The sequence below is a fragment of the Pontibaca methylaminivorans genome, assembly GCF_900156525.1.
GTDB lineage: Bacteria > Pseudomonadota > Alphaproteobacteria > Rhodobacterales > Rhodobacteraceae > Pontibaca > Pontibaca methylaminivorans.
This window is the reverse complement of sequence record NZ_FTPS01000003.1, coordinates 1-54,013: the sequence shown is the minus strand read 5'-3', so window position 1 is coordinate 54,013 and position 54,013 is coordinate 1. Positions and strand designations below refer to the sequence as shown.

58 protein-coding genes and 1 tRNA gene (1 of these 59 cut by a window edge) are annotated in these 54,013 nt (G+C 67.1%); 30 read left to right on the top strand and 29 right to left on the bottom strand.

All coding sequences use genetic code 11. The features are described 5' to 3' along the window. The 3 genes from B0B01_RS12430 to B0B01_RS12420 form a co-directional block, all read left to right on the top strand. Positions 1 to 224, top strand: the 3' end of a protein-coding gene (locus B0B01_RS12430) for a YeiH family protein (RefSeq protein WP_083946366.1). The gene continues 817 nt to the left of window position 1, outside the view; the window shows 224 of its 1,041 coding nt (coding positions 818-1,041); the start codon falls outside the window, past its left edge; it ends in the stop codon at positions 222 to 224. Further along, complete coding sequence (locus B0B01_RS12425) at positions 221 to 1,126, top strand: LysR family transcriptional regulator (RefSeq protein WP_076650386.1); 906 nt, start codon at positions 221 to 223, stop codon at positions 1,124 to 1,126. The genes B0B01_RS12430 and B0B01_RS12425 overlap by 4 nt, the downstream gene beginning before the upstream one ends. Before the next feature lie 90 nt (positions 1,127 to 1,216). After that, positions 1,217 to 1,879, top strand: coding sequence for a DsbA family protein (locus tag B0B01_RS12420; RefSeq protein ID WP_076650385.1), 663 nt, complete (start codon positions 1,217 to 1,219; stop codon positions 1,877 to 1,879). Between the two features lie 72 nt (positions 1,880 to 1,951). Here B0B01_RS12420 and B0B01_RS12415 read toward each other — a convergent pair whose 3' ends face one another. Beyond that, positions 1,952 to 2,938, bottom strand: coding sequence for an NAD(P)H-quinone oxidoreductase (locus B0B01_RS12415; RefSeq protein WP_076650417.1), 987 nt, complete (start codon positions 2,936 to 2,938; stop codon positions 1,952 to 1,954). Positions 2,939 to 2,990: 52 nt separating this feature from the next. Then, positions 2,991 to 3,683, bottom strand: coding sequence for a COQ9 family protein (locus tag B0B01_RS12410; RefSeq protein ID WP_143733111.1), 693 nt, complete (start codon positions 3,681 to 3,683; stop codon positions 2,991 to 2,993). 218 nt (positions 3,684 to 3,901) lie between these two features. On the opposite strand from B0B01_RS12410, the gene rpsU reads away from it, so the two are divergent. Further along, positions 3,902 to 4,108, top strand: coding sequence for a 30S ribosomal protein S21 (gene rpsU, locus B0B01_RS12405; RefSeq protein WP_076650383.1), 207 nt, complete (start codon positions 3,902 to 3,904; stop codon positions 4,106 to 4,108). Positions 4,109 to 4,542: 434 nt separating this feature from the next. Further along, entirely contained in the window at positions 4,543 to 5,661 is a 1,119-nt protein-coding gene (ald, locus tag B0B01_RS12400) for an alanine dehydrogenase (protein WP_076650382.1), read from the top strand. 23 nt (positions 5,662 to 5,684) lie between these two features. Here the strand turns inward: ald and B0B01_RS12395 are convergent, their stop codons facing one another. The 4 genes from B0B01_RS12395 to pheT form a co-directional block, all read right to left on the bottom strand. Next, positions 5,685 to 6,518 carry a mechanosensitive ion channel family protein gene (locus B0B01_RS12395; protein ID WP_076650381.1) on the bottom strand — a complete coding sequence of 278 codons (834 nt, stop codon included), beginning with the start codon at positions 6,516 to 6,518 and terminating at the stop codon, positions 5,685 to 5,687. A gap of 77 nt (positions 6,519 to 6,595) precedes the next feature. After that, positions 6,596 to 7,021 (bottom strand): large conductance mechanosensitive channel protein MscL, encoded by a 426-nt coding sequence (mscL, locus tag B0B01_RS12390; protein WP_076650380.1) that lies wholly within the window; start codon positions 7,019 to 7,021, stop codon positions 6,596 to 6,598. A 117-nt stretch (positions 7,022 to 7,138) separates the two neighbouring features. Then, the gene (locus B0B01_RS12385) at positions 7,139 to 7,588 is read right to left on the bottom strand and encodes a YtoQ family protein (RefSeq protein WP_076650379.1); all 450 of its coding nucleotides are present in this window, start codon (positions 7,586 to 7,588) and stop codon (positions 7,139 to 7,141) included. 94 nt (positions 7,589 to 7,682) lie between these two features. Further along, on the bottom strand, positions 7,683 to 10,076 hold the full coding sequence (gene pheT / locus B0B01_RS12380) for a phenylalanine--tRNA ligase subunit beta (RefSeq protein WP_076650378.1): 2,394 nt from the start codon (positions 10,074 to 10,076) through the stop codon (positions 7,683 to 7,685). 186 nt (positions 10,077 to 10,262) lie between these two features. On the opposite strand from pheT, the gene B0B01_RS12375 reads away from it, so the two are divergent. Then, the gene (locus tag B0B01_RS12375) at positions 10,263 to 10,598 is read left to right on the top strand and encodes a TM2 domain-containing protein (protein ID WP_076650377.1); all 336 of its coding nucleotides are present in this window, start codon (positions 10,263 to 10,265) and stop codon (positions 10,596 to 10,598) included. Positions 10,599 to 10,649: 51 nt separating this feature from the next. On the opposite strand, the gene pheS is transcribed toward B0B01_RS12375, so the two are convergent. The 4 genes from pheS to pyk all read right to left on the bottom strand — a co-directional run bounded on the left by pheS (position 10,650) and on the right by pyk (position 14,053). Continuing rightward, positions 10,650 to 11,723 carry a phenylalanine--tRNA ligase subunit alpha gene (gene pheS / locus B0B01_RS12370; protein WP_076650376.1) on the bottom strand — a complete coding sequence of 358 codons (1,074 nt, stop codon included), beginning with the start codon at positions 11,721 to 11,723 and terminating at the stop codon, positions 10,650 to 10,652. Between the two features lie 155 nt (positions 11,724 to 11,878). Next, positions 11,879 to 12,244 (bottom strand): 50S ribosomal protein L20, encoded by a 366-nt coding sequence (gene rplT / locus B0B01_RS12365; RefSeq protein ID WP_076650375.1) that lies wholly within the window; start codon positions 12,242 to 12,244, stop codon positions 11,879 to 11,881. A gap of 15 nt (positions 12,245 to 12,259) precedes the next feature. Further along, positions 12,260 to 12,460, bottom strand: coding sequence for a 50S ribosomal protein L35 (rpmI, locus tag B0B01_RS12360; protein ID WP_076650374.1), 201 nt, complete (start codon positions 12,458 to 12,460; stop codon positions 12,260 to 12,262). A gap of 135 nt (positions 12,461 to 12,595) precedes the next feature. After that, positions 12,596 to 14,053: a pyruvate kinase gene (gene pyk / locus B0B01_RS12355; RefSeq protein WP_076650416.1), complete on the bottom strand. Its 1,458-nt coding sequence runs from the start codon at positions 14,051 to 14,053 to the stop codon at positions 12,596 to 12,598. A gap of 174 nt (positions 14,054 to 14,227) precedes the next feature. Between pyk and B0B01_RS12350 the strand changes: the two genes are divergently transcribed. Next, positions 14,228 to 14,530 (top strand): DUF1244 domain-containing protein, encoded by a 303-nt coding sequence (locus B0B01_RS12350; protein ID WP_076650373.1) that lies wholly within the window; start codon positions 14,228 to 14,230, stop codon positions 14,528 to 14,530. Positions 14,531 to 14,544: 14 nt separating this feature from the next. Here the strand turns inward: B0B01_RS12350 and B0B01_RS12345 are convergent, their stop codons facing one another. The 3 genes from B0B01_RS12345 to dgcA are packed head-to-tail and all read right to left on the bottom strand — an operon-like array spanning position 14,545 to position 17,480. Next, positions 14,545 to 15,603, bottom strand: a complete 1,059-nt coding sequence (locus B0B01_RS12345; RefSeq protein ID WP_076650372.1) for a glycosyltransferase 61 family protein — start codon at positions 15,601 to 15,603, stop codon at positions 14,545 to 14,547. 48 nt (positions 15,604 to 15,651) lie between these two features. Continuing rightward, positions 15,652 to 16,512 carry a D-amino-acid transaminase gene (locus B0B01_RS12340; RefSeq protein ID WP_076650371.1) on the bottom strand — a complete coding sequence of 287 codons (861 nt, stop codon included), beginning with the start codon at positions 16,510 to 16,512 and terminating at the stop codon, positions 15,652 to 15,654. A 2-nt stretch (positions 16,513 to 16,514) separates the two neighbouring features. Beyond that, entirely contained in the window at positions 16,515 to 17,480 is a 966-nt protein-coding gene (gene dgcA, locus B0B01_RS12335; RefSeq protein WP_076650415.1) for an N-acetyl-D-Glu racemase DgcA, read from the bottom strand. 172 nt (positions 17,481 to 17,652) lie between these two features. On the opposite strand from dgcA, the gene B0B01_RS12330 reads away from it, so the two are divergent. Then, on the top strand, positions 17,653 to 18,615 hold the full coding sequence (locus tag B0B01_RS12330) for an acetyl-CoA carboxylase carboxyltransferase subunit alpha (protein WP_076650414.1): 963 nt from the start codon (positions 17,653 to 17,655) through the stop codon (positions 18,613 to 18,615). Positions 18,616 to 18,848: 233 nt separating this feature from the next. On the opposite strand, the gene B0B01_RS12325 is transcribed toward B0B01_RS12330, so the two are convergent. Beyond that, the gene (locus B0B01_RS12325; RefSeq protein ID WP_076650413.1) at positions 18,849 to 19,163 is read right to left on the bottom strand and encodes a DMT family transporter; all 315 of its coding nucleotides are present in this window, start codon (positions 19,161 to 19,163) and stop codon (positions 18,849 to 18,851) included. Between the two features lie 393 nt (positions 19,164 to 19,556). Further along, complete coding sequence (locus B0B01_RS12320; protein ID WP_076650370.1) at positions 19,557 to 20,036, bottom strand: hypothetical protein; 480 nt, start codon at positions 20,034 to 20,036, stop codon at positions 19,557 to 19,559. A gap of 606 nt (positions 20,037 to 20,642) precedes the next feature. On the opposite strand from B0B01_RS12320, the gene B0B01_RS12315 reads away from it, so the two are divergent. Next, complete coding sequence (locus tag B0B01_RS12315; RefSeq protein WP_143733105.1) at positions 20,643 to 20,906, top strand: hypothetical protein; 264 nt, start codon at positions 20,643 to 20,645, stop codon at positions 20,904 to 20,906. Between the two features lie 102 nt (positions 20,907 to 21,008). On the opposite strand, the gene B0B01_RS12310 is transcribed toward B0B01_RS12315, so the two are convergent. Continuing rightward, positions 21,009 to 21,085, bottom strand: a tRNA-Arg gene (locus B0B01_RS12310). A gap of 189 nt (positions 21,086 to 21,274) precedes the next feature. Between B0B01_RS12310 and B0B01_RS12305 the strand changes: the two genes are divergently transcribed. The 4 genes from B0B01_RS12305 (at position 21,275) to B0B01_RS13565 (ending at position 23,797) form a co-directional block, all read left to right on the top strand. Beyond that, a complete protein-coding gene (locus B0B01_RS12305) occupies positions 21,275 to 22,045 on the top strand; it encodes an alpha/beta fold hydrolase (protein WP_076650369.1) in 771 nt (256 codons plus the stop codon). A 401-nt stretch (positions 22,046 to 22,446) separates the two neighbouring features. Further along, a complete protein-coding gene (locus B0B01_RS12300; RefSeq protein ID WP_076650368.1) occupies positions 22,447 to 22,644 on the top strand; it encodes a hypothetical protein in 198 nt (65 codons plus the stop codon). Positions 22,645 to 23,262: 618 nt separating this feature from the next. Next, entirely contained in the window at positions 23,263 to 23,409 is a 147-nt protein-coding gene (locus B0B01_RS13100) for an entericidin A/B family lipoprotein (RefSeq protein ID WP_143733104.1), read from the top strand. Between the two features lie 166 nt (positions 23,410 to 23,575). Continuing rightward, on the top strand, positions 23,576 to 23,797 hold the full coding sequence (locus B0B01_RS13565) for an entericidin A/B family lipoprotein (protein WP_083946362.1): 222 nt from the start codon (positions 23,576 to 23,578) through the stop codon (positions 23,795 to 23,797). A gap of 120 nt (positions 23,798 to 23,917) precedes the next feature. On the opposite strand, the gene lepA is transcribed toward B0B01_RS13565, so the two are convergent. After that, a complete protein-coding gene (gene lepA, locus B0B01_RS12285; protein ID WP_076650366.1) occupies positions 23,918 to 25,717 on the bottom strand; it encodes a translation elongation factor 4 in 1,800 nt (599 codons plus the stop codon). A 151-nt stretch (positions 25,718 to 25,868) separates the two neighbouring features. Here lepA and B0B01_RS12280 point away from each other — a divergent pair, with 151 nt between their 5' ends. Next, the gene (locus B0B01_RS12280; RefSeq protein WP_076650365.1) at positions 25,869 to 26,180 is read left to right on the top strand and encodes a hypothetical protein; all 312 of its coding nucleotides are present in this window, start codon (positions 25,869 to 25,871) and stop codon (positions 26,178 to 26,180) included. Between the two features lie 310 nt (positions 26,181 to 26,490). Here the strand turns inward: B0B01_RS12280 and rpmB are convergent, their stop codons facing one another. After that, entirely contained in the window at positions 26,491 to 26,778 is a 288-nt protein-coding gene (gene rpmB / locus B0B01_RS12275; RefSeq protein ID WP_076650364.1) for a 50S ribosomal protein L28, read from the bottom strand. A gap of 202 nt (positions 26,779 to 26,980) precedes the next feature. Beyond that, positions 26,981 to 27,991, bottom strand: coding sequence for a methylmalonyl Co-A mutase-associated GTPase MeaB (gene meaB / locus B0B01_RS12270; RefSeq protein WP_076650363.1), 1,011 nt, complete (start codon positions 27,989 to 27,991; stop codon positions 26,981 to 26,983). A gap of 111 nt (positions 27,992 to 28,102) precedes the next feature. Between meaB and hrpB the strand changes: the two genes are divergently transcribed. Next, on the top strand, positions 28,103 to 30,571 hold the full coding sequence (hrpB, locus tag B0B01_RS12265) for an ATP-dependent helicase HrpB (protein ID WP_076650362.1): 2,469 nt from the start codon (positions 28,103 to 28,105) through the stop codon (positions 30,569 to 30,571). 4 nt (positions 30,572 to 30,575) lie between these two features. Here hrpB and gndA read toward each other — a convergent pair whose 3' ends face one another. Further along, entirely contained in the window at positions 30,576 to 31,985 is a 1,410-nt protein-coding gene (gene gndA, locus B0B01_RS12260) for an NADP-dependent phosphogluconate dehydrogenase (protein WP_076650361.1), read from the bottom strand. A 131-nt stretch (positions 31,986 to 32,116) separates the two neighbouring features. Here gndA and B0B01_RS12255 point away from each other — a divergent pair, with 131 nt between their 5' ends. Next, on the top strand, positions 32,117 to 32,581 hold the full coding sequence (locus tag B0B01_RS12255) for an NUDIX hydrolase (RefSeq protein WP_076650360.1): 465 nt from the start codon (positions 32,117 to 32,119) through the stop codon (positions 32,579 to 32,581). 142 nt (positions 32,582 to 32,723) lie between these two features. Further along, the gene (locus B0B01_RS12250; RefSeq protein ID WP_076650359.1) at positions 32,724 to 34,208 is read left to right on the top strand and encodes an inorganic phosphate transporter; all 1,485 of its coding nucleotides are present in this window, start codon (positions 32,724 to 32,726) and stop codon (positions 34,206 to 34,208) included. A 141-nt stretch (positions 34,209 to 34,349) separates the two neighbouring features. On the opposite strand, the gene argF is transcribed toward B0B01_RS12250, so the two are convergent. The 3 genes from argF to B0B01_RS12235 form a co-directional block, all read right to left on the bottom strand. Continuing rightward, positions 34,350 to 35,276: an ornithine carbamoyltransferase gene (argF, locus tag B0B01_RS12245; RefSeq protein WP_076650358.1), complete on the bottom strand. Its 927-nt coding sequence runs from the start codon at positions 35,274 to 35,276 to the stop codon at positions 34,350 to 34,352. Positions 35,277 to 35,352: 76 nt separating this feature from the next. Further along, positions 35,353 to 36,528 (bottom strand): aspartate aminotransferase family protein, encoded by a 1,176-nt coding sequence (locus B0B01_RS12240; RefSeq protein ID WP_076650357.1) that lies wholly within the window; start codon positions 36,526 to 36,528, stop codon positions 35,353 to 35,355. 78 nt (positions 36,529 to 36,606) lie between these two features. Next, positions 36,607 to 37,437, bottom strand: a complete 831-nt coding sequence (locus B0B01_RS12235) for an ABC transporter permease (RefSeq protein ID WP_076650356.1) — start codon at positions 37,435 to 37,437, stop codon at positions 36,607 to 36,609. 178 nt (positions 37,438 to 37,615) lie between these two features. Here B0B01_RS12235 and B0B01_RS12230 point away from each other — a divergent pair, with 178 nt between their 5' ends. Further along, a complete protein-coding gene (locus B0B01_RS12230; RefSeq protein WP_076650355.1) occupies positions 37,616 to 38,221 on the top strand; it encodes a GcrA family cell cycle regulator in 606 nt (201 codons plus the stop codon). 101 nt (positions 38,222 to 38,322) lie between these two features. Here the strand turns inward: B0B01_RS12230 and B0B01_RS12225 are convergent, their stop codons facing one another. Further along, the gene (locus B0B01_RS12225) at positions 38,323 to 38,961 is read right to left on the bottom strand and encodes a glutathione S-transferase family protein (RefSeq protein WP_327082997.1); all 639 of its coding nucleotides are present in this window, start codon (positions 38,959 to 38,961) and stop codon (positions 38,323 to 38,325) included. Positions 38,962 to 39,121: 160 nt separating this feature from the next. On the opposite strand from B0B01_RS12225, the gene rpe reads away from it, so the two are divergent. Both rpe and B0B01_RS12215 read left to right on the top strand, forming a co-directional pair. After that, positions 39,122 to 39,811, top strand: coding sequence for a ribulose-phosphate 3-epimerase (gene rpe / locus B0B01_RS12220; protein ID WP_076650354.1), 690 nt, complete (start codon positions 39,122 to 39,124; stop codon positions 39,809 to 39,811). A 385-nt stretch (positions 39,812 to 40,196) separates the two neighbouring features. Further along, complete coding sequence (locus B0B01_RS12215; RefSeq protein WP_076650353.1) at positions 40,197 to 40,922, top strand: hypothetical protein; 726 nt, start codon at positions 40,197 to 40,199, stop codon at positions 40,920 to 40,922. A gap of 179 nt (positions 40,923 to 41,101) precedes the next feature. On the opposite strand, the gene ruvB is transcribed toward B0B01_RS12215, so the two are convergent. Genes ruvB through ruvC form a run of 3 tightly spaced genes read right to left on the bottom strand, consistent with a single transcriptional unit; the run spans position 41,102 to position 43,354 of the window. After that, positions 41,102 to 42,157 carry a Holliday junction branch migration DNA helicase RuvB gene (gene ruvB / locus B0B01_RS12210; protein ID WP_076650410.1) on the bottom strand — a complete coding sequence of 352 codons (1,056 nt, stop codon included), beginning with the start codon at positions 42,155 to 42,157 and terminating at the stop codon, positions 41,102 to 41,104. A gap of 22 nt (positions 42,158 to 42,179) precedes the next feature. Then, positions 42,180 to 42,860 (bottom strand): Holliday junction branch migration protein RuvA, encoded by a 681-nt coding sequence (gene ruvA / locus B0B01_RS12205; RefSeq protein ID WP_076650352.1) that lies wholly within the window; start codon positions 42,858 to 42,860, stop codon positions 42,180 to 42,182. Then, a complete protein-coding gene (ruvC, locus tag B0B01_RS12200) occupies positions 42,857 to 43,354 on the bottom strand; it encodes a crossover junction endodeoxyribonuclease RuvC (RefSeq protein ID WP_076650351.1) in 498 nt (165 codons plus the stop codon). The genes ruvA and ruvC overlap by 4 nt, the downstream gene beginning before the upstream one ends. 335 nt (positions 43,355 to 43,689) lie before the next feature. Here ruvC and B0B01_RS12195 point away from each other — a divergent pair, with 335 nt between their 5' ends. Further along, on the top strand, positions 43,690 to 43,908 hold the full coding sequence (locus tag B0B01_RS12195) for a DUF1127 domain-containing protein (RefSeq protein ID WP_076650350.1): 219 nt from the start codon (positions 43,690 to 43,692) through the stop codon (positions 43,906 to 43,908). A 126-nt stretch (positions 43,909 to 44,034) separates the two neighbouring features. Here B0B01_RS12195 and B0B01_RS12190 read toward each other — a convergent pair whose 3' ends face one another. Beyond that, positions 44,035 to 44,916, bottom strand: a complete 882-nt coding sequence (locus B0B01_RS12190; RefSeq protein ID WP_076650349.1) for a 50S ribosomal protein L11 methyltransferase — start codon at positions 44,914 to 44,916, stop codon at positions 44,035 to 44,037. A 168-nt stretch (positions 44,917 to 45,084) separates the two neighbouring features. On the opposite strand from B0B01_RS12190, the gene B0B01_RS12185 reads away from it, so the two are divergent. The 4 genes from B0B01_RS12185 (at position 45,085) to fghA (ending at position 48,902) form a co-directional block, all read left to right on the top strand. Further along, positions 45,085 to 46,212: an S-(hydroxymethyl)glutathione dehydrogenase/class III alcohol dehydrogenase gene (locus B0B01_RS12185; protein WP_076650348.1), complete on the top strand. Its 1,128-nt coding sequence runs from the start codon at positions 45,085 to 45,087 to the stop codon at positions 46,210 to 46,212. Then, entirely contained in the window at positions 46,213 to 46,923 is a 711-nt protein-coding gene (locus tag B0B01_RS12180; protein ID WP_076650347.1) for an NYN domain-containing protein, read from the top strand. Positions 46,924 to 47,021: 98 nt separating this feature from the next. After that, positions 47,022 to 47,996, top strand: a complete 975-nt coding sequence (mbfA, locus tag B0B01_RS12175; RefSeq protein ID WP_076650346.1) for an iron exporter MbfA — start codon at positions 47,022 to 47,024, stop codon at positions 47,994 to 47,996. A 75-nt stretch (positions 47,997 to 48,071) separates the two neighbouring features. Next, complete coding sequence (gene fghA / locus B0B01_RS12170) at positions 48,072 to 48,902, top strand: S-formylglutathione hydrolase (protein WP_076650345.1); 831 nt, start codon at positions 48,072 to 48,074, stop codon at positions 48,900 to 48,902. A 42-nt stretch (positions 48,903 to 48,944) separates the two neighbouring features. Here fghA and B0B01_RS12165 read toward each other — a convergent pair whose 3' ends face one another. Beyond that, on the bottom strand, positions 48,945 to 49,766 hold the full coding sequence (locus B0B01_RS12165) for an ABC transporter permease (protein WP_076650344.1): 822 nt from the start codon (positions 49,764 to 49,766) through the stop codon (positions 48,945 to 48,947). Between the two features lie 95 nt (positions 49,767 to 49,861). Here B0B01_RS12165 and cysQ point away from each other — a divergent pair, with 95 nt between their 5' ends. The 5 genes from cysQ to B0B01_RS12140 all read left to right on the top strand — a co-directional run. Further along, a complete protein-coding gene (cysQ, locus tag B0B01_RS12160; protein WP_076650343.1) occupies positions 49,862 to 50,704 on the top strand; it encodes a 3'(2'),5'-bisphosphate nucleotidase CysQ in 843 nt (280 codons plus the stop codon). Next, positions 50,704 to 51,507 (top strand): 3-deoxy-manno-octulosonate cytidylyltransferase, encoded by an 804-nt coding sequence (locus B0B01_RS12155; RefSeq protein ID WP_076650342.1) that lies wholly within the window; start codon positions 50,704 to 50,706, stop codon positions 51,505 to 51,507. Before cysQ ends, B0B01_RS12155 begins: the two co-directional genes overlap by 1 nt. Then, entirely contained in the window at positions 51,504 to 52,796 is a 1,293-nt protein-coding gene (locus B0B01_RS12150) for a glycosyltransferase family 2 protein (protein WP_076650341.1), read from the top strand. The genes B0B01_RS12155 and B0B01_RS12150 overlap by 4 nt, the downstream gene beginning before the upstream one ends. A gap of 135 nt (positions 52,797 to 52,931) precedes the next feature. Next, on the top strand, positions 52,932 to 53,825 hold the full coding sequence (gene galU, locus B0B01_RS12145; RefSeq protein ID WP_076650340.1) for a UTP--glucose-1-phosphate uridylyltransferase GalU: 894 nt from the start codon (positions 52,932 to 52,934) through the stop codon (positions 53,823 to 53,825). 21 nt (positions 53,826 to 53,846) lie between these two features. Continuing rightward, the coding region (locus B0B01_RS12140; RefSeq protein ID WP_143733102.1) for an NAD-dependent epimerase/dehydratase family protein at positions 53,847 to 54,013 on the top strand (167 nt) is incomplete at its 3' end.

Below are 54,013 nucleotides of genomic sequence, written 5' to 3'. Positions count from 1 at the left end.
TCGCCATGGCCGCGCTTGCCAGCACCGGCCGGATCCCCGAGGCGGTCATGCCCTTGACCACGGCCGCGACGCAGTTCCTGCTTGCCCTCGCGCTGGCGGCCATGGGGCTCGAGACCGACCTGCGCCGCCTTGCGGCGCAAGGCATCCGCCCCGCGCTGCTTGGCGCAGGCGCCTGGATTTTCATTTCCATTTTCAGCCTCTGTCTGGTTGTCATGCTGACATGACCTTCGATCAGCTTCGCATCTTTGTCGCCGTCGCCGAGCGCCAGCACGTCACGCAGGCAGCGGCCTTTCTCAATCTGACCCAGAGCGCGGTCAGCGCCGCCATTGCCGCGCTCGAGGAACGCCACGCGGTGCGCCTGTTCGACCGGATCGGGCGGCGGATCGTTCTGACCGACGCGGGGCAACAGTTCCTGGAAGAGGCGCGCGCGCTGCTGGGGCGGGCCGAGCAGAGCGAGCGGCTGCTGGCCGATCTGGCCGGGCTGCGGCGCGGCCGGCTGCGGCTCGCGGCAAGCCAGACGGTCGCGAATTACTGGCTGCCGCCGCTCATGCACCGGTTCCACGCCGCCCATCCCGGTTTCAGGCTCGAGCTTGCGATCGGCAATACCGCCGAAGTCGCCCGCCTGGTGCAGGCCGCAGGCGCCGACCTCGGCTTTGTCGAGGGGGCGATCGACGACCCCGCCCTGTCGATCCGCCCGTTTGCGGGGGATGACCTCATGCTGGTCGTCGCGCCCGCTCACCCCTGGGCCGGCGGCGCGCCCCTGGACGCGCGGGATCTGCTCAAGAGCCCCTGGGTGCTGCGCGAGCCGGGGTCGGGAACGCGCACGGTATTCGAGGCGGTTCTTGCCCGGCACGGGCTCGCACCCGATAAGGTCGAGATCGCGCTTGAACTGCCGTCGAATGAATCCGTGCGCGCAGCGGTCGAATCCGGGGCCGGCGCGACGGTGCTCTCGGCGCTGGTGGTCGGCCCGGCGGTCGCTGCCGGGCGGCTCGCGGCGGTGGATTTCGCCCTGCCCGGCCGGCGATTTCGCGTTCTGCATCACAAGGACCGCCAGCTTTCGCTGGCCGAGCGGCGGTTTCTGGACCTGACGCAGGAACCCGGCGGCCTCCTGCCGGAGAACGAGTGATCCGGCGGCGGCGAGGGTTAAGGCTGGCTTAAGATCTCCGGTCCATGGCGCGGGCTGAACGCAAGCGGCCCTGGAGCGAGAGGAGACCCGATGACGAAACGCACCCTGTTCGACCGGCGCAGACGGGATCTGATCCGCCTCGGGCTCGGCGCCGGGGCGGCGGCGGGAGCGGCCGTGCTCGGGCATCCCGCGCTCGCGCAGGCGCTCGCGGACAACCCCATGCCGCAAGAGCTGCGCAAGGCGCTGGAGCGGTCGCCCTTCACGCCGGTTCTGGGCAATCCCGAGGGAGACATCACCCTCAGCGAATTCTTCGACTACAACTGTCCGTTCTGCCGCGACATGGCCGCCGACATACAGACGCTGCTGGCCGAGGACGGAAAGCTGCGGCTCGTGCTGCGCGAATGGCCGATCTTTGGCGAAGGGTCGATTGCGGCGACGCGGGTGTCGCTCGCAGTGCTGAAACAGCAGAAATACGGCGAATTCCACACTGCTCTTATGGGCATCGGCGGCACGGCCGACGAAGCGGCCGCCCTGAGGGTCGCCCGCGATCTCGGGCTCGATACCGACCGGCTGCGGGCGGATATGGAGTCGCCCGAGGTGCAGGAACATATCGGCCTTTCCGGGGCGTTGGCCGATCACATGGGCCTGATGGGCACGCCGAGCTTCATCGCCGGGAACGAGATGCTGTTCGGTGCCCAGTCAAAGGCCGAGATGCGCGGCCTGATCGCGCGCGGCCGCGCAGCACTCGGCTAGGGGCGCCTGCCCGCGCGTCGGGTCCGCCGCGCCGGTTTCAATTGCAGCGGCGCCGCGTGCCTGTGCGCCCGGTCATTCGCCCGCGACCCGCAGCACGATCTTGCCGATGTGGTCGCCCGCCTCCATCCGCGCATGGGCCTGCGCCGCCTCGTCCAGCGCGAATTCGCTGTCCATGACCGGCGCGACCTCGCCCCGGTCCAGCAGCGGCCAGACCTTTTCGGCAAGGTTCGCGGCAATGGCCGCCTTGGCCGCGTCGCTCTGCGGGCGCAGGGTGCTGCCGGTGATGGTCAGGCGCTTCAGCATCACGGCGGCAAAGTTCAGTTCGGCCCTGGTGCCGCGCAGGAAGGCGATCTGCACGAGCCGGCCCTCGGTCGCTAGGGCGCGGACATTGCGAGGAATGTAATCGCCCCCCACCATGTCGAGGATCACATCCGCCCCGCCCGCCTCGCGCAGGATCTGCATGAAATCCTCGTCGCGGTAATTGATCGCCCGCGCGCCGAGTTCGGTGCAGACGGCGCATTTCGCATCCGAACCCGCGGTGGCGAAAACCTCGGCCCCGAAGGCGCGCGCAAGCTGGATCGCGGTGGTGCCGATGCCGCTCGTGCCGCCATGGACAAGGAACCGCTCGCCCGCCGCCAGACGCCCGCGATCGAACACGTTGGACCAGACCGTGAAAAAGGTTTCCGGCAGGCAGGCCGCGCGTTTCAGATCCATGCCCTGAGGGATCCGCAGGCAATGCGCCGCCGGGGTTGCCACATATTCGGCATAGCCCCCGCCGGGGAGCAGCGCGCAGACCCGGTCGCCGACGGACCAGGATTCGACGCCTTCGCCAAGCGCCACGATCTCGCCCGACGCCTCGAGCCCCGGCAGGTCGCTCGCCTCGGGCGGCGGTGCATAGGCGCCCGCGCGCTGCAGCGCATCGGGGCGGTTCACCCCGGCGAAAGCCACCCGGATCACCACCTCGCCCGGGGCGGGCGCAGGCACCGGACGTTCGGCCGGTTTCAGCACTTCGGGGCCGCCCGGTTCGCTGATCTCGATGGCACGCATGGTCTGGGGCAAGGGGCTCGGCATGGTTTTCTCCTTACTCGGTCCGGTCGCGCCCCGTGCTGCCTCAGCGCGACGGTTTTGTCGAGCCCGGCAGATCATCCACCCCCTTCGGCGCGCGGACCTGCCGCCCAAGCCAGTTCGGAATCACGAGGAACGGCTTCATCAGCGGATTGGCCTGAACCTGCCCTTTCAGCCGCTCAATGCGCATGACCTCGTCGATTCGCCGGGCCAGGAAGGCCCAGGTGTCGGCATCATTGCTGCTGCCGTCTGCCAGCCAGTACAGCAGCGTAGCGGAGTAGACGCCCGAAAGGCTCATGCGCTTGGTATACCAGTTCACGTCGTCGGACGTATCGCCAAGGGCGGTCCAGACGTGATCGCAGGTGCGCCAGAGCACCCGCGTGCCGTCCGGGGCATGAAGCGGCAGCGCAAAAAGCGCCATGCTGCGGCGCAGCGCCTCCTTGTCGCCGATTGCCTCGATCCGCAGGCGCAGCGCGGTCTGCACACGGTCGCGGAACCGCATGTCCGCCAGATCCGTCACCGCGAGCCGGTCGAGCATCGCGCGGTCGCCGCGCTCGTGCCAGTAAAGCGCAAGGTCGACCGCCCCGCGCGGAAACAACGCCCGCGCCAGCGCGGGTTCGGCCCCGCTCTCGGCGATGGCGGCGCGCAGGGTGGTTTCGGTCCAGCCGTCAAAGGCCACATGCGCAAGCGCCGCATCGAGAACCCTGTCCTGCGTGGTCTTGCGTTCCTCTTCGTCCATATTCATCCGCCCGTTTCAATTCGCCCGCCGGCACCCGCCCGTCATGGCCCGGAAGTCTTCCGCCGGTCCAAGAGGAAAGATGTCGCATCAGCGGCGAAAGACAAGCACGAACCGGCGCCCACATGTTGGCGGCGCAGATGGACAAGGCGGTTTCTCTCTGTTATAGGGCACCCTCCTGCAGATTCCGCAACTCGAGACAGAAAGGTGGTGAAAACCACATGCAGGTCAGTGTTCGTGACAACAATGTCGACCAGGCGCTGCGCGCCCTGAAGAAGAAACTTCAGCGCGAAGGCGTGTTCCGCGAGATGAAGCTGCGGCAGCATTTCGAGAAACCTTCCGAAAAGAAGGCCCGGGAACAGGCCGAAGCGATTCGGCGTGCCCGCAAGCTTGCGCGCAAGAAAGCGCAGCGTGAAGGGCTGCTCTGACGGAAACGTCCGACATTTCACACGAAGAACGCCCCCGGAGCCCTGCTGCGGGGGTTTTTCATGTCTCCCGTCCCCGGCCCTTCGGCGCGGCCCCGTCCGCCACACAGCGATTCGTCAAGCCGCACAAGGCGCTCCTGTCACAAAGATCACGAAAACGTGCAGTGGACGAGAGCGCCCTCCCTGCCCCTCCGGCACGGGCCAGAGGCGGAAAAAACAGGCGCCCGCGCCGCGGAGAGCGCCACCCGCGGACGATCCTCGCCATCTGCGTCAAGAGTTACGGTTGCATCCCGGCGCGTTTTTTCACATGTTGCGCGCGCATGCCCGGAAATTATTCGGATCATACGCAGCAGCGCCCGCCAGCGATCAAAGATTATCGGTAATCTTCCGATGCCGGCCGGTTGACGAAACTCCAGTGATGAACAGGAAACACGAGAATGAAGATCGGATGTCCGAAAGAGATCAAACCCCAGGAATTCCGCGTCGGACTGACTCCGAATGCAGCCCATGAAGCCGTGGTCCACGGCCATGAGGTGATGATCGAGACCGGCGCCGGAATCGGAGCGGGTTTCGAGGACGACGCCTATGTCGAGGCGGGGGCGCGCATCGTCCCCGATGCAGAGACGGTCTATGGCGAGGCCGAGATGATCGTGAAGGTGAAGGAACCCCAGCCGGGCGAGCGCAAGCTGCTGCGGCGCGGACAGATCCTTTACACCTATCTTCATCTTGCGGCCGACCCCGAGCTGACCCGCGAACTGCTCGCCACCGGCGTCACCGCCATCGCCTACGAGACCGTGACCGGCCGCGGCGGCGGCCTGCCCCTGCTTGCCCCCATGTCCGAGGTCGCCGGGCGGCTCGCGCCCCAGACCGGCTCCTGGGCGCTGCAGAAGGCCAATGGCGGCAGCGGCGTGCTGATGGGCGGCGTGCCCGGCGTGCGCCCGGCCAATGTGCTGGTTCTTGGCGGCGGCGTCGTCGGCACCGCGGCGGCACGCGTCGCCGTGGGGATGGGCGCCAGCGTGACCGTGCTCGACCTGTCGGTGCAGCGGCTGTCCTATCTCGACGACATCTTCATGGGGCACCTGATCACGCAGTTCTCGGACAAGGCCACGCTCAACGACCTGCTGCCCAGCACCGACATGGTGATCGGCGCCGTGCTCATTCCCGGGGCAGCGACGCCCAAGCTGCTCAAGCGCGAGCATCTTTCGCTGATGCGCCCGGGCTCCGTGCTGGTCGATGTGGCGGTGGATCAGGGCGGCTGCTTCGAGACGTCGCGCCCGACCACGCATCAGGATCCGATCTACGAAGTGGATGGCATCATTCACTATTGCGTCGGCAACATGCCGGGTGCGGTCGCCCGCACCGCGACCATCGCGCTGAACAACGCGACCATGCCGCTCATGCTCAACCTTGCCGACAAGGGCTGGAAGCGGGCCTGCGCCGAGGACGAGCACCTGCTGCACGGGCTCAACATGCACGACGGCAAGCTGACCTATCACGCGGTCGGCGAGGCGCTCGGGATCGAAAGCGTCGAAGGCAGCAGCCTCATCGCCGCCTGACCACAATCAACGGCGGGGGCCGGTCAGGCGGCCGGCCCCGCCTTTTCTCCCCGGGGGACCGTCACCTCGATCTGATGCGGATAGGGAACGGTGAATCCCTTCTCGGCCAGGTTCTCCTTGGCCGCCTTCACTAGATCGAAGCGCAGGTTCCAGTAATCCGACGCCCGACACCAGAGCCGCGTGGAAATGATCACCGCATGTTCGCGCAGGTCGGTCACGGCGATCCAGGGCACAGCGGGCTGATCCATGACGCGCTCGTCACCCTCGGCAAGCCCCATGATGACCGCCATGGCCAGGTCGAGGTCGTCGCGATAGTCGATACGGAAATCCAGATCGAGCCGGCGCAGGTCGTGGTGGGAATAGTTGGTGATGATCTGCCCCCAGGCCTGGCCGTTCGGGATCACGATCTGCACATTGTCCACGGTCTTCAGCTCGGTGAAGAACAGGTTGAGGTCGACCACCGTCCCCGCCGTGCCGCCGATATCCACATACTGGCCAAGCTTGAAGGGGCGGAACAGGATCAGCATGAATCCGGCGGCGAAATCGCTCAGCGTTCCCTGCAGCGCCAGCCCGATCGCGAGCGTCGCCGCGCCGAGCATGGCCACGACGCTCGTCGCCTCGATCCCGAACAGGTTCAGCACCGCGATCGCCACCAGCACCAACAGCAGCCAGCGCACGAGATTGGCCGCAAAGGCGCCCAGCGTCTGGTCAAGGCGCGGATGCGCCTCCACCCGGCGGCGCACAAGGCGCGAAACCCAGCCGGCGGCCACCCAGCCGACGACCAGGACGATGATCGCCTTGCCCACATTCATCAGGAACAGCAGCCAGAAACCGGTCTGCACTCCCAGATCTTCCATCTCGCTCTCCTTTCATTGCAAAGGGCCGCGCAGGCGCCGGATGCCCGGCATGCGCGGCCCCTCGCCCGGTCCTGCCGTCAGACCTTGAGCCGGTCGCGAATCTCGATCAGCACGTCCAGCTCGCTCGGCCCGGCCGGCTCTTCGGGGGCCGGCTCCGGCTCCGTCACCGCGGCCGCCTTGACCCGGTTCACCATCTTGACCAGCAGGAAGACCACCCAGGCGACGATCAGGAAATTCAGCACCGCCATCAGGAATGAACCGTAGGCGAACACCGCCGCGCCTGCCTCGCGCGCCGCCTCCAGCGAGGCGAAATTCCCCTCGCCGCTCAGCACCACGAACTGGTTGGAAAAGTCGATGCCGCCCGTGAACAGCCCGATAATCGGGTTGATCAGATCATCGACCAGCGAGCTAACGATAGCGGTAAACGCGGCGCCGATGATGATACCGACCGCCATGTCCATGACATTGCCCTTGGCAATGAATTCACGAAATTCCTTGAGCATTTCCGACTCCTCTGTCCCCGGCCCCGTGGCCGCCTGCGACAATTAATCACACGGACCGCGAAATGTGCAGCATTCATGCGCGATGGTGACGGATTTCCGCCCGATGTTGCCGCGGATCTATGCCGGCAGCGCGCCCGTCAGGACATAGCGCAGGATCGCGACCACCTGCGCGGGGTGCTGCGCCACCGCCAGCGCGGCCGCATCCACCTCCTTGAGCGCATGCTGGTGTTCGGGCCCGTGCAGCACCACGAGCGCCTTGCCGAGCGCCGCTGCGTAACCCGCGTCGAACGCCGCGTTCCACTGCTTGTATTTCTCGTCGAAGCGCACCACCACCACATCGGCCTGCTCGATCCCGGTACGGGTGCGGATCGCGTTCAGCCGCGCGCCCTTGTTGTCATGCCAGAACTTGTCAGGCTCCGCCCCGAGGATCGCCACCCCGCAGTCGTCGCTGGCATCGTGATCGGTCACCGGGGCCGAAAAGCGGATATCGAGGTCGCGCGCGCCCTCGATGATCTGCTCGCGCCAGTCGGTGTGAATTTCGCCGGACAGGTAAACGTTCAAGGTCATGCCGCTCTCCATCAATGTTGCGGGCGGAGCGCGCGCCCCGCCGCCTATGCCTTCTTCTGGCCAGAAATATCCTCGCCGAAGGCGAAATCCAGCCTCAGCCGCGCAGCACCGCACCGGTTGCCCTGGTGACCTGCTCGATGATGCGCCCGCTCAGACGCTCGATCTCGGCCTCGGTGAGGGTGGTCTCGCGCGGCTGCAGCCGCACGCTCAGCGCCAGCGATTTCCGGCCTTCGCCCAGGCTGCCGCCGACGAACTGGTCAAAGACGCGCACCCGCTCGATCAGCGCGCGGTCGGCGCTCGCCGCCGCTGCCACCAGGGCGGCCGCATCCGTATCCGCATCGACCACAAAGGCAAAGTCGCGCTCGACCGCCTGCAGATCGGACAGGGCCAGCGCCGGGCGCGTGGCGCTGCCGCGGCGCGCGCCGGGCACCGCGTCGGGCCAGAGGACGAAACCGACTGCCGGCCCCTTCACATCCATGGCCGCAAGGATCCGCGGATGCAATTCGCCGAACACGCCGAGCACCAGTTTCGGGCCGAGCCCGATCACCCCGTGCCGCCCCGGATGCCACCATTCGGGGCCGCCCCTGCGGATCTGCGCGCTGGCCGGGGCCTGCATCGCCGCAAGCAGCGCCTCGGCATCCGCCCTGGCATCGAAAACATCGACCGCGCGCGATTCCCCGTGCACGTCCTTGGTCTGCGTGCGTCCGACCAGGAGCCCCGCGACCTGTTCGGCCTGTTCGCCCGGTTCACCGCCCGAAAACACCGGCCCGACCTCGAACAGGGCCAGATCCGAAAATCCCCGCGCCTGGTTGCGCGCGGCCGCCTGCAACAGCCCCGGCAGCAGCGAGGGCCGCATATGGCTCATTTCCGAAGAAATCGGGTTTTCCAGCATGGTCGCATCCGCGCCGCCGCCGAACAGCCCGGCGCTCGCGCGGTCGATGAAGGAATAGCTCACGCATTCGTTGTAACCGAGCGCGGCGCAGGTGCGGCGCGCGGCCTCGCGCCGGCGCTGCTGCGTCGTCATCACGGGGCGCGCGACGCCGCTCGGGCGCGGCAGGGGCTGCCCCTCGAGCCGCCCGAGCGAGGCGATGCGCGCGACCTCCTCGACCAGATCGGCCTCGCCATGCACATCGGGGCGCCAGCTTGGCACATGGGCCGTGCCGCCCTCGAGCCGGAACCCGAGCCGCTCGAGAATCGCGCGCTGTTCGTCCGCGCCGATCTCCATGCCGACGATCCGGCGCAGTTGCGCCGGATCAAAGCGATAGGCGCGGCCATGATCGGGCTCGGCCCCGGCGACGACCACTTCGGATGCCTCGCCGCCGCAGAGATCGAGGATCATCCGCGTCGCATCCTCGAGCCCGGCAAGCGTAGAGGCCGGGTCGATGCCCCGCTCGAAGCGATAGCGCGCATCCGACGTGATCCGCAGCGCCCGCCCGGCAAGGGCGATCTGCACGTGATCCCAGAATGCGCTTTCCAGAAAGACCGAGGTGGTGCCTTCGGTCACGCCGCTCGCTTCGCCGCCCATGATGCCGGCGATGCTCTGCGGGCCGTTGTCGTCGGCGATCACCATCATTCCCGGCGCAAGGATATGTTCGCGCTCGTCAAGGGTGCGGATCACCTCGCCACCCTTGGCGCGATGGATGCGCAAATTTCCGGCAAGCTCATTCATATCAAATACATGAAGCGGCCTGTTCACATCGAAGGTGAAGAAATTCGTGATGTCCACCAGGGCCGATATGGGGCGCAGCCCGATGGCGCGCAGCCGCTCCTGCAGCCACGCGGGGCTCGGCCCGTTGGTCAGGCCCCGGATCACGCGCCCGGCAAAGACCGGGCAGCCGTCCATCGTATCCGGGTCGATGCCGACACCGACCGGCGAGGCAAAGGCGCCGGGCACCGGCCGGCTCCCGCGCGGTTTCATCCGCCCGAGCCCGCGCGCCGCGAGGTCACGGGCAATGCCCCGCACGCCAAGCGCATCGGGGCGGTTCGGGGTAATGGCGATTTCTATCACCGGATCGACCCGGGCCGGATCATGCTCCGCCAGCCAGTCGCTGAAGCTCTGCCCGACCTCGCCCATGGGCAGTTCGATGATGCCGGCATGTTCGTCCGAAAGCTCCATCTCGCGCTCGGAAGCCATCATGCCATGGCTTTCCACACCGCGGATCTTGCCCATCTGGATCGTCGTGTCGATGCCCGGCACATAGGTGCCGGGTTGCGCGACCACCACGGTGATGCCTTCGCGGGCGTTGGGGGCACCGCAGACGATCTGTTTTTCGCCCTCGCCGGTCATGACCCGGCAGACCTTCAGCCGATCGGCATCGGGGTGCTTTTCCGCCGCCAGCACCCGGCCGAGGGTAAAGTCACGCAGCCGAGCCGCCGGATCGGTCACGCCTTCGACCTCGAGCCCGATATCCGTCAGCGCCCCGGTGATCTCGTCGAGCGTCGCCGTGGTGTCCAGGTGATCTTTCAGCCAGGAGAGGGTGAATTTCATCTCTGCATCCTCATGGATTTTGCGGTGGATTACCGCAGGGCGCGGCAGAATGATAGGGTCGGCAGCCAGGTCGATCACGGCCGGAAACCGCCTGACACCGGCAAGGTCGGAAACGGTCGCGCATTAACGGCATGTAAACCATTGCCGGGCTAGCGTGCGGCAATTCAGCCTTGCGGGAACTTCATCATGAGTCTGACCACCGAACAGCAGATGCTCGTCGAGCAGCGGGTTACGAATGACGCGAAATCGCCGGTCGTTGCATATCTGCTGCTGATCTTTCTGGGCGGATTCGGGGCGCATCGGTTCTATCTCGGCAAGACGGGCACGGCGATCACGATGCTGATCCTCTTTGTTCTCGGCTGGCTCACCCTTGTCATCGTCATTGGAATTGGGTTGCTGATCGCGGTGGGAATCTGGTGGATCGTGGACATCTTCCTGCTTCCCGGACTGCTTCAGGCAGACAAGGACGCGATACGCCAGCGCCATTCAACCGACATGCTTCACGCGCCGGTCAAAACCTGACAGGCGGTCGCGCTACAGGCTGAAAGCGATGGTGAAAGGCAGCCGCCCCACTCACCGGCCCAAGCCCCCGCGCAGGGTCGGCACGTCAAGCGCGGAGAACCCGTAATGCCGCAGCCAGCGCAGATCGGAATCGAAGAACGCGCGCAGGTCGGGGATGCCGTATTTCAGCATGGCGATGCGGTCGATTCCCATGCCGAAGGCAAAGCCCTGCCATTCGTCGGGGTCGATGCCGCCGGCGCGCAGCACCTTGGGGTGCACCATGCCCGAGCCGAGCACCTCGAGCCAGTCGTCACCCTCTCCGATGCGCAACTGCCCGTCGACCCATGAACACTGGATGTCCACCTCGGCCGAAGGTTCGGTAAAGGGGAAATGCGAGGCGCGGAAACGGATGCGGATGCCGTCGAGTTCGAAGAACGCGGCAAAGAATTCCTCGAGCACCCATTTCAGGTTGGCCATGGTGATGTCGCGGTCGATGGCCAGCCCCTCGACCTGGTGGAACATCGGCGTATGGGTCTGATCGTAATCGGCACGATAGACGCCGCCGGGGCAGATGATGCGCGTCGGCGCGCCACTCGCCTCCATCGAGCGGATCTGCACCGGGCTCGTATGGGTGCGCAGCACGTTGGGCGGGCGCGGATCCTCCGCGTCGCGGTGCATGTAGAACGTGTCCATCTCGGCCCGGGCGGGATGGTGGGCCGGGATGTTGAGCGCATCGAAATTATACCAGTCGGTGTCGATGCGCGGCCCCTCGGCGACGGAAAACCCCATATCGGCAAAGATCGCGGTCACTTCTTCGGTGACCCGGCTCACGGGATGGATGGTGCCGGCCGGGCGCCGGCGCGCGGGCAGCGTGACATCAAGCCATTCGGCCCGCAGGCGTTCCTCGAGCGCGGCATCAGCCAGCGCGGCCTTGCGGGCGGCAAGCGCGCTCGTGATCTCGTCCTTGAGCGCGTTCAGCGCCGGCCCCGCGCTCTTGCGCTCTTCCGGGGTCATTTTTCCGAGTTCGCGCATCCGCAGCGAAATCTCGCCCTTCTTGCCGATGGCGGCAAGGCGGATGTCCTCGAGCGCGGCCTCGTCCCCGGCTCCGGCTATCCGCTCCAGATATTTCGCCTTGAGATCATCCATCACGTTTTCCTGCGCTGTCGTTCCGGGTCTGGTTGCTAATGACTGCGCCAACCGATGGCAAGGCTCGCCCCCGGCCGGCCGCGTCAAGGCAAAGGGGCCGTCCGGTTTTCGGACAGCCCCTTGCGTTTTCGGATATGTCCGGCTGGTCCTGCGGTTCAGGCGGCGAGCGCGTCCTGCGCCTGCTTGACGATCGCACCGAAGGCTTCGGGCTCGTGCACGGCGAGATCGGCCAGAACCTTGCGGTCCACCTCGATCCCGGCGCGCGACAGGCCGTTGATGAAGCGCGAATAGGTCAGCGTTTCGTCATGGGCGCGCACGGCCGCGTTGATCCGCTGGATCCAGAGCGCGCGGAAATTCCGCTTGCGGTTCTTGCGGTCGCGGGTTGCATACTGGTTGGCCTTGTCCACCGCCTGCGTCGCGGTGCGGAAGGTGTTCTTGCGCCGGCTGAAATAGCCCTTGGCGGCCTTGATGACCTTCTTGTGACGGGCGTGGGTGACGGTTCCGCTCTTGATACGTGCCATGGCTCAGATCTCCTGTCAGCGGCCGTAGGGCATGAAGCCCTTGACGATTTTCGCATCCGGCTCCGACAGAGTGGTGGTGCCGCGCGCGTCACGGATGAACTTGGTGCTGCGCTTGATCATGCCGTGGCGCTTGCCGGCCTGCCCGGCCAGAACCTTGCCGGTCGCGGTGATCTTGAAGCGCTTCTTGGCGCTTGACTTGGTCTTCATCTTGGGCATTTCCGAGCTCCTTCGGTGTTCGGGATCGGTCAGGGTGCGACTCGGCATGCCACATCGGCCGGACGCACCATTCGGAAGCCGCCCTCTAGCCGGATCGCGGCTGTTTGACAAGGGCTCACGGCAGGCGGACTGGCATCAGGATTGCACGCCGGAGGCGCCACCCGGCCAGATCAGCCGTTCGTCACAGGGGGCGATGCGCAGGATGTTGGTGCTTCCGGGAACGTTGAAGGGCACGCCCGCGGTCACCACGATCTGATCGGATTCGGCCGCGAACCCTTCGCTGCGCGCCGCGCGCACGGCATTCACCACCGCCTGCTTGAAGCGGTCGAGCTCCTCCGTGATCACGCAGTGACAGCCCCAGGTCAGGCACAGGCGCCGCGCGGTGCGCTGCAGCGAGGTCAGCGCGATGATCGGCACCTTGGGGCGTTCGCGCGCGTTCAGCAGCGCCGTGGTGCCGCTCTGGGTAAAGCAGCAGATCGCCTTGATCTCGGTCTTTTCGGCGATCTCGCGCGCGGCGGCGACGATCGCATCGGCTGTGGTGCTGCCCGGGGCGCTGCGCGAGGCGGCGATCTGCTCGGCATAGGCCGGGTCGGATTCGACATGCGCGGCCACGTCGTCCATCACCCGCACCGCCTCGATCGGGTACTGACCGGCCGCCGATTCCGCGCTCAGCATCACCGCGTCGGTGCCCTCATAGATCGCCGCCGCCACGTCCGACACCTCGGCCCGCGTGGGCACGGGGCTTTCGATCATCGATTCCAGCATCTGCGTCGCCACGATCACCGGCTTTGCCGCCGCCCGGCACCGCTGCACCAGGCGCTTCTGGATCGGCGGCACGTACTGCACCGGCAGTTCCACCCCCAGATCGCCGCGCGCCACCATGATCCCGTCGGCCGCCGCAAGAATGCGCTCGAACTGCTCCACCGCCGCGGGTTTTTCGATCTTGGCCATGATCGCGGCACGATCCCCGACCAGGATGCGCGCCTCTTCCACATCCTCGGGGCGCTGCACGAAGGACAGCGCAAGCCAGTCGATGCCAAGCCCGCAGGCGAATTCGAGGTCGTCGCGGTCCTTGTCCGAAAGCGCCGCGAGCGGCAGCACCACATCGGGCACGTTCACCCCCTTGCGATCGGAGATCACCCCGCCCGTGCGCACCACGCATTCAGCAAAGTCGCGCTCTGATTCAATCACTTCCAGACGGACTTTGCCGTCATTGATGAGAAGTGTCGCCCCGTTGACCAGGGCCGCGAAAATCTCGGGGTGCGGAACGCAGACGCGGCGCGCATCCCCCGGCTCCGGGTCGAGATCGAGGCGAAAGCACGCGCCCTCTCCGAGCGTGATCTCTCCCTCGGCGAAGGTGCCGAGCCGCAGCTTCGGGCCCTGCAGATCGGCAAGGATCGCGATCGGGCTGCCGGTCTCGGCCTCGATCTCGCGGATGATGCGATGCTTGTCGCGGATCTCGTCGCGGCTCCCGTGGCTCATGTTGAGCCGGAACACATCCGCGCCGGCCTCGTGCAGGGCACGGATGGTCTCGTGCGTTTCCGAGGCCGGACCAAGTGTGGCCACGATCTTGACTTTGCGCTGACGCCGCATGAACAGGCGCTCCATTCCCAATGTTACCGCAAACGGTGTTTGCGCCCTTATCGCGCAAATCCGGGGTCCCGGCAACGCCCTCCCGCCCGGGCTGGAATAGCGGCGCGCGGGGCATTAGATTCGGCAGGACACCCGCCGGACGACCGGCCGGACCCATGACGTCAGGAAAGAGAGATGGACCGCCAGACCGAAATCGAACTCGAAGCCGCCGCCTTCCGCCGCCTGCGCAAGCATCTGATGGAAGAGCGCCCCGAGGTGCAGAACATCGACCTCATGAACCTTTCGGGTTTTTGCCGCAACTGCCTGAGCCGCTGGTACCAGGAAGCCGCCGCCGAGCGGGGTATCACCCTCGGCAAGGAAGAGGCGCGCGAAATCTTCTACGGCATGCCTTATGACGAATGGAAGGCCCGCCACCAGATCGAGGCCACGCCCGAGCAGATCGCAGCCTTTGCCGCAACTGCGCCGCGCAACGGCTGAATGCGCCTGCCCGTTCAGCCGACCCGCAAGGGCGCGCGATCAATGAGGTCCAGCAGCGCGGCGATGTCCACCGCATATCCATCGCCCCGGCGCGGCGCGACCAAGGTGCTCATGCGCCCGCCGAACGCCGGCATGTAATCGTTGAAGACCGCGTTGAAGCGATCTTGCGGATTGATCACGATGAAATGCGCATGATCGGCTGCTGAAAGCAGGGCGTGACTTATGTGACTGCCCTCGATGGAGACGATGGTGTCCGCGCCGCTGGTCGCCTCCAGAATCCGGTCGAGCGTGTCGGTCGAGCTGCAGCTGTCGAACCCCCGCTCCGTCAGCCGGTGGGCAAGCTCCTCCTCGTTCGCAAGTTGCCGGGCCCCCGCCGCGCCGCGCCGGATCAGCACGCCTTTTGCCGCGGCGGGATGGAACCGGCGCCGGATGCGGCTGCGGATCGTGCGCTGCCGCTCCCGGCGATTTTCATTCTGCCCGATGTCGAGACAAAAGCTCATGCGCTGGAAGAACACCGTCCGATCCCTGATCGCATCAATTTCCAGAAGTTCCAGATAACGGGCCGGATGGGGCCAGCCCGGATCGAAGGGAAGATACAGGGCCTCGTCCGGCCGGCACAGCAGCGTGGCGGGCAGCGCATCATTCACCCAATGCCCGAAATAGGGCATCGCGATGCTGGGCAAGGCGTAGAAGCCGCGCGGAAAGGTCGGAATTTCACCAAGGAGCACCGCCCGCAAATCCACCCTGCCCGATCGGTTCAGCGATGCGCCCGGCATGAAGAACCCGTTCGGAGTGGCCAGCACGTTCCGGAACGAAAGTCTCAGCGTCGCCTCATGCCGGACCGGACCGCCAGACACACGCCCTTGTTCGTATTCGCGCGTTGTCCCGGGCGCAAAGCCGCTGACCTTGTTCCAATCCCCGTCCGCAATGAAGACCGGTGACGACATGCCGTCTTCCGCGGCACATATTTCCTCGACATCAACCGCGGCCTCCTCCAGCGACCGCTGCCTGCCGGCACGGGCAAGAACCTTGTTGATGACCGGATAACCCCGCGAGAGAAAACGACGCATCATCCCTGCTCCCACGCCCCCAAAAACCACAATCGGCAGGACCGGATCAGATCAGATCGCCCCTGCGCGCGCCTCTTCCAGGCAGATGTCCCGCAGCCGCGCGGCGACGGGCCCGGGCCGCCCGTCGCCCAGCACGACCCCGTCCACCGCAACGACCGGTATGACGAAGGCGCTGGCCGAGGTCAGGAAGGCCTCCTGCGCGGCCTTCGCCTCGGCCAGGGTGAAGGCGCGCTCCTCCACCGCCATGCCGGCCTCGGCCGCGCAGCGCAGCACCGACCTGCGGGTGATGCCATGCAGGATCTCGCAGGACAGCGGACGGGTGATGATGCGCCCGTTGCTCACGATATAGACGTTGTTGCTGGTCCCTTCGGTCACGAACCCGTCCTCGACCAGCCAGGCGTCATCCGCTCCCGCGCGCCGCGCCGCCATCTTCGCCATGCTCGGATACAGCAACTGCACCGTCTTGATGTCGCGCCGCTTCCAGCGCAGATCGTCAAGACTGATCACCCGGATCCCGCGCCGCGCCACCGGGTCATCGGCAAGGCCGGGTTTCGCCTGCGTGAACAGCACCACGGTCGGCGCCAGCCCCGGATCGGGATAGGCGAAATCCCGGTCCCCCGGCGCGCCCCGCGTGACCTGAAGATAGACGAGCCCCTCGTCGATCCCGTTGCGCCGGACCAGTTCGCGATGGATCGCAAGCAGCTCGTCCCGCCCGGGCGGCGGCGCCATGTCGAGTTCCCGCGCCGAACGCGCAAGCCGCGTCATATGGGCATCGAAATCGACCAGCCGGCCATCAAGGACGCTCGTCACCTCATAGATCGCATCCGCCATCAGAAAGCCACGGTCGAATATCGACACGCTTGCCTCGGATTCGGGCAGATAGGCTCCGTTCACATAGACCGTCCGCTGCATCTTTACCCCCAGAGCGCACGAACAGGCGGATGCACGCCCCGCGCGTCATATGTCAAGCCGTCTGCGCGATCCTGCGCCAGCAGAAGCGGCCCGTCCAGATCGACCACATCCGCCCCCTGCGCGACCAGCACCGCCGGGGCCATGGCCAGCGATGTCGCGACCATGCAGCCGACCATCACGCCGAAACCGGCCGCCCGCGCCGCATCGCGCAGGGCCAGCGCCTCGGTCAGCCCGCCGGCCTTGTCGAGCTTGATGTTCACCATGTCGTATTTCCCGGCCAGGGCGGCGAGGCTCGCCCGGTCATGGCAGCTTTCATCGGCGCAGACGGGAACCGGGCGCGCGATCTCTGCCAGCATCGCGTCATCCCCCGCCGGCAGCGGCTGCTCCACCACGGACACCCCGAGCCGTTCGAGATGGGGCGAAAGATCGGCATAGACCTCCGCGCTCCAGCCCTCGTTCGCATCGACGACCAACCGCGCCGCCGGTGCCCCTTCCCGCACCGCCTCGAGCCGCGCCATGTCCTCGGGCGCGCCGACCTTGACCTTGAGCAGCGGCCGGTGCGCATGGCGCGCGGCCTGCGCCCGCATCATTTCCGGCGCATCGAGCGACAGCGTATAGGCCGTGACCACCGGGCGCGGCGGCGGCAGCCCGGCCAGTTCCCAGACCCGCCGGCGGCTGCGCTTCGCCTCGAGATCCCAGAGCGCACAGTCCAGCGCATTGCGCGCGGCCCCCGGCGGCAGAAGCTCCGCGAGACCGGCCCGTCCGAAACGCTCCGGCAGGGCCGAAATCTGCGCCGCGACCGACCCGGGGCTTTCCCCGTAGCGGGCATAGGGCACGCATTCGCCCCGCCCCTCCAGCCCGGCCTGGGCGACCCGCGCGACCAGCACCTCGCTCGTCATGCGCGCCCCGCGCGAAATGGCGAATGCCTGCGCCAGCGGAAATTCCTCGCACCCGACCTCGATCCTCACCACCCGCTCCTTCTTCTGGCCGGAAATATCCTCGCCGAAGGCTCCCGCCCGCGCAAGCCGTCCCAAAGGCCGAAGCAAGGGCGCCGTCGTGGCCACGCGCCCTCGGGCGAGGTCGCAAGCATTGCAATGACGCCCCCCCCGCGGCATATATCGCCAAACCATGGAGCGGCTGATGACACATTATCTCGACTTTGAAAAACCCCTGGCCGAGATCGAGGGCAAGGCCGAGGAATTGCGCGCCCTTGCGCGGCGCAACGAGGGAATGAATGTCGAGGACGAGGCCGCCGCGCTCGATTCCAAGGCGGCGTCGATGCTCGACGAGCTCTACGACAACCTTTCGCCCTGGCAGAAATGCCAGGTCGCCCGGCACCCCGAACGGCCCCATTGCGGCGCTTATATCGACCGCCTTTTCGACGAATTCACGCCGCTCGCGGGCGACCGCAACTTTGCCGAGGATCTCGCGGTGATGGGCGGGCTTGCGCGGTTCCACGACCGCCCGGTCATGGTGATCGGCCAGGAAAAGGGCCATGACACCCGGTCGCGGATCGAACATAACTTCGGCATGGCCCGGCCCGAGGGTTACCGCAAGGCGATCCGCCTGATGCAGATGGCCGGGCGCTTCGGCCTTCCCGTCATCACCCTCGTGGACACGCCCGGCGCCTATCCCGGCAAGGGAGCCGAGGAACGCGGCCAGGCCGAGGCGATCGCACGCTCGATCGAGACCTGCCTGCAGATCCCGGTGCCGCTCGTCAGCGTGATCATCGGCGAGGGCGGCTCGGGCGGCGCGGTGGCGCTGGCGAGCGCGGACCGCGTGGCGATGCTTGAACATTCGGTCTATTCGGTGATCACGCCCGAGGGCTGCGCCTCGATCCTGTGGAAGGACGCCGAAAAGATGCGCGAGGCCGCCGCCGCCATGCGCCTGACCGCCCAGGATCTGAAAAAGCTCGGCGTGATCGACCGGATCATCCCGGAGCCGCGCGGCGCGGCCCATCGCGCCGGCACCGAGGCCATCGACGCCGTCGGCACGGTCATCGCCGAGATGCTCGGCGACCTCGCGGACCACAAGGGCACCGCGCTCATGAAACAGCGGCGCCGCAAATACCTCGACATGGGAGCCGCGACGCTCGCCGCCTGAGCCTCGCACCCCCGGCCCCACCTGCTCCGCCGGGCGGAAACCCGGCGCACGGATAATATCGCGACCCCGCGCCCTGCCCGCCTTGGCGACCCCGAGAAGGGGGTAAATTCAGCTTCTCCGAAAGGTGGAATATCTCGCCCGCATCGTTCCCAATATAATGGCGAACCACGCGGTCACCCGCCGCGGCGGACACGCCCGTCCAGAGGATGACATCGGGCAAATAGTCTTCATTGTCAGCTGGAAAGCTTCATGATCACGATCCCGCTCACAATGAGCGCGGCGGCGAGAAGGCGCGACAGGCTGGCAGCCTCTCCGAGCACAACGATGCCTACCGTAAAGGCCCCGACCGCGCCGATCCCCGTCCAGACGGTATAAGCAGTGCCTAGCGGCAAGGATCGCATTGCAGCGGAGAGAAGTGCGAAGCTGCCGATCATCGTAACGATCGTGACGACGCTGGGCGCAATCAACGAAAAGCCCTCGGACTTCTTCATATAGAACGCCCAGATGATCTCGAGGAGGCCAGCGAAACCCAAGTAAATCCAAGCCATGACCATTCCCTTCGTTCAGGTCAACCGGGTCGTCCCGGCCAATCTGCCCGCAGAGGGAGGTCGTCCTCGCGAAAATGACCATAGCAGTCCGCATTCTTCTGAACAAGCCGGGCAGTGGACATGGGGCACAGGCGATGACGGCTCACACGACAAGACCGGCGGCGGAAACAGACCGGAGGAAGTTCACATCATGAACGCGGACCGGTTTCAGATGCCGGGCCGGGGAAACGACGGGCCTTGCAGCCTGGTGCTCATCCCTGTGTCCACGGCGCGGGCGTGGTTACATCCGGGCTAAAGGCCGCGTCCGGGCGGGCAGGATGAAGCCCCCTGCCCCCGGCCGGGCATCCGCTCGCGGCGGACCGGCGCCGCGGCTCAGGTCATGCTATTTGCCGCTCATGTGCCACAGGCCAGTATGGCGGCGCTCGAGAGCCCCGCGCCAACCGGGTTGCCGGCCAGTGCCTCTTTCAGCGCCTCGTCGCCAATGCATGAACATAGCTCCTCCTCGCTGAGGTTGCGGCTGTTTGGCACCCGCCCATAGGGCACCGCTTCCATGCATCGCCCGACCGCCTTCGCCCGAATCTTCTCCGGTACAACGCATTCCGTGATGTCCGTGCGCATGAATTCATCAAAGATATTCACCACGGAATTTTCCGGCTGCTTCGCATCGAAGGCCATGAACCCTTGCGCGATGCAGTTGCAATCAAGCCCGTCCAGATGCGAATTCGTGCTGCACAGCTGATAAGCCTCGGCTGCTCGTTCCGTCAGTGTGATCTCCTGGGCCTGTATCGTAGATGCCGCACAGAAAAAGAGGATGACGGTCGATACGACCCGGACTTTTGAGGCTTTGGTCGAGAAATTCGGAAATGCAGACATCGGGATATCCCCCACCCAACAGGCAACGCCGCCAGAATTTCAGGATGCGCTTCTGTCCGGCGCAATCAACTGATTCCGAAGCTGCAGGATGCCTGGTTCGGGCAAATCACCACCCCTCTGCGCGGGGCGGACTGTTTTCAGTCCGGCGAACGCGGAAGTGTTCCCTTTCGGAACATCGGCCACCGTCGCCGGTTTGCTTCCAAAAGGTGCTGACATGTCCAATCCACGACGGGACAATCCCGCCACGACCCCGGATCGCGAGAACAGTCAGGGCAAGCACGAGGGGACCGGCCACAAGCCACAGGAGTGGCCGGCATCGCGCGGCTGCGCCCGGCCGGACGCTGCGGACAGCGATGATCGGGCCCGGCCTGGCCATGGTGACGAGAAAGCAGAGCCCTGACAGCAAAGATCAGGCCGCTGTGCCGGTCCACGCTCGCCCGCCCGGAGCGTCTTGCGCCCCGAGAAGAAAACCGTGGACAGGACTCACAAGCGGGCGCATCAGATGTTTTGGCGCTTCCTGAATGCCCCCTTCACGTGTTTTCTGGCGGCCATCTGCACCTCCACAACGGTTTGACGATCGGAGCAACCCTTGGCGGGGCGCGCGGCGTGCCTATCTATCGCCGCATGACCACCCTCCGGCTCTACAAGCGACTCTGCGACATGCGCGACCGGGCCATTCGGCGCCCGGCCTACCGCGTCGTCTATTCACATGTGCTGACCGTGGCGCATATGGACGGACGCCTGATTGCCGACGATCACCCCTCGTGGGAGCGGCTGCAGACCGCAATCACGGCCGCGCGCGACGGCGATCACGACGCACTGGACACGATCGAGCGGGAGTTGTTGCGGCTGCTGGACAGCGCGAGGTGATCTGCGATCCGCATCCGCCGCGCATCTCCGTGTAAATCCGGTCGAGCGTCAGCTTGATCCCGGACAGAGCCACGTGCCGTGAAATCATGAAAAATGGAGCGATGGCGACCCCGGGAGGACTCGAACCCCCAACCTAGCGCTTAGAAGGCGCTTGCTCTATCCCGTTGAGCTACGGGGCCGCAGGCCGGTGCCGGACCGGTTCGCGGGCGGTCGGGTTCCGCCGGGCCGGGCCGACCGATGACCTACAGAGAATATCCCCGGCGGTAAAGGGATTTGCGCGCGCCGCGGCCGCGTGGAACATGACAGCGGCGCGCCGGCGGAACGGCGGTGGGAACGGCGGCGGAGGCCCTTCCCGGATCGGAGGTTGCATGCTGAACGTCATCACCCACGGAGAGCCGTCCGAGCGGGCGCCGCTCGTCATCGCCCACGGCCTGTTCGGATCGGCCCGCAACTGGGGTGTGATCGCCAGGCGCCTTTCCGACCGGCGGCAGGTTCTCGCGCTCGACATGCGCAATCACGGCGACAGCCCATGGCATAACGATCACAGCTATGCGGACATGGCCGCGGACATGGCCGAGGTGATCGCGCTGCGCTGTGCGGACCAGGGCGGGCGGGCCGATGTGCTTGGACATTCCATGGGCGGCAAGGCTGCCATGATGCTGGCGCTGACCCGCCCCGACCTGCTGCGGCGCCTGGTCGTCGCGGATATCGCCCCGGTCGCCTATGGCCACAGCCAGATCCACAATATCGAGGCGATGCGGGGTGTCGATCTTTCCCGGGTCGAACGGCGCACGGATGCGGCGGCACAGTTGGCCGAGGCCGGAATCGGGCGCCAGCTGCAGAGCTTCTTTACCCAGTCGCTCGACCTGCGGGAGCGGCGCTGGCGCTTCAATCTAGATGCGCTGGCCGCGGCGATGCCGCAGATACTGGGCTTTCCCGCACTCGATGCGCATTGGGACGGGCCGGCGCTGTTCATTGCCGGCGAGCATTCGGATTACATCCTGCCCGAGCACCGCCCCCTGATCCGCCGCCTGTTTCCCGGCGCCCGCATCGTCCGGCTGCACGAGGCCGGTCACTGGCTGCATGCGGATCAGCCGCGCGCCTTCGAAGCGGTGATCCGCAGCTTTCTGGACGCCTGACCGCGGCTCTTGCGCGCGCTCCCCGCAATGCGGGCAGCCCTGCGAGCGCCACAATCCGGGCGTGTTGCGCCATGATTTCCGCATGATCCGGCCCGCTTTTCCCGAATTCTTGCCAGATTGCGTTGCTATTCCTGATTCTGACGGCACCTGATCCGGATTCGGCACGATAACCGGTCACTGGGCGGAATCAGGCGCATGTCATCGTCGCGGATGGGCCGAGACTCGCCCAATTCCTGCGGATGAGGATGCAGGGATCCGCTGTGCGGAAAGACAGGGTTAATGTGATGGTCGTTGCCGATTTAACATTTTGTAAACACTCGGGCGCCATTCTGGCGCGGACGTCGCCTGCACGTCCAGGACAGCCCGGCTGCGGCGATGCCAATAGTGGGAGGAAAAATATAATGAGTCATCTTGTCGTCGCTGTTCTTGCCGGTTTCGCCGCCTGCATCCTCTCTGTCACGTTCGGTGCCGGGATGTGGCTGGCGCTTGCGTCCTATACGGCAGGGCTCTGGGTCGGCTTCGGCATCAGCGTCATGCTGTCCCTGCTTCGCGGCCCGCGAAAGATCGCGGTCGCGCGGCATCACAAGGCGATCGTGTAGCAAGGGGCCACTCACCGCTCCCTCGGGGCGGGCGACAAGACGACAGGCAACCGGCGCCGGTTCTTATCTCCGTTCTTGCACCGGGCTGCCGCGCAGCGGGTATCGCCAAGGTGGCAGAATCCGTGTTCATGCGTGGCGGCACAATCCGTTCGCGGCTGGCGGCCGCCGCAAGAACCGAATGCTTGCGCACCCGCCCATCACAGTGCGACCTGATTGATCATCTGATCTGTCACGGAATCGCCGTTCAGTCGCGGATACTGGCCGCAATGCGACCGGATCAAGCTAGGGACGGCAGTGCAACGCAGTCAGCGCAGCGGCGCGGCGAAGCCGGTGCAATGCAATCCTTGCCGGCAGGCGGTGCCACCACCGCTGTAACGCGGCCGACACAGCGCAATCCGGCGCCGCGTTAATCGGCGAAGGCAATCCCGGTGCCCCACAGCACTCCCACGCCAGCCCGACCGGCGAGCCCCGAACCAAGCTCCGCCGCAACCGGAGCGGCGGCGCTCTCCACCGGCAACCGGCGCAACAAGCTGCACGAATCAGTCCCCGCCCCGCCCTCGCGGAACCGAAGGGCCGGGTCGCGCGTTGCCTTATCGCTTTTCAACTGGAGGTTCGATCATGACCACACGTCTTTCACTGCCGGCCCTGTCCCTGCTCTGCGTGGCGCTGTTTGCCCTGGCTGCATGCGAAACCACCAAGGGCTTTGGCGAGGATGTCGAAACCCTCGGCTCGGGCATTTCGCAGGAAGCCGAAGAAGCGTCCTGACGTGACCATCGGCCGTCCGGGGGCCGGATCATCCGGCCCCGCGGATGGCAACGCGCGGCCTCTCGCCCATGGCATCCCGCCTGGGCAGGGGCGCGGTGCAAACGGCTTGCCTCCGGGTGCGATACGGTCTTACTGATCCTGTCCGTTTACCAAGGAGACAAGTCGAATGCGCGTTTTACTTGCAGTAACCGCCCTGCTGGCGCTCACCGCCTGCGAAACAACCAAGGGGGCGGGCCGCGACCTGCAGAAAGCGGGAAGTGCCCTGACCGGAACGGCGCAGGATGCGCAGCAATCCATGCACAGCCCCGGTCAGCCGGCCGCCTCGACCGCGCAGCGCCAGCCGCCCCAAAGCGACGTGATCACTCCGCCGCAGTTCGCCGACATTTGATGGGAGCGCGCGCCCGCCGGGCCGCGCCTCCCGACCGGACGGAAAACGCGCCGGGCCTGCCGACGGCGGGCCCGAAGGCGGACGGCAGCAGAAACCTGACGCGAGGCCGCATTTTCCGGCCTATTCGTCCATCTTCAGCGCCGAGATGAACGCTTCCTGCGGAATTTCGACGCGCCCGAACTGGCGCATCTTCTTCTTGCCCTTCTTCTGCTTCTCCAGAAGCTTCTTCTTGCGCGACACGTCGCCGCCGTAACATTTCGCGGTCACGTCCTTGCGCAGCGCCGACAGCGTTTCGCGGGCCACCACCTTGCCGCCGATCGCCGCCTGGATCGGGATCTTGAACATGTGGCGGGGGATCAGTTCCTTCAGCTTCTCGACCATGGCCCGGCCGCGCATTTCCGCGCGATCGCGATGCACCAGCATGGACAGCGCATCCACCGGCTCTTCGTTCACCAGCACCGACATCTTGACCAGGTTGTCGGCGCGATATTCGGTCAGCTGGTAATCAAAGCTCGCATAGCCCTTGGTGACCGATTTCAGCCGGTCGTAGAAATCGAAGACCACCTCGTTCAGGGGCAGGTCATAGACCACCATCGCCCGGGGCCCGGCATAGGTCAGGTCGAGCTGAATCCCCCGCCGGTCCTGGCAGAGCTTCAGCACATCGCCAAGATATTCATCCGGGACCAGTATGGTCGCACGGATCCGCGGCTCTTCCACGTGATCGACATAGGTCAGATCCGGCATGTCGGCGGGATTGTGCAGCTCGATCACCTCTCCGTCCTTCATGAAGACGTGGTACACGACGCTCGGCGCCGTGGTGATCAGCTCGATGTCGTATTCCCGCTCGATCCGGTCCCGGATCACCTCGAGATGCAGCAGCCCGAGGAATCCGCAGCGGAACCCGAAGCCGAGCGCCGCGCTGGTCTCCATCTCGGAACTGAACGAGGCATCGTTCAGCGCCAGTTTCTCGATCGCCTCGCGCAGATCCTCGAACTCGGCCGAATCGACCGGGAAGAGGCCGCAGAACACCACAGGCTGGCTGGGCTTGAACCCGGGCAGCGGCGTGTCGCAGCCGCGCTTCTCATGGGTGATGGTATCGCCGACGCGGGTGTCGCGGACCTGCTTGATGCTGGCGGTCAGGAACCCGATCTCGCCCGGGCCGAGCGCATCGACCACGGCCATCATGGGGCGGAAAACGCCGATCCGGTCCACCTGGTGCACCGATCCGTTCTGCATCATGCGCACCCGGTCGCCCTTGCGCAGGACGCCGTCCATGATCCGCACCAGGACCACGACGCCGAGATAGGCATCATACCAGGAATCGACCAGCATCGCCCGAAGCGGCGCGGCCGCGTCGCCCCGCGGCGCCGGCAGGCGGTGAACGATCGCCTCAAGCGTCTCGTGGATGCCCTCCCCGGTCTTGGCGCTCACCCGGATCGCGTCATGGGCGTCGATGCCGATCACGTCCTCGATCTGCCCGGCCACCTTGTCGCAATCGCTCGCCGGCAGGTCGATCTTGTTCAGCACCGGCACGATCTCGTGATCCGCGTCGATCGCCTGATAGACATTGGCGAGGGTCTGCGCCTCCACCCCCTGGGTGCTGTCCACCACCAGCAGCGAGCCCTCGACGGCGCGCATGGAGCGCGAGACCTCATAGGCAAAGTCCACATGGCCCGGCGTGTCGATCAGGTTCAGCACGTAGGTCTCGCCATCGTCGGCGCGATAGTCGATCCGCACGGTGTTGGCCTTGATCGTGATGCCGCGCTCGCGCTCGATGTCCATGGCATCGAGCATCTGCTCCTTCATCTCGCGGTCCTGCACCGTCCCGGTCGCCTGGATCAGCCGGTCGGCAAGGGTCGATTTCCCGTGGTCGATATGGGCCACGATCGAAAAGTTCCGGATATGTGCAAGATCTGTCATGACATCGGGATATGTCCGCAACCGCGGCAACGGTCAAGCGCCCCCTGCATGGTGCGCAGCAGCGCAGCAAGCGGTTTGCATCGGCCCCGCTTCGCGGCATGATCGGCCCAAAACGACAGCGTTCGAATCGGACCCTTCATCGAGGCAGACCATGAAAAGATTCCTCTCCGGCACCCTGGTCTTCGGTGCCCTCATCCTGGCAGAGCCCGTCCTTGCCGGCCCGATCGACCGGGCCTGCCGCCAATCGGCCCGGGCCGCGGCCACTTCCCAGCTCTGCGGTTGTCTGCAATCCCTCGCCGACACCACGCTGAAGCGCTCGGACCACCGCCGCGTCGCCCGGTTCTTCAACAAGCCCGACAAGGCACAGAAACTGCGCCAGTCGAACCGGCGACGCGACGCGGAGCTCTGGCAGCGCTACCGCGGCTATGCGAACCTCGCGGAACAGGTCTGCCGCCCCGCCTGATCCACACATAGCCGGCGGGAGCAGGGGAAACGGAGAAATGCCGCCGCCTCCGCGGTGCCGGACCATTCCCTCCCCGCCGCGATCCTCTTCGATCGCCCGGCCGCCCGCGATCCGCGGCCGCACCAATGGGCGACCTGACCGGCAGTTCCAGAGAGCGTCAGGGGCGCCCCACCCCGTCCGCAAGCGGCGTGCCCAGCCCCAGCCCGCTCACCGGCCTCCCCTTCAGATGCGCACCGCCTCGAAGCAAGGCCCGCAACGACAAAAGCCCCGCGTCGCCGCGGGGCTTCGAAGTCCAGGCCCGTGCTCCGGCTCAGGCCGGGGCGGCGGCGCGGGCGATTTCCTTCTTGACCCGGAGCGCCCTCGGCGAAAGCTCCTCGTCACGCGCCTTGGCCAGGAACTTGTCGAGCCCGCCGCGATGATCGACGCTGCGCAGCGCCGCCGCGCTGATCCGCAGCCGGACCCCGCGCCCGAGCGTTTCCGACTGCAACGTGACATCGGTCAGGTTCGGCAGGAAACGACGCCTCGTCTTGTTGTTGGCATGGCTGACATTGTTGCCGGTCATCGGCCCTTTTCCGGTCAGTTCGCAACGGCGCGACATGTGATCACCCTTCTTCTTCGATCTCGGTCTGCTGGCTCCGGCCGCGTCCATCCCGCCGGACGAAAATGGCGCGGACCGCACCGGCGCGCCATGAACTTTCCGCCGGGGCTTACGCCCGAACATTGCCCGCGTCAAGTCGCCCGGCCCGCTTTCCGCCACTCCATGCCGTCTTCTGGCGGGAAATATCCCGGGGGAATCGCCGTCAGGCGATGGGGGCAGCGCCCCCCTCGCAGGGCCGGACGTCACCAAGCACCTCGAGCATGGTCTGCGCCCCCGCCCCGGGCGAAATCTCGCCGCGCGCCACCTGCTCGGACAGCATCATCATGTGCTCGCGGGCGCGCGGCTCCTCGAGCCGCGCCAGCAACGCGTTGCGCACATCCTGCGCGAACCAGTATCGTGCCTGCGCGGCGCGGCGGGCCTCCCAGTGTCCATGCTCGCGGCGCCATTCGGCCAGTTCCTGCATCCGCGTCCAGGCCTTTTCAAGCCCGCTGTTCTCGAGCGCCGACACCATGATCGCGGCCGGGAAACCCTCGGGATCCTGCGGCCGCTTGCGCAGCAGGCGAAGCGCACCGGCGTAATCGCTGCGCGTGCGCGCGGCCGCGGCCTTCAGGTCGCCATCCGCCTTGTTCACAAGGATCAGGTCGGCCATCTCCATGATCCCCCGCTTCACCCCCTGCAACTCGTCCCCGCCCGCGGGCGCGATCAGCAACAGGAACAGATCGGCGATTTCCGCCACCACGGTTTCGGACTGTCCGACCCCCACGGTCTCGATCAGCACCACATCGAACCCCGCCGCCTCGCAAAGCGCCACCGCCTCGCGGCTGCGCCGTGCGATGCCGCCCAGGTGGCTCTGGCTCGGCGAGGGGCGGATAAAGGCCAGCGGCTCGCGCGAAAGCCGCTCCATCCGCGTCTTGTCGCCAAGGATCGACCCGCCGGTGCGCGCCGAGCTCGGATCGACCGCAAGCACAGCCACCCGCAGCCTCTCCCCGGTGAGCATGAGCCCGAAGGATTCGATAAAGGTCGATTTCCCCACCCCCGGCGTGCCGGACAGGCCGATTCGCAGCGAGTGCCGCCCCGAATCGTTGAGCCGCTCCAGAAGCGCGGTGGCAGCGGCACGGTGATCGCGCCGCCCGCTCTCGACCAGCGTGATCGCCCGCGCCAGCGCACGCCGCTCGCCCTTCAGTATCCGTTCCGCCAGGTCCGAAATGTCCATGCCGCTCCGCATCCTCCTGCCCGCTCTGCGCGGCGCAGATTGGCGCAGGCCCATGGGCAATGTCCAGACCGGCCGCTGGACGCGGGGGCCGGCCTTGGCGATAAGGCAACGATGACTGCTCCATCCGCCCCGCCCGCCCCCCTGCCCATCGAGCCGGCCCTGCCCGGGCTGGTCGCGGCCCTGCGCCGCACGCGCCGCGCGGTGCTCGAGGCGCCCCCCGGCGCCGGCAAGACCACCCGGGTTCCCCTGGCGCTGCTCGATTCGGGGCTCATCCCCCAAGGGCAGCGTATCATCATGCTTGAACCGCGCCGCCTTGCCGCCCGCGCCGCCGCCGAGCGCATGGCCGAGACCCTGGGCGAGATCGCGGGCGGGCGCGTCGGCTATCGCATGCGCGGCGCGGTGCGGGTGTCGCGGGACACACGGATCGAGGTCGTGACCGAGGGCGTCCTGACCCGCATGCTGCAGGCGCAGCCCGACCTTCCCGGCGTCGCCTGCGTGATCTTCGACGAATTCCATGAACGGTCCCTGAACGCCGACCTCGGGCTTGCGCTCTGCCTCGAGGTCGCCGGGGCGCTGCGCGAGGATCTGCACCTCCTTGCCATGTCGGCCACGCTCGACGCCGGGCCGGTCGCGGAATTGATGCAGGCGCCGCTCGTCACCGCGCGGGGACAGAGCTTTGCGGTCAGCACCCATTGGCTCGATACGCCGCTTGCGGGCGATGCGCGCCGGCTCGATGCGCTGGCCGACCTCGTGCTCCGGGCCGAGCGCGAAAGCCGCGCCATGGGCGGCGGGCTGCTCGTCTTCCTGCCGGGCGAGCGCGAAATCCGCCGCACGACGGCCCTGCTCGCGCCACGCCTCCCTGCCGGCTGTTCCCTGCATCCGCTCTATGGGGCCCTGCCCTTTGCGCAGCAGCGGGCCGCCATTGCCCCGGCACGGACAGGGCGCAAGATCGTGCTTGCGACCTCGATCGCCGAAACCTCGCTGACCCTTCCCGATATCCGCGTCGTCGTCGATGCGGGGCTTGCGCGGCGCGCCCGCTTCGATCCCGGATCGGGCATGTCGCGCCTTGTGACCGAACCGGCGAGCCGCGCCGAAATCGCCCAGCGCCGGGGCCGCGCCGGGCGCGTGGCCGAGGGGCGCTGCTACCGGCTCTGGTCGCGGGGACAGGAAGGGGCGCTGCCCGGGTTCCCGCCGCCTGAAATCGCGGTGGCGGATCTTGCTCCGCTCGCGCTCGACCTCGCGGAATGGGGCGCGGATGCGGCCGACCTTTCCTTTCTGACGCCGCCGCCCGACACAGCACTTGCAGGCGCACGCCGGATCCTCGCACAACTGGGCGCGCTGGACGGGGCGCGCATCACCGATCACGGGCGCGTGCTTTCGGCAATGCCGCTGCATCCGCGCCTTGCGCATATGCTGATGACGGCGGGGCGTGATGCGGCGATGTTTGCTGCCCTTCTTGCCGCGCGCGATCCCCTGCGCGGCGCGCCCGCAGATCTTGCGCTGCGTCTTGCGGCCCTGAACGGACGGCACGGAGCCACCCGCCAGCCGTTCGACGCGGACGGCGCCGCGCTCGACCGGATCCGCGCCGAAGCGGCGCGGCTGCGCAAATCCGCGCCCGTCTCGGAGCGGCCGCTTTCCATCGGTGCCATGGCGGCGCTGGCCTACCCCGACCGCATCGCCCGCCGCCGCCCCGGAGAGGCGCCGCGCTATCTGCTGTCGGGCGGCAAGGGGGCAAGGCTTGCGCCCGATGATCCGCTGGCCGGAGCGCCCTGGCTCGTCGCGACCGATCTTGACGGCGATCCGAGCGAGGCGCGCATCCGAACCGCCGCCCCGATCACCGAAAGCGAGATCCGCGAAATCCTCGCGCCGCGGATCGCCTGGACTGACCGCTGCGAATGGTCGGGTCGCGAGGGGCGCGTGATCGCCCGCCGGCAGGAGCGCCTCGACGCGCTCGTGCTGGGAGAGCGGCCCTGGCGCGATGCGCCCGAAGAGGCGCTCAGGGGGGCCATGCTGGAAGGCGTGCGCGACCTCGGCCTGCCGATGAGCGATGCGGCGGCACGGCTTGCCGCACGGGTCGAGCTGCTGCGCGCAAAAGGCGCCGGTCTGCCCGATTTCTCGCAGGCGGGGCTGACGGAGTCGCTCGACATCTGGCTGCGGCCCTTTCTCGGCGGGGTCCGCAGCGCCGCCGACTGGAAACAGTTCGACATCCTGCCGGCGCTGCGGGCGCGGCTCGACCATGAACAGCAACGCCTGCTCGACCGGCTGGCCCCGGCCCATTTCACGACCCCGCTCGGGCGGCGGGTGCCGATCGACTATACCCCCGAGGGGCCGCAGATCGCGCTGCGGCTGCAGGAACTGTTCGGTGTCACGCAGCACCCCGAGGCCGCCGGGATGGCCCTGCGCATCGCGCTGCTGTCGCCCGCCGGGCGGGAGGTGCAGGTCACCCGCGACCTGCCGGGATTCTGGGCCGGATCGTACCGGGATGTGCGCAAGGACATGCGCGCGCGCTACCCCAGGCACCCCTGGCCCGAGGATCCGGCGCAGGCCGCGCCGACCACCCGCGCAAAACCACGCCGCTGACGGGTCAGCGCTCGCCCCAGTCGCCGTGATGGCTGCCCGGGCTGTCAATGCGGGCGAACCCATGCGCGCCGAAGAAATCGCGCTGCGCCTGGATGAGGTTGGCGCTGCCGCGGGCGCGGCGGATGCTGTCATACCAGCCGAGCGCCGCGGCCAGCGCCGGCACCGGCAGCCCGGCCCCGACGGCCCCCGCGACCACGCGCCTGAGCGGCGCCACATTCGCCGCAAGCAGCGCCGGCAGGGGATGGGCCAACGGCAGCGGGCCCGCCTGCCCGAGGGCCCCGATCAGCGGATGCAGGAGGTCGGAGCGGATGATGCAGCCCGCACGCCAGATCCGGGCAATGCCGGCAAGGTCGAGCTCCCATGAAAATTCGCCCGATGCGGCGGCAAGCTCCTCGAACCCCTGGACGAGCGTGACGAGGCGCCCCGCGATCAATGCCTGCTCGAGCGCCCCGGCCGGAAGCGGATCGAACGATCCGGCACCCGGAGAGAGCCGCTCTTCGGCGCATTGGCGCAATCCGGCCTGGGCCGACCAGACCCGCGCGTCCACCGCCGCCCCGATCACCCCCGCCGCCTGCCCGAGCTTCAGCGCCTCGATCACGGTCCAGCGTCCGGTGCCCTTCTGCCCGGCGCGGTCGCAGATCGCGTCGACAAGCGGCCGTCCGGTGGCCGGATCCCGCGCCACGAGGGTTTTCGCCGTCACTTCGGTCAGGAAACCGTGCAGCGGCCCCCTGTCCCAATCGGCGAAAAGCGCCCCGATCCGCGGCGCCTCCCACCCCGCGCCGTCGCGCAGCAGCCCGTAAATCTCGGCAATCATCTGCATGTCGGCATATTCGATGCCGTTATGCACCGTCTTGACGAAATGACCCGCCCCGTCCGGCCCCACCCGGGCAACGCAGGGGGTGCCCTCGTAGCGCGCGGCGATGCGGGTCAGGATCGGCTCCAGCGCGGTCCAGGCGGATTTGCTGCCCCCGACCATGATGGAAGGCCCGTGGCGCGCGCCCGCCTCGCCGCCCGAGACGCCCATGCCGGTGAAATGCAGTCCCGTCGGCGCCAGTTCGCGGGTGCGGCGGCGGGTGTCGTTGAAATCGGCATTGCCGGCGTCGATGACGATATCCCCGGGGGCGAGCAGCGGAACGATCTCGGCCAGCATGGCATCCATCGGCGCGCCCGAGGGAATCATGAACAGAACGATTCGCGGCGACGCGAGCGCGGCGACGAACTCCGCGAGCGTATCGGCCGGCACCATCTGCCCGGCCAGCGCGCCGGCACGGTCGAGAAACGGCGCGATCCAGTCGCTGTCACGATTGGTGATCGCGACCCGGATACCCTGTTCCGCAAGGTTCAGCGCCAGCGCACTGCCCATGGTGCCGAGGCCGTAAATGCCGATCTGCGCCGGTTCCTGCGCCTGTGACATCTGTTCGCCTCCTGCTTGCACGTTCCATGACCGGCGCAAACGCGGCCCCGTGGCTGCGCAATGTTTGGCATGGAGTAAATCTTGCCATATCATAAGGGCAACCAAGAAAAACAAACACAGGCGGCACGATCATGAGCACAGTTCTGAAAAAAGCCTGGACCAGACTGGTCCTGCCGATGGTCCAGCGCCCCAAGCGGGTGCAGGTGGCGGCGCTCTGCTATCGCGAGGACGAGAGCGGGGCGAAAAAGGTGCTGCTGATCACCAGCCGGGGCAGCGGGCGCTGGATCCTGCCCAAGGGCTGGCCGATCGACGGGCTGGATGGTGCCGAAACCGCCCTGCGCGAAGCCTGGGAAGAGGCCGGAGTGAAAGAGGCGGTGATCGAGCCCGAGCCGATCGGCTGCTATGAATTCACCAAGGGCATGGATACGGGCGGCCGCGCGCCGGTCGAGACCTATGTCCATCTTGCGCGCGTCACCTCGCTGGTCGACGACTATCCCGAAGCGTCGGAGCGAAAACGCAAATGGGTCTCGCCCGGGGAGGCCGCGACCATGGTGCGCGAACCGGAACTGCGCGCGATCCTGCGCGGCCTGGCCTGACACCATGCGGCCGCACCCCGCACCGGATCGGGCAGTGGCCCCGGTATCGGGCCTGGTCCGCTGCCGCGTTGCACTGGCCGGCCCGAGCGATTAGACGGCTCGACGAGGCTGCAACAGATTCGCGACGCGAGGGCGCAAGCAGATGTCGGAGAGGCCGGCAGGCACACGATGGAAGACGCTCGACAGCGATCTGAACCGGATCAGCATCGTCGAATATGCAAGCGCCCAGATCTCGCGCCCGCTGGTGGCGCCCGGGATCGGCCTGGCCTTCATCGCCGTTGCGTCGCTGCTGGCGGCGGTGTTCTTCGGCCATGCGCCGGTCAATTTCGTCGTGGTCGCGGCGGCCGGCTTCGGCGCCTACATGGCGCTCAACATCGGGGCGAACGACGTCGCGAACAACATGGGGCCGGCGGTCGGGGCGAATGCGCTGTCGATGACCGCGGCGCTGGTGATCGCCGCCGTGTTCGAAAGCGCCGGCGCCCTGCTGGCCGGGGGTGATGTGGTGACGACGATCTCGCAGGGGATCGTCGCGCCCTCCGCCATGCGCAGCCAGGACGTGTTCATCTGGGCGATGATGGCGGCGCTGATTTCCTCGGCGCTCTGGGTGAACCTCGCGACATGGATCGGCGCGCCGGTCTCGACCACCCATGCGGTGGTCGGGGGCGTCGTCGGCGCCGGGGCGGCGGCGGCCGGGATCGCGGCGGTGAACTGGGCCATGATCGGCACCATCGCCGCAAGCTGGGTGATCTCGCCGGTGCTCGGGGGCGGTATCGCCGCCGCGCTTCTGGCCTTCATCAATGCCCGCATCATCTACCGCGAGGACAAGGTCGCGGCGGCGCGGGTCTGGGTGCCGGTGCTGGTCGGGGTGATGGCCGGCACCTTCGCCACCTACATGCTGCTGAAGGGGCTCTCGCGGCTCGTGACCACCGGCCCGGGCCTCGCGGCAGGGGTCGGGATCGGCTTTGGCATCGTCATCTGGCTGCTGACCATCCCGCTGATCCGCCGGCGCTCGCAGGGGCTCGAGAACCGCGAAAGCGCGCTGCGGGGGCTGTTCGGGCTGCCGCTGGTGATTTCTGCGGCGCTGCTGAGCTTTGCCCATGGCGCCAATGACGTGGCCAATGCGGTCGGACCGCTCGCGGCGATCGTGCATGCGGTCGGTTCGGGCGGGCACGGCGAGGGGATGGTGCTGATTCCCAACTGGGTGATGGTGATCGGCGCCTTCGGCATTTCCTTTGGCCTGTTCCTGTTCGGGCCGCGGCTGATCAACATGGTCGGCAATGAGATCACCAAGCTGAACCCGATCCGCGCCTTCTGCGTTGCGCTTTCGGCCGCCTTCACGGTGATCGTGGCAAGCTGGCTCGGCCTGCCGGTGAGTTCGACCCATATCGCAATCGGCGGCGTGTTCGGCGTCGGTTTCTTCCGGGAATGGCTGATGGAGCGGCGCCTGCGGCACATGGGCCACGGCCCGCCCAAGCCGATCACCATCGCGCGCGAGGAACGCGCCCGGCGCCGCCTGGTGCGGCGCTCGCATTTCATGACCATCCTCGCCGCCTGGGTGATCACGGTGCCGGCGGCGGCGCTGATTTCGGCAGCGATCTTCCTCGGGCTGCGGACCGTGCTCGGCTAGGACGTTCTCCGGCGATGTTTCCGGGCAAGCGTTATCGGACCGGCGAGCGGGGGCGCTGCCCCCTCTTGGCCTGCGGCCAATTCACCCCCGGGATATTTCTGCCAGAAGAAGGCCCGGCGGGCCGAGGGGTGCGGCGCCGGTTCAGACGCCGAGGCACCAGCGCATGATCGCCTTCTGCGCATGGAGGCGGTTTTCGGCCTCGTCGAACACGAGCGACTGCGGCCCGTCCATGACGTCGGATGTCACCTCTTCGCCGCGATGCGCGGGCAGACAGTGCATGAACACGGCATCCTTTCCGGCCGCGGCCATCAGGCGTTCGTTCACCTGGTAGGGGCGCAGCATGTTGTGACGCCGCTCGCGCGAGGATTGCGCGTCATGCATCGACACCCAGGTGTCGGTCACGATCACGTCGGCGCCGTCAACCGCGCGCATCGCGTCGCGCTCGATCTCGACCCGGCTGCCGGCGCCGCGGGCGAAGGCGATGAATTCCGCCTCGGGGTCGAGCTGGGGCGGGCCGGTAAAGGTCAGGTCGAAGCCGAACTGCCCCGCCGCATGCAGGAACGAGGCGCAGACGTTGTTGCCGTCGCCGCTCCAGACCACCTTTCGGCCCCGGATCGGGCCGCGGTGTTCTTCATAGGTCAGCACGTCGGCCATGATCTGGCAGGGATGGGTGCGGTCGGTCAGCCCGTTGATCACCGGCACATCGGCATGTTCGGCCATCTCGTGCAGCACGGATTCGTCGAAGGTGCGGATCATGATGAGATCGACATAGCGCGACAGCACCCGGGCGGTATCGGCGATGGTCTCGCCATGGCCGAGCTGCATGTCGCTGCCCGAAAGCACCATGGTCTCGGCCCCCATCTGGCGCGCGCCCACGTCGAAGCTCACCCGCGTGCGGGTCGAGGGCTTTTCGAAGATGAGCGCAACCATCCGCCCGTCGAGCGGCAGCGCGTCGTCCCTGCTGCCGCGCGGGCGGCCCTGCCGCGCGGCCTTCATCCCGGCGCCCTGGGCGATGATGCGGCGCAGATCGTCCGGGTCGGTCGTGTGAATGTCGAGGAAATGGTTCATGGGCCGTCCGCCTTCCTGTCGCCGTCCTGTTGCCGATGCCGGGGCCATTGGTCGCTGCCGGCCCGGCCCTCGCCTGTTACTGGTCCGCCAGAGACTGGGCGGCGCGCCCGAGCCGGTCAAGAGCGGTCGAGATGTCCGCCTCGGAAATGTTCAGCGGCGGCAGCAGGCGCAGCACATTGTCCGCCGCCGGCACGGTCAGCAGCCCCTCGTCATAGCCGGCGGCGACGATATCGGTATTCGGCCGGCGGCACTTGAGCCCGAGCATGAGCCCCACGCCGCGCACCTCCTCGAAGCTGTCGGGCCGGGTCGCGACCAGCGACTCGAGCCCCTGCCGCAGCAGTCCGGCCTTGCGGCTCACCGCATCGAGGAATTCGGGCGTGGCAACGATGTCCATCACGGCGGAGCCGACCGCGCAGGCCAGCGGATTGCCGCCATAGGTGGATCCGTGGGTGCCGACGGTCATGCCGCTCGCGGCGCGCTCGGTTGCCAGCACCGCGCCGAGCGGGAACCCCCCGCCGATCCCCTTGGCCACCATCATGATGTCGGGGGTGATCCCGGCCCATTCATGGGCAAAGAGCCGCCCGGTGCGGCCCATGCCGCATTGCACCTCGTCCAGGATCAGCAGGATGCCGTGTTCGTCGCACAGCGCGCGCAGCCCCTGCAGGCAGCGGTCGGGCATCACGCGGATGCCGCCCTCGCCCTGCACCGGCTCGACCAGGATGGCGCCGGTGCGCCCGGTGATCGCTTCGCGCAGCGCGCCGACATCGGCCCAGGGGAGCTGGACGAAACCGGGCAGCAGCGGCTCGAACCCCCTGGTCATGCGCTCCGACCCGGCCGCCGCGATCCCGGCCGAGGACCGCCCGTGAAACGCCCCTTCGAAGGTCAGGATCTCGCTGCGTTCGGGCCGGCCCTGATCGTGCCAGTACTTGCGCGCCATCTTGACGGCAAGCTCGCAGGCCTCGGTGCCCGAATTGGTAAAGAACACCGTATCGGCAAAGGTGTGCTCGACCAGCTTTTCGGCAAGCGCCTCCTGCTGCGGAATGCGATAGAGGTTCGACACGTGCCAGAGTGCCCCGGCCTGTTGCGACAGCGCACTGACCAGCGCCGGATGCGCATGGCCGAGCACGTTCACCGCGATGCCGCCCCCCATGTCGAGAAAGCAGCGCCCGTCCGCCTCGACCAGCCAGCTTCCCTCGCCGCGGACGAAGCTCAGCGGCGCACGGGCATAGGTCGGCAGAACGGCGGGAATCATGGCATTTTCCTTCGCATGGGAACGGTCCTGTCCTGCTGATTGCATCCGCGCCGGAGCAAGGTCAACGGGATTGCGCGCTCATGCCTTGAGCCGATAGCCCGTCCGCAGCATGGCCCAGCCCAGCAGCGACACCAGGAACGTGGCGCCGATACAGACCGCAAGGCCCAGCAGCGGCGGCGCGTCCGACACCCCGATCAGCCCGAAGCGGAGCCCGTCGATCAGGTAGAAGATCGGGTTCACCTTGGTCAGCATGTTCAGGACCGGCGGCAGCGCCTCGACCGAATAGAACGTGCCCGACAGGAAGGCGAGCGGCGTGACGATGAAATTGGTGATCGCCGCCATCTGGTCGAATTTCTCGGCAAAGACACCCGCCGCGATGCCGAGCGCACCCATGAAGGACGAGCCCAGGATGACGAAGACCAGCGCGGTCAGCGGATGCTGCGGCGTGATACCGAGCGCGATCCAGATGCCGATCGCGATCGCGACGGCGACCATGAGCCCCCGCGCCACGCCGCCGATCAGGTAGCCGAGCACCAGTTCCGAGGCCGACAGCGGCGGCATGAGCGTATCGACGATATTGCCCTGCACCTTGGCGACGAGGATCGAGGAGGAAGTATTCGCGAACGCGTTCTGGATCACGGTCATCATCAGGATGCCGGGGGCGATGAAGGTCAGGAAATCGACCCCCATCACATCGCCGCGCCGCGGTCCGACCGCGATATTGAAGATCAGCAGGAACAGCGCCGCGGTCGCGAGCGGGGCAAGGATCGTCTGGCTCCAGACCACCAGAAAGCGGCGGATCTCGCGTTCCGTGAGCGTATAGAGCCCCATCCAGTTGACATGCCCGAACCGGCGGATGCCGGGCTGCACCACGTCTTTCGCTCCGCCGCCGCCTGCGCGCCCAGTCATGCCGCCTTTCATGCCACCGCCACCTTCTGACAACCTCATCGCGCGATCCCGGCGCAATCTCTGCGCAAACGCGTCGCCGCGCCTTGTAACTCGACACGCGGTGATTAAAATAGGCCCATGCTTGAAATTTCACGAGCGGCTGCCCGGTTCGCTCGCTTTTCACCCGGAAAGGCACTGCATGTCATGGACCGATGAGCGTGTTGAACTGCTCAAGAAATTGTGGGGCGAAGGCCATTCGGCAAGCCAGATCGCCAAGGAACTTGGCGGGGTGACGCGCAATGCGGTGATCGGCAAGGTGCATCGCCTTGGCCTGTCCAACCGCACGGCCGGCACCGCTCCCAAGCCCGAGCCGGCCCCCGAGCCCCGGCCCGAACCGGTCGCCGCGCCGCGGGCCGAACCGGCCGCGAGGGCGGCGGCGCCGAAAGCACCGCCGAAGGCCGAACCCGCCAATGTCGCGGAAGAAGCCGCCCCCGCCACTGAGCCCCGGGTGGTGCCGCATGTGCGCAAGCCGATCATCCCCGCCGGCCAGCCGCTGCCGCCGCAGCCTTCGGCGAACGAGATCAGCCCCGAGGCGCTCGCCAAGATGAGCGAGGTCGAGAAGAAGGCGCGCAGGCTTGGCCTGATGGATCTGACCGAACGCACCTGCAAATGGCCGGTGGGCGACCCGGCCACCGATGATTTCTGGTTCTGCGGCCTGCCGGCCCAGCCCGGCAAACCCTATTGCGAAGCGCATGTGGCGGTGGCCTTCCAGCCGATGAACGCCAGGCGCAACCGCCGCCGCTGACACTCAAGGACACGGGCCAAGAACACACAGCGGACAGGTGCCCGCCCTGTCCCTTCAGGCGGCGCGTGCGGCCACGCCGAAGGCGTGACCCGGGCGGCGGTTCAGGCCGCCGCGCTCGGCCGCTGGCGGATATGGCGCTGCCAGCTCAGCGTTGCCCGGTTGCCGGCCGGAACCGGGCGGCGGATCACGCGGGCGAAGTCCAGGATCACGAAACAGGTGATGTCGGCCAGGGTGAAGTGGTCGGTGGCGACGAAGGGGCTTTGCTGCAGGCGGTCTTCGATCATGGCATGGAAATCCGCGACCTGCTCCTGCGCGCGTTCGGCAAGCGCGGCGATCTGGGGATAGTCGCGCGCCCCCGTCACCGCCCGGTCCTGCATGGCCGGGTGGCTGTTGCGGAAGGCATCGAACACCGGCCGCCCGCCCTGCCCCTCGACCACCGCGTTCCAGTTCAGCACCGCCGCGCGTTCCTCGATGCCGCGCCCCATGAGCGCGGGCTCGGGATGGAGCGCCTCGAGGTAATCCGCGATCGCGACGGTTTCGGTCAGCGCCTGTCCGGCCTCGGTCACGAGCACCGGAAGCGTCGCGCGCGGATTGATCCGCAGAAACCCGGGCGCGAGATGTTCGCCCGCCGCGATGCTGATCTCGCGCGTCTCGATCCCGAGCCCCTTTTCCGCGATCACCATCCGCACCCGACGCGGGTTCGGGGCGGTCGGACAGTCGAAGAACACCATCGGCATCATGCGCTCCTTTGTGGTCGGGCCGCCCGAAACCGGTCACGGAGCGGCCATGCTCGGGCAGGTCGCGGACGAAGTCCAGCCCCCGCGCGTGCCGCACCCCCTACCGTTCGGGCGGAGCGGTGGCTATATGCAGCGGGACTCCCAAAGGCTTCCGAGGTGCCCCATGTCGTCTGCCCGTGAAATCAAGATTGCCCCCTCCATCCTGTCCGGCGATTTCGCCGCGCTCGGCGCCGAATGCGAGGCGGTCGAAAGCCAGGGCGCCGACTGGGTGCATGTGGACGTGATGGACGGGCATTTCGTGCCGAACCTGACCTTCGGCCCGGCCATGTGCAAGGCGCTGCGGCCGCATATCCGGGGCGTGATGGATGTGCATCTGATGATCGCGCCGGTCGATCCCTATATCGAGGCCTTCGCCGCCGCCGGCGCCGACCGCATCACCGCCCATGTCGAGGCCGGCCCCCATATCCACCGCACCCTGCAGGCGATCCGCGCCAGCGGCACGGCGGCGGGCGTTGCGCTCAATCCCGGCACGCCGCTGAGCGCGGTCGAGCCGCTGCTCGACATGGTCGACCTGGTCTGCGTGATGAGCGTGAACCCGGGCTTCGGCGGGCAGAAATTCATCGACGTGACCGCCCGCATCCGGGCCCTGCGGGCGATGATCGGAGAACGTGCCGTGCATATCGAGGTGGATGGCGGCGTGGACATCGCCACCGCGCCGCTGGTGACGGCGGCCGGGGCGGATGTGCTGGTCGCGGGTTCGGCGGTGTTCCGCGGCGGCTCGACCGCCAATCCCGCGATCTATGGCCAGAACATCCGCGCGATCCGCAATGCCGCAAGCGGCGTGACCGTCTGACCCCGCCGGCCTGCCGGTGACCCTCTGACATCGACGGGGCTGCGCCGCTGCGGCCCGCTCATCACGCCCCTTCGCGACCAGAGCGGCCGGCGCACGCGGCCGGCCGGATGCTGCCCGTGCCGGCCTGCTTTTCCTGCCCGCCGCGTCCTGTTTCTACCGGCGCGGGAACTCCTTTGGCGGAAAGCTGTTATCCTCCTGACATGACGGGCATTCACAATCACGTCAGATGCCCGTGCAGCGTCAACAGATGCCGGAGGAAACAACATGAACGGAATCATCTATCTCGTCGGGCTTGTCGTCGTCGTTCTGGCGATCCTGTCCTTGCTGGGGCTGCGGTAACGGGCCGCTCGAGCTTCGTAACCCATCGTTGAAAGGACGGAAGGACATGCCTGAACGCACCGAAACACTTACTGCCGCCTCGGCGCCACGCAGCCTCCATGACGGAAGCTACGTGGACTGGCCGGCGGTCTTTGCCGGCGGGGTCGTCGCATCGGCCATCGCTTTCGTGTTCACGACCTTCGGCACGGGGATCGGGCTGACGCTGGCCTCTCCCTATGAGGGCGAAGGGTCGGCGCTGGCATCGTTGCTGGCGATCGGAAGCTGGATGATCTGGACCGTGGTCTCGAGCTTCATGGTCGGCGGATATATCGCCGGCCGCATGCGCCGCCGGATCGACAGCGCCAATGCCGATGAGGTCGGGATCCGCGACGGGATCCACGGGCTGACGGTCTGGGGCGTCGGGGTGCTCGTCGGCGCGGTCATCCTTGCGGCCGGTATCGGGCAGGCCACCGACGTGGCGAGCCGCGCCGAGGGGCCGATTGCCGAAACTGCGGCCGCCGCCATGGATGCCACCACGCAGGACGAAAGCAGCGCGGCAAGCGACGAGGCCGGAACCACGACCGCGCCGACGCCGCGAGAAGACCGCGCCGAGGCCGACCGCGCTCCCACTAAGGCGCAGGCCGACGAGGCGCGCAAATACGGGATCGTCGCCGCCTTTGTCGTCGCGGCTTCGCTCTTCATAGCGGCGGCTGCCGCATACTGGGCCGCGAGCCTTGGCGGGCGTCACCGCGACGAAGGCCGCGCCACGGCACGTTTCGGCCGCTGGACATGACATAGGAGGAAACGAGATGCCGGCCATTCTGCTCTGGCTTCTGGGCGTGCCGCTCTGGATCATCATCCTGCTGGTGCTGCTGGCCTGAATGGCCAGGGACCAAACGGGGCGCCTGCCCGCCCGTGATGCCGTCCCCCTCAGGGGGCGGCATTTTTCATGCGCGCCGGGACCGCCCGGTTTCAGCCGAACAGGTCGGACTGCGGGCGCGCGGTTTGCTGCGGCGGCACGAGGCCCAGATGCGACCAGGCCCCGTGCGCCAGCATCCGCCCGCGCGGGGTGCGCTGGATCAGCCCCTGTTGCAGCAGGAAGGGCTCGATCACCTCTTCAAGCGCATCGCGGCTTTCGCTCAGGGCGGCGCTCAGGGTCTCGATGCCCACGGGCCCGCCCATGTAGCTTTCGGCGATGAGGCGCAGATAGCGCCGGTCCGCCCCGTCGAGCCCCAGATGATCGACGCCGAGACGGCTCAGCGCGTTGTCGGCCAGATCACGGGTGATGACGCCGTCGCCCTCGACGATGGCGAAATCCACCACCCGCCGCAAGAGCCGCCCGGCGATGCGCGGCGTGCCGCGGGCGCGGCGTGCGATCTCGCGCGCGCCCGCGTCTTCTGCCGGCGCGCCGAGCTTTCTGGCGTTGCGGCTGACAATTTCGTGCAGCTCGTCCACGGTATAGAACTGCAGCCGGGTCGGGATGCCGAAGCGGTCGCGCAGCGGCGTCGTCAGCAGCCCCATGCGCGTGGTGGCGCCGACCAGCGTGAAGGGCTGCAGCTCGATCCGCACGGTCCGCGCCGCCGGCCCCTCCCCGATCACGAGGTCAAGCTCGAAATCCTCGAGCGCCGGATAGAGCACTTCTTCCACTGCCGGGTTCAGGCGATGAATCTCGTCGATGAAGAGCACATCCCGCGCCTCGAGATTGGTGAGGATCGCCGCAAGATCGCCCGCCCGCGCCAGCACCGGCCCCGAGGTCATGCGGAAACCGACGCCAAGTTCGCGCGCGACGATCTGCGCCAGCGTCGTCTTGCCGAGCCCGGGGGGGCCGTGGAACAGCGTGTGGTCCATCGCCTCGCCCCGCTGCCGCGCCGAGGCGATGAAGATGCTCAGGTTGGCGCGGGCCTCGGCCTGACCGATGAATTCGTCAAGCCGCTGCGGGCGCAGCGCACGGTCGATGTCTTCGCCCCTGCCCTCCGGGCCGTCTTCGGGCAGCGGCTCGGGGCGCAGTATCGGGTCGGAATCGCTCATGATCTTCGCCACCTTGCCGCTGCTATGCCTTGGGCGCCAGCAGTTTCAGCGCTTGCCGGATCAGCGCCTCCGCCCCTGCTTCCGGCGTCTCGCCCGCCGCCTGCGCTACTGCCGCTGCCGCCTCGGAGGGGCCATAGCCGAGGTTGCCGAGCGCCGAAAGCGCATCCGCCTGGGCCGAGGCACGCCCCTGCCCACCCGCTGCGGCCTCGCCGCCGGATGGCGGTGGCGTCACCGTTTCATCGTCGGTTGTGGGTGCGGCGCTCGGTGCGGGGGGTTCCGCGGCCGTGCCCATCGCCATGACGGCCGGGGCCTTGTCCTTGAGTTCCAGCACGATGCGCTGTGCGGTCTTGGGGCCGACACCGCGCGCCACCCGCACCGCCGCCCAGTCGCCGAGCGCGATCGCCCGCCCGAGCCCCTCGGCCCCGATCGCGCCGAGGATCGCAAGCGCCACCTTGGCCCCGACCCCCTGCACCGTGGTCAGCAGACGATACCATTCCTTTTCCACGAGGCTCGGGAAACCGATCAGCTGCAGCAGATCCTCGCGCACGACAAGATCGGTATAAAGCGAGACCGCCTCGCCCACCGCCGGCAGCGCGGCGAGCGTGCGCTCGGAGCAGTGGACGATATAGCCCACGCCGCCCACGTCGATCAGCACATGATCGCCGCCGCGCCAGTCGAGCCGCCCCCGGATCCGCCCGATCACGCCCGCACCTCGCGCAGGGTCCGGGCCGGCGCGGCGCTGTAGCGCGCATGGCAGATCGCGATGGCCAGCGCATCGGCGGCATCCGGCCCCTCGGGATCACAGCCCGGCAGTTGCAGCCGCACCATATGCAGGATCTGCGCCTTGTCGGCATGGCCGACGCCGACCACCGTCTTCTTGACGCGGTTCGGCGCATATTCCCCGATCCTGAGCCCCGCCTGCGCCGGCACCAGCAGCGCAACGCCCCGCGCCTGGCCGAGTTTCAGCGTGCCGGCCCCGTCGCGATTGACAAAGGTCTGTTCGATCGCGGCCTCGTCGGGGGCAAAGCGGGCGCAGATTTCGCTTAGCTGGCGGTGCAGAGACAGCAGCCGCTGGCCGAGTTCCCCCTCGCCGGAGCGGCAGGATCCGTTCGCCACGTGACGCAGCCGCGTGCCATCCGATTCGATGACGCCCCAACCCAGTGTCCGCAAGCCCGGATCAATCCCCAGAATCCGCATTCGACCGCCCTGCCCGCCGGCAATATGTTGCCTTTTCGACCCGCTAGCACGAAAAGCGAACACCGTCCACATTGCTGCGGTATTTTGCCCGGATTTGCCGCCTTGCGGCCGGCGGGACGCAGACGGCCTGAAAGCGACACAACAGGGGCTATAAGCGGCATGTTGAGCGTGAATTTTCCTTAGCCTTTCAAAGGTTTGCGCGAAACCGGCCAGCCATGCCGCGGCTGCATGGCTGCCATGTCCAAACACGACTTGCCGGGTCTGGAACAGGTGCCTAACTGCAACTCAAACGACCACGCTGCGCTTGCGCGCGCACAACGGCGAAGGAGATGAGTATGGCCGCTTTCGATACGACACGCACCAATTACGGCGCGCCTGGTTTTCTTGGCCGGGCCGGCGCAATGTTCACCGCAGTTCATGCCGGGATCGCCTCCTGGAACGACGGCCGCAGCGCGCGCAAGGCGCTTGGCCGGCTGTCGGACCGTCAGCTCGAGGATATCGGCCTTGTCCGCGGCGATATCGAACTGATCGCCGCCGGCAAGCATCGGCGCTGAACGCCGGGGGCCATCCGGGCACATGATCGACCGGATCCATTGACGCCGCGCGGGCAGCACTCGCGCGGCGTTTCTTTTGTCGCTTCGGATCACCGGTGCCACAACGGATCCGGGCGTGCCCTCCGGTCAACCGCTCCGCCGCAGAAGCAGCGTGGTCCAGTCGCCCAGATCCATGCGCGAAAGCTCGGCAAAGCCGGCCTGCGCATAGCCCTGCGCCACACCGGCGGCCTGTTCGGTCAGGATGCCCGACAGGATCGCATGACCGCCGGGGGCGAGGCTCGCGGCGAAATCCGGCGCCAGCGCCAGCAGCGGCCCCTTGAGGATATTGGCAAGGATCAGGTCAAAAGGCGCAAGAGCGGCAAGCTCGGGATGGGCAAGCCCCGCCGCCTCGACACAGGCGATCCGCCCCGAAAGCCCGTTCACCTCCAGATTGGCCCGCGCGACCTCGACCGCCACCGGGTCGATGTCGGAGGCGATGATCGCGGCGCCTTCCCAGAGATGCGCCGCCGCCATCGCCAGCACCGCGGTGCCGCTGCCCACATCAATGATGCGCCGGGGATCGGGTGCATCCGCCCCGGCAGCCAGTTGTTCAAGCATCAGCAGACAGCCGAGCGTCGTGCCGTGGTGGCCGGTGCCGAAGGCCATCGCCGCCTCGATCCGCAGCGGCACGCAACCCTCGGGTTCGCGGCCGGCGTCATGGCTTCCGTGCACCCAGAAGCGCCCGGCCCGCACCGGCGCCAGTTCACGACGCACATGGGCGACCCAATCGGTTTCGGGCAGTTCCGAAACCGTGAAGGGGCGCGCCTCGAACGCCGCCGCGAGCAGCGCCAGCGCCACCGCGTCGGGCTCTGCCTCGAAATAGCCGCCGACCTCCCAGAGGCCGGAGCCGTCCTCGAGCTCGAAAACGCCGACGCCGACCGGGACCGGCTCCATCCGCTCCATGGCGGTGCCGAGCGCCGCCGCCCGGGCCTCGTCGGGCAATGTGGTAAGGGCAGTGAATACGGGCATATCACGGGCTCCTGCTGTGGCCGCGCCCTGCGCCTATTGCCGATCACGGCCACGGTCAAGCCGCCGCCCCCCGCAACCCCGCCCGGAGCGGAGGGCGCAACATTGCAGAGTTGAAACATCGCCTTGATTGACGCATGCTCCCCCCGCATTCTAGAGAAGGAGACCGATATGCGTACTCGTGCCGCTGTCGCGCTCGAGGCGGGAAAACCGCTCGAAATCATGGAAGTCGAACTCGAAGGCCCCAAGGCCGGCGAGGTCATGGTTGAAATCAAGGCAACCGGTATCTGCCACACGGATGAGTTCACGCTGTCCGGCGCCGACCCCGAAGGGATCTTTCCGGCGATCCTCGGCCACGAAGGGGCCGGCGTGGTGGTCGAGATCGGCGAGGGCGTGACCTCGGTCAAGCCGGGCGATCACGTGATCCCGCTTTACACCCCCGAATGCCGCCAGTGCGCCTCGTGCCTGTCGGGCAAGACCAACATGTGCCACGCGATCCGTGCGACCCAGGGCCAGGGGCTGATGCCCGACGGCACGACCCGGTTCAGCATGCTCGACGGCACGCCGATCCATCACTACATGGGCTGCTCGACCTTCGCGAACCACACCGTGCTGCCCGAGATCGCCCTGGCCAAAGTGCGCGAGGACGCGCCCTTCGACAAGATCTGCTATATCGGCTGCGGCGTCACCACCGGCATCGGCGCGGTGATCAATACGGCCGGTGTCGAGATCGGCTCGACCGCCGCGGTGTTCGGGCTGGGCGGCATCGGGCTGAACGTGATCCAGGGCCTGCGGCTTGCCGGGGCGGACATGATCATCGGCGTCGATCTGAACGATGAAAAGCGCACCATGGCCGAACAGTTCGGCATGACCCATTTCATCAACCCGAAGAACGTCGAGAACGTGGTTCAGGAAATCGTCGGGATGACCAAAACCGACTTCGACCCGATCGGCGGCGTGGATTACAGCTTTGACGCGACCGGCAACGTGCAGGTGATGCGCGACGCGCTCGAATGTTCGCATCGTGGCTGGGGGCAGTCGATCATCATCGGCGTCGCGCCCGCGGGGGCCGAGATCAGCACCCGTCCGTTCCAGCTGGTCACCGGCCGGGTCTGGAAGGGCACGGCCTTTGGCGGCGCGCGCGGCCGCACCGATGTGCCGAAGATCGTCGACTGGTACATGGACGGCAAGATCGAGATCGACCCGATGATCACCCACACCATGCCGCTCGAGGACATCAACAAGGGCTTTGACCTGATGAACCGGGGTGAATCGATCCGTTCGGTCGTGCTGTACTGAATGGCGGCCGAGAGCACCCATCTCGCCATCCTGATCGACGCCGACAACACCTCGCCCAAATATGCGAAAGCGATCTTCGACGAGATCGCCTCGCTGGGCGAGGCATCGGTGCGGCGCTGCTATGGCGATTTCTCCAGCTCGCAGATGGCGGGCTGGTCGCGGGTCCAGGCCGATTTCGGGCTGGTCCCGCACCACCAGCCGGCGAATACCGTGGGCAAGAACGCCAGCGACATCGCTCTGGTGATCGACGCGATGGATCTCATGCACACGGGGCGGTTCGACGGCTTCGTGCTGATCAGTTCCGACAGCGATTTCACCCGCCTCGCAAGCCGCATCCGCGAACAGGGAATAGACGTGTTCGGCATGGGCATGCAGAAGACGCCCTCGGCCTTCGTCAAGGCGTGCAAACGGTTCATATACCTTGAAAACCTCGGTGACCGCGAAGAGGACGACACGGCACCGGAACGTTCCTCCGCCAGCCGGCCGCTAGCGGAGGCGCGCGACCTGATCCTGAAGGCGATGGACGCGATCGACCAGGATGACGACTGGTATGCGCTGGGCAAGCTCGGCCAGTTCATCACCGCCGCGAACCCCGATTTCGACACGCGCAGCTTCGGCAAGCGCAAGCTGAGCGACCTTGTCGCCGCGCTCAAGCGCTTCGAGACCCGCCGGGGCGAGGGAAACCAGATCCTCGTGCGCCGGATCGACTGAGAAGCCGGCCCCCTGCCGCCGCCCGAAGGCCGTGATGGCGGCTTGCACCGGCGGGGGCAGCCCTGTAGTTTGGAATAATTCTAAACTAGGGGCATCCGATGCGCTTTCTTCCGCAACGCAAACGTTTCCGCGACCTGACCGAACAGGAAATCCTCGCCCTTGCCATCTCGTCCGAGGAGGACGACGCGCGCATCTACCGCAGCTATGCCGAACGCCTGCGTGGCGACTATCCGGCCAGCGCGCGCATGTTCGAGGCCATGGCCGAAGAGGAAGACGCCCATCGCGCGCAACTGATCGCCCTGCACGAGGCGCGGTTCGGATCCACGATCCCCCTGCTGCGGCGCGAACATGTGGCGGGCTATTACAACCGCCGCCCGGTCTGGCTGATTCAGAATCTCGGGCTCGACCGCATCCGCGCCGAAGCGGCATTGATGGAACATGATGCCGAACAGTTCTACCTTGCCGCGGTCCGGCGGACAGGCGATGCCGAGACGCGGCGCCTGCTCGGTGATCTGGCCGCGGCCGAGGCGCGCCATCAGACACTGGCCGGTGATCTGGCCGAGGCGCACCTGGTCGGAGACGCCCGCGCACAGGAAGACGCCGCCGCGCATCGCCAGTTCGTCCTGACCTGGGTGCAGCCGGGGCTTGCCGGGCTGATGGATGGCTCGGTCTCGACCCTTGCGCCGATCTTTGCCACCGCTTTCGCGACCCATGACACGCAGACCACGCTGCTGATCGGGATTGCTGCCTCGGTCGGGGCCGGGATTTCCATGGGCTTTACCGAAGCGGCCTCGGACGACGGGGAAATCTCCGGCCGCGGCTCTCCGGTGAAGCGCGGGCTTGCTTCGGGCATCATGACCACGCTTGGCGGCATGGGGCACGCCCTGCCCTATCTCATTACCGATTTCTGGACCGCGACCACGCTGGCCTTTGTCATCGTCTTTGTCGAACTCTGGGCCATCGCCTGGATCCAGCGGCGCTATATGGAAACCCCGTTCTTCCGGGCCGCGTTCCAGGTGGTGCTCGGGGGTGCGCTGGTGCTGGCGGCGGGCATCCTGATCGGCAGCGGCTGAGGCCCCGGACTGGACCTGAACGCCCCCAGCCTGTAGCCATGGCGGCGATCAAGCGGAAACAAGAGGAGTGAAAAGGTGGAAACCATCTCTGAAAATGCCTGTTTCGGCGGTGTCCAGGGCGTCTATCGCCACAAGTCCGACAGTTGCCGGTGCGACATGACCTTCGGCCTTTTCCTGCCCGAAGAGGCCCGGGACGAGAATGTGCCGCTGCTCTGGTATCTGTCCGGGCTCACATGCACCCATGAAAACGCCATGACCAAGGCCGCCGCGCAGGGCTGGGCCGCCGAGCACGGCATCGCGCTGGTCTTTCCCGACACCTCGCCGCGCGGCGAGGGCATCGCCAATGACGATGCCTTCGACATGGGCCAGGGCGCGGGGTTTTACGTCAACGCAACCGAAGATCCGTGGAAGCCGCATTTCCGGATGTGGGATTACGTCGCCGAGGAACTGCCCGCGCTTCTGGCCCGGAATTTCGCCATCGACGCCGAGCGGCAGTCGATCACCGGCCATTCCATGGGCGGGCACGGGGCGCTGACGCTGGCGATGAACCTGCCCGAACGCTACCGTTCGGTTTCGGCCTTCTCGCCGATCTGCAACCCGGCCAGTTCGGACTGGGGGCGCAAGCAGCTTTCCGGCTATCTGGGCGCCGATGAAAGCAAGTGGGCGCGCCACGACGCCTCGCTTCTGATGCGCGAAAAGGGCTTTGACGGCCCGATGCTGATCGACACCGGCACCAATGACCAGTTCATCGAGCTGCTGCGCCCCGAAACCCTAGCCGAAGCGATCGCCGCGCGCCGCCAGCAGGCCGCGTTCCGCATGCAGCCGGGGTACGATCACAGCTATTTCTTCGTCTCGTCCTTCATGGAAGACCACATCGCCTTCCATGCCGAGGCGCTCTGGACCTGATCCGGGGCGGCGGGTGCGCCTGCGGGCGCGCCCCGTCCCGCCCTACTGCCGCGCGCTCCAGCTGATCGAGGCGCGGCGGCGGGTGTGGAATTCGCCCATCAGGCCGATCATCGTCAGCGCGATGCCGACCCAGAGGGCATATTTCCAGCTTGTGAACAGCGGCGTGTAGTTCAGGAACACGAATCCGCGCGCCTGGTCGATGCAGTGGAACAGCGGATTCCAGTCGAACAGCGCCAGCATGAAGGCCGGCAGCGAGTTGGCGAGGAACATCTTGCCCGACACGATCATGCTCGCCCGCTGATAGGCCATGGTCGCGACGCTTACGAAGGTCGGAAACCAGGGCTTCAGCGCATAGAAGATCAGCCCGACCGAACAGCCCGTGAACCAGCCGAGCAGCACCATGCCGACCGCGCCAACGGGATCGTCGATGGTGATCGGGGTAAAGGCGACGTGATAGACGAACAGGATCACCGCCATCGACAGGATCTGCACGTAAAGACAGGCCAGCGCCGCCGAAGACACGGAAATGACCGTATTCATCGGCGCGTGTTTCATGATCGCGCTGGCCGGCCCCTCGGCGCCGGTGACCGCACCCACGGCCTTGACGTGGCACATGAACAGGAAGATGCCCGACATGATATACAGCAGGAAATCGCCGCGCAGCGCCGTCGAGCGGATGCCGAGCACCACGAACATCGCGTAGAACACCATCACGAACACCACCGATTGCAGGATGTTGACGCCGATGGCGATGAAGGCGTTGTTGTGACGGCGGCGGATATTGCGCACCGCCGAGTGATAGATCAGCTCGAGCAGGTGAAACGCGCCTGCAAGCCTGCCCCGTCGCTGTCCCGTGTGAAACATGGTGCCGATCCCGTGTGCCGGCACCCGAGACCGGGGAACTCTGCCCGCATCTTGTCGTTCTGCCGTTGGCAAAGCATAAAAGGCGGCAGGTCCGAATGCAATCTCGCCCAGCGGACCTGCCAGCAGGAACGGAGTCCGCCGTGGATCAGGAACGCCTTCTTCATGTGATTCGAAAGCTCGCCATCCAGGCCGGAGAGCGGATCATGGAGATTTACAACTCGGACGATTTCGAGGTCCGGACCAAATCCGACGAAAGCCCGGTGACCGAAGCGGATGAATCCGCCGACCGGCTGATTTCCGCCGGGCTGCGCGACGCCTTTCCCGATGTGGCGCTGGTGACCGAGGAACAGGCCGCCTCGCACCGGCACAGCGGGGATACGTTCTTCATCGTCGATCCATTGGACGGCACCAAGGAATTCGTCAGGCGGCGCGGCGATTTCACGGTGAATATCGCCTGGGTCGAAGGCGGCACGCCCCGGCGCGGGGTGGTCTATGCGCCGGCGCGCAGGCGCATGTTCCTGACCCTTGCCGATGGCAGTTCGGTCGAGGAAACCGGCCCCTTCGACCCCGAGCAAATCGGCGCCACTACACCGCTGCGCGTGGCGCAGGCCGACAACGCCGCGCTGCGCGTCGTCGCCAGCAAATCGCACCGCGATGCCGAAACCGACGCCTATATCGCCCGCTACGAGGTCGGTGACGTGAAAAGCGCCGGTTCCTCGCTGAAATTCTGCCTTGTGGCCAGTGGCGAGGCCGATCTTTATCCCCGTCTCGGGCGCACCATGGAATGGGACACGGCCGCGGGTCATGCCGTCCTTGCCGGTGCAGGCGGGCAGGTTCTGCGGTTCGACGATCTTGCGCCGCTGTCCTATGGCAAGGACGGTTTCGCCAACCCGTTCTTCATCGCCTGTGCCCCCTCGGTCCGACTGGAGGAAAGCTGATGGCCGTTCTTGTCGTCATTCCCGCCCGCTATGCCTCGAGCCGCTTTCCCGGCAAGCCGCTTGCGCGGCTGCGCGGTGCCAGCGGCACCACGAAAAGCCTGATCGAACGCTCGTGGAATGCGGCCCGCGCCGTCGAGGGGATCGAACGCGTGGTGGTTGCCACCGATGACGATCGCATCCGCGAGGCGGCGCAGGAATTCGGCGCCGAGGTGGTGATGACCTCGCGCGATTGCGCGAACGGCACCGAACGCTGCGCCGAGGCCCATGCAACGCTTGGCGGCGACTTCGATTTCGTGGTGAACCTTCAGGGGGATGCGCCGCTCACCCCGAGCTGGTTCGTCGAGGATCTGATTGCCGGGCTGCGCAACGCGCCCGAGGCCGAAATCGCGACTCCGGTGCTGCGCTGCGACGGGCACATGCTCGGCGCGCTGCTGGCCGATCGCCGCGCGGGCCGGGTCGGCGGCACGACGGCCGTGTTCGGCGCCGACCGGCAAGCGCTTTATTTCAGCAAGGAAGTGATCCCCTACACCGCTGCCGCGCCCCAGAGCGACGCCGAACAGACCGCCGTCTTTCATCACGTGGGCGTCTATGCCTATCGCGCGGCGGCGCTCGCCGCCTATCCCCGCTGGCCGACCGGGCGGCTTGAACTGCTGGAGGGGCTCGAACAGCTGCGCTTTCTCGAACAGGGCCGCAAGGTGCTTTGCGTCGAGGTCGAATCGCGCGGGCGCCAGTTCTGGGAGCTGAACAACCCCGAGGATATTCCCCGCATCGAGGCCATGCTGGCCGACATGAAGATGAAATGATCCCCACGCCGGGCGCGGCTCCGGCTCCGGCCCGGGCCGGTGTCAGCGTCAGCGTCGTGGTGGTCAGCCACGGCCGGCCGCAGGCGCTGTGCCGCTGCCTGACCGGGCTCGCCCGCCAGATCCACGACCCCTACGAGATCATCGTGGTCGCCGACACGCCGGGGCGCGCGGCGCTCGCCCGCCTGCCCTTTGCCGCCGGCCTTCATGTAACCGGCTTCGACGAGGCGAACATATCGCGTGCCCGCAATCTCGGCATCACCGCCGCCGCCGGGGATATCGTCGCCTTCATCGACGACGACGCCGTGCCCGAGCCGGCCTGGCTGCATCATCTCGCGGCGGCGTTTTCCGACTCCGCGGTGGCGGCGGCGGGTGGCTATGTGCGGGGCCGCAACGGCATCTCGTTCCAGTCCCGCGCGCGTTCGGTCGATCATTGCGGGCGCACGGCCCCGATCCGGCTGCGCGGCCCGCATCCGGTGGCGCTCACCCCGACGCGGGAGCGCGCGATCAAGCTTGAAGGTACCAACATGGCGTTCCGGCGCACGGTCATCGCCGGGCTTGGCGGTTTCGACCCGCGCTATCGGTTCTTTCTTGATGAAACCGACTTGAACCTGCGCATGGGCCGGCGCGGCCTGGTCAGCGCCATCGTGCCGCTTGCGCAGGTGCATCACGGCTTTGCCGCAAGCCGCTTGCGCCGCGCCGACCGGGTGCCGCGCGACCTGCACGAGATCGGCGCAAGCTGGGCCGTGTTCCTGAGCGCCCATGCCCCGGACCGGCTCGATGCCGCGTGGCGGCGGGTGCAGGCCGGGGAACGCGCCCGTGCCATCCGCCACCTGATCGCCGGCGGGATCGAACCCGCGGACATGCGCCGCCTGCTCGCCTCGCTCGAGGCCGGATTTGCCGAAGGGCTGACGCGGCGCGCACAGCCCCTTGTTTCCCTGCCGCCGCCTGCACGCGATTTTTCCCGCTTTGTGCCCCTGTCCGGGCCGGGCGACAGGTTTCTTGCAGGGCCTTCGTGGCGGCTCGGGGCGCTCCGGGCGAAGGCCCGCGCGCTTGCCGAGGGCGGCACCAACGTGACCCTGCTCAGCCTCTCGCCGAGTGCGTTTTTTCATCGCATGGAATGGCGCGACACACATTGGGAGCAGCGCGGCGGCCTGTTCGGGAAAAGCGACCGCAGCCAGCCCCTGCTGGCGTTCTGGCGCCCCTCGCGCCGCATCGAGGCGGAACGGGAACGGATTACAGCGGCACGGTCGGCGGCGGAATTATGCCTCGAATCCGCCGGGCCTGATTGACAGGCTCGGCAAGGCCCTGAATGATCGAGTGGAGCGCCGGCAAGGACGGGTCCGCCCTGCCCGCATACCGGGCGCCGCTTTCAAGGGCACGCGAATTTCACGCCGGCCGATATTTGGATCAAGAGGTTTTCAATCATGCACGACAAGGTCACCAAGGCGATTTTCCCTGTGGCAGGGCTCGGCACCCGTTTCCTGCCGGCGACCAAATCCGTTCCCAAGGAAATCATGACCCTGGTTGACCGTCCGCTCGTGCAATATGCGATCGACGAGGCGCGCGCCGCCGGCATCACCGATTTCATCTTCGTCACCTCGCGCGGGAAATCGGCGCTCGAAAACTATTTCGATCATGCGCCGATGCTGGAAAGGGAGCTCGAGGAAAAGGGCAAGGACGAGCTCCTGAAGGTGCTGAAATCCACCTATATGGAAAGCGGCGAGGTGGCCTATCTGCGCCAGCACCGGGCGCATGGGCTTGGTCATGCGGTCTGGTGCGCGCGGCGCCTGATCGCCGACGAGCCCTTCGCCGTGATCCTGCCCGACGACGTGATCGCCGCCGGGCGCCCCTGCCTGCAGCAGATGGTCGAGGCCCATGCCGAGACCGGCGGCAACATGGTCGCGGCGATGGAGGTTCCGCACGACCAGGTGTCGTCCTATGGAATCCTCGACGTGAACGGCGAACGCGACCGGGTGCTTTCCGTGCGCGGCATGGTGGAAAAGCCGAAGCCGGCCGAGGCGCCCTCGAACCTTGCCGTGATCGGGCGCTATATCCTGACGCCTTCGATCCTGCGCAATCTCGAGCGGATCGAGGCCGGTGCGGGCGGCGAAATCCAGTTGACTGACGCCATCGCCGCCGACATCAGCGCCGGCAATCCGGTGCATGGCTACCGCTTCGAAGGCGAGCGTTTCGACTGCGGCTCCAAGGCGGGCTTCCTGCAGGCGACGGTGGCCTTTGCTCTGGCGCGGGACGATCTGCGCGACGACCTGCTGCGCTATATCCAGGACACCGTGATCGTTCCCAAGGCGGCACAGTAAGACCAGGGCGGGCCAGCCGACATGAAAACCATACTCGTCACCGGCGGGGCAGGCTATATCGGCTCGCATGCCTGCAAGGCGCTGAAGGCGGCGGGTTACATCCCCGTCACCTATGACAATCTGCTGACCGGCTGGCGCGACGCGGTGAAGTTCGGCCCCTTCGAGGAAGGCGACCTTTCCGACCGCGC

What these genes read in the sequence shown, in the direction of transcription:
- B0B01_RS12425 (WP_076650386.1), top strand. Translation starts at nt 221, where the DNA reads ATGACCTTCGATCAGCTTCGCATCTTTGTCGCCGTCGCCGAGCGCCAG.
- B0B01_RS12420 (WP_076650385.1), top strand. Translation starts at nt 1,217, where the DNA reads ATGACGAAACGCACCCTGTTCGACCGGCGCAGACGGGATCTGATCCGC.
- B0B01_RS12410 (WP_143733111.1), bottom strand. Translation starts at nt 3,683, where the DNA reads ATGGACGAAGAGGAACGCAAGACCACGCAGGACAGGGTTCTCGATGCG.
- rpsU (WP_076650383.1), top strand. Translation starts at nt 3,902, where the DNA reads ATGCAGGTCAGTGTTCGTGACAACAATGTCGACCAGGCGCTGCGCGCC.
- ald (WP_076650382.1), top strand. Translation starts at nt 4,543, where the DNA reads ATGAAGATCGGATGTCCGAAAGAGATCAAACCCCAGGAATTCCGCGTC.
- B0B01_RS12395 (WP_076650381.1), bottom strand. Translation starts at nt 6,518, where the DNA reads ATGGAAGATCTGGGAGTGCAGACCGGTTTCTGGCTGCTGTTCCTGATG.
- mscL (WP_076650380.1), bottom strand. Translation starts at nt 7,021, where the DNA reads ATGCTCAAGGAATTTCGTGAATTCATTGCCAAGGGCAATGTCATGGAC.
- B0B01_RS12385 (WP_076650379.1), bottom strand. Translation starts at nt 7,588, where the DNA reads ATGACCTTGAACGTTTACCTGTCCGGCGAAATTCACACCGACTGGCGC.
- pheT (WP_076650378.1), bottom strand. Translation starts at nt 10,076, where the DNA reads ATGAAATTCACCCTCTCCTGGCTGAAAGATCACCTGGACACCACGGCG.
- B0B01_RS12375 (WP_076650377.1), top strand. Translation starts at nt 10,263, where the DNA reads ATGAGTCTGACCACCGAACAGCAGATGCTCGTCGAGCAGCGGGTTACG.
- pheS (WP_076650376.1), bottom strand. Translation starts at nt 11,723, where the DNA reads ATGGATGATCTCAAGGCGAAATATCTGGAGCGGATAGCCGGAGCCGGG.
- rplT (WP_076650375.1), bottom strand. Translation starts at nt 12,244, where the DNA reads ATGGCACGTATCAAGAGCGGAACCGTCACCCACGCCCGTCACAAGAAG.
- rpmI (WP_076650374.1), bottom strand. Translation starts at nt 12,460, where the DNA reads ATGCCCAAGATGAAGACCAAGTCAAGCGCCAAGAAGCGCTTCAAGATC.
- pyk (WP_076650416.1), bottom strand. Translation starts at nt 14,053, where the DNA reads ATGCGGCGTCAGCGCAAAGTCAAGATCGTGGCCACACTTGGTCCGGCC.
- B0B01_RS12350 (WP_076650373.1), top strand. Translation starts at nt 14,228, where the DNA reads ATGGACCGCCAGACCGAAATCGAACTCGAAGCCGCCGCCTTCCGCCGC.
- B0B01_RS12345 (WP_076650372.1), bottom strand. Translation starts at nt 15,603, where the DNA reads ATGATGCGTCGTTTTCTCTCGCGGGGTTATCCGGTCATCAACAAGGTT.
- B0B01_RS12340 (WP_076650371.1), bottom strand. Translation starts at nt 16,512, where the DNA reads ATGCAGCGGACGGTCTATGTGAACGGAGCCTATCTGCCCGAATCCGAG.
- B0B01_RS12330 (WP_076650414.1), top strand. Translation starts at nt 17,653, where the DNA reads ATGACACATTATCTCGACTTTGAAAAACCCCTGGCCGAGATCGAGGGC.
- B0B01_RS12325 (WP_076650413.1), bottom strand. Translation starts at nt 19,163, where the DNA reads ATGGCTTGGATTTACTTGGGTTTCGCTGGCCTCCTCGAGATCATCTGG.
- B0B01_RS12320 (WP_076650370.1), bottom strand. Translation starts at nt 20,036, where the DNA reads ATGTCTGCATTTCCGAATTTCTCGACCAAAGCCTCAAAAGTCCGGGTC.
- B0B01_RS12305 (WP_076650369.1), top strand. Translation starts at nt 21,275, where the DNA reads ATGCTGAACGTCATCACCCACGGAGAGCCGTCCGAGCGGGCGCCGCTC.
- B0B01_RS12300 (WP_076650368.1), top strand. Translation starts at nt 22,447, where the DNA reads ATGAGTCATCTTGTCGTCGCTGTTCTTGCCGGTTTCGCCGCCTGCATC.
- B0B01_RS13100 (WP_143733104.1), top strand. Translation starts at nt 23,263, where the DNA reads ATGACCACACGTCTTTCACTGCCGGCCCTGTCCCTGCTCTGCGTGGCG.
- B0B01_RS13565 (WP_083946362.1), top strand. Translation starts at nt 23,576, where the DNA reads ATGCGCGTTTTACTTGCAGTAACCGCCCTGCTGGCGCTCACCGCCTGC.
- lepA (WP_076650366.1), bottom strand. Translation starts at nt 25,717, where the DNA reads ATGACAGATCTTGCACATATCCGGAACTTTTCGATCGTGGCCCATATC.
- B0B01_RS12280 (WP_076650365.1), top strand. Translation starts at nt 25,869, where the DNA reads ATGAAAAGATTCCTCTCCGGCACCCTGGTCTTCGGTGCCCTCATCCTG.
- rpmB (WP_076650364.1), bottom strand. Translation starts at nt 26,778, where the DNA reads ATGTCGCGCCGTTGCGAACTGACCGGAAAAGGGCCGATGACCGGCAAC.
- meaB (WP_076650363.1), bottom strand. Translation starts at nt 27,991, where the DNA reads ATGGACATTTCGGACCTGGCGGAACGGATACTGAAGGGCGAGCGGCGT.
- hrpB (WP_076650362.1), top strand. Translation starts at nt 28,103, where the DNA reads ATGACTGCTCCATCCGCCCCGCCCGCCCCCCTGCCCATCGAGCCGGCC.
- gndA (WP_076650361.1), bottom strand. Translation starts at nt 31,985, where the DNA reads ATGTCACAGGCGCAGGAACCGGCGCAGATCGGCATTTACGGCCTCGGC.
- B0B01_RS12255 (WP_076650360.1), top strand. Translation starts at nt 32,117, where the DNA reads ATGAGCACAGTTCTGAAAAAAGCCTGGACCAGACTGGTCCTGCCGATG.
- B0B01_RS12250 (WP_076650359.1), top strand. Translation starts at nt 32,724, where the DNA reads ATGTCGGAGAGGCCGGCAGGCACACGATGGAAGACGCTCGACAGCGAT.
- argF (WP_076650358.1), bottom strand. Translation starts at nt 35,276, where the DNA reads ATGAACCATTTCCTCGACATTCACACGACCGACCCGGACGATCTGCGC.
- B0B01_RS12240 (WP_076650357.1), bottom strand. Translation starts at nt 36,528, where the DNA reads ATGATTCCCGCCGTTCTGCCGACCTATGCCCGTGCGCCGCTGAGCTTC.
- B0B01_RS12235 (WP_076650356.1), bottom strand. Translation starts at nt 37,437, where the DNA reads ATGACTGGGCGCGCAGGCGGCGGCGGAGCGAAAGACGTGGTGCAGCCC.
- B0B01_RS12230 (WP_076650355.1), top strand. Translation starts at nt 37,616, where the DNA reads ATGTCATGGACCGATGAGCGTGTTGAACTGCTCAAGAAATTGTGGGGC.
- B0B01_RS12225 (WP_327082997.1), bottom strand. Translation starts at nt 38,961, where the DNA reads ATGATGCCGATGGTGTTCTTCGACTGTCCGACCGCCCCGAACCCGCGT.
- rpe (WP_076650354.1), top strand. Translation starts at nt 39,122, where the DNA reads ATGTCGTCTGCCCGTGAAATCAAGATTGCCCCCTCCATCCTGTCCGGC.
- B0B01_RS12215 (WP_076650353.1), top strand. Translation starts at nt 40,197, where the DNA reads ATGCCTGAACGCACCGAAACACTTACTGCCGCCTCGGCGCCACGCAGC.
- ruvB (WP_076650410.1), bottom strand. Translation starts at nt 42,157, where the DNA reads ATGAGCGATTCCGACCCGATACTGCGCCCCGAGCCGCTGCCCGAAGAC.
- ruvC (WP_076650351.1), bottom strand. Translation starts at nt 43,354, where the DNA reads ATGCGGATTCTGGGGATTGATCCGGGCTTGCGGACACTGGGTTGGGGC.
- B0B01_RS12195 (WP_076650350.1), top strand. Translation starts at nt 43,690, where the DNA reads ATGGCCGCTTTCGATACGACACGCACCAATTACGGCGCGCCTGGTTTT.
- B0B01_RS12190 (WP_076650349.1), bottom strand. Translation starts at nt 44,916, where the DNA reads ATGCCCGTATTCACTGCCCTTACCACATTGCCCGACGAGGCCCGGGCG.
- B0B01_RS12185 (WP_076650348.1), top strand. Translation starts at nt 45,085, where the DNA reads ATGCGTACTCGTGCCGCTGTCGCGCTCGAGGCGGGAAAACCGCTCGAA.
- B0B01_RS12180 (WP_076650347.1), top strand. Translation starts at nt 46,213, where the DNA reads ATGGCGGCCGAGAGCACCCATCTCGCCATCCTGATCGACGCCGACAAC.
- mbfA (WP_076650346.1), top strand. Translation starts at nt 47,022, where the DNA reads ATGCGCTTTCTTCCGCAACGCAAACGTTTCCGCGACCTGACCGAACAG.
- B0B01_RS12165 (WP_076650344.1), bottom strand. Translation starts at nt 49,766, where the DNA reads ATGTTTCACACGGGACAGCGACGGGGCAGGCTTGCAGGCGCGTTTCAC.
- cysQ (WP_076650343.1), top strand. Translation starts at nt 49,862, where the DNA reads ATGCAATCTCGCCCAGCGGACCTGCCAGCAGGAACGGAGTCCGCCGTG.
- B0B01_RS12155 (WP_076650342.1), top strand. Translation starts at nt 50,704, where the DNA reads ATGGCCGTTCTTGTCGTCATTCCCGCCCGCTATGCCTCGAGCCGCTTT.
- B0B01_RS12150 (WP_076650341.1), top strand. Translation starts at nt 51,504, where the DNA reads ATGATCCCCACGCCGGGCGCGGCTCCGGCTCCGGCCCGGGCCGGTGTC.
- galU (WP_076650340.1), top strand. Translation starts at nt 52,932, where the DNA reads ATGCACGACAAGGTCACCAAGGCGATTTTCCCTGTGGCAGGGCTCGGC.